58 protein-coding genes (1 of these 58 only partly in view) are annotated in these 57,671 nt (G+C 52.8%); 16 read left to right on the top strand and 42 right to left on the bottom strand.

Translation table 11 applies throughout. From position 1 onward, the window contains the following. On the top strand, nt 1-397 hold the final stretch of the coding sequence (gene ftsA / locus KF749_06210) for a cell division protein FtsA (protein ID MBX2990748.1). 866 nt of this gene lie to the left of the window's left edge; the window shows 397 of its 1,263 coding nt (coding positions 867-1,263); the start codon falls outside the window, past its left edge; the stop codon is at nt 395-397. A gap of 85 nt (nt 398-482) precedes the next feature. After that, entirely contained in the window at nt 483-1,676 is a 1,194-nt protein-coding gene (ftsZ, locus tag KF749_06205) for a cell division protein FtsZ (protein ID MBX2990747.1), read from the top strand. An 85-nt stretch (nt 1,677-1,761) separates the two neighbouring features. On the opposite strand, the gene atpG is transcribed toward ftsZ, so the two are convergent. From atpG to KF749_06150, 11 genes are all read right to left on the bottom strand, one after another. Further along, the gene (atpG, locus tag KF749_06200) at nt 1,762-2,646 is read right to left on the bottom strand and encodes an ATP synthase F1 subunit gamma (protein MBX2990746.1); all 885 of its coding nucleotides are present in this window, start codon (nt 2,644-2,646) and stop codon (nt 1,762-1,764) included. Next, nucleotides 2,646-4,205 (bottom strand): F0F1 ATP synthase subunit alpha, encoded by a 1,560-nt coding sequence (gene atpA / locus KF749_06195; GenBank protein MBX2990745.1) that lies wholly within the window; start codon nt 4,203-4,205, stop codon nt 2,646-2,648. The genes atpG and atpA overlap by 1 nt, the downstream gene beginning before the upstream one ends. Before the next feature lie 36 nt (nt 4,206-4,241). Further along, complete coding sequence (locus tag KF749_06190; protein ID MBX2990744.1) at nt 4,242-4,793, bottom strand: F0F1 ATP synthase subunit delta; 552 nt, start codon at nt 4,791-4,793, stop codon at nt 4,242-4,244. A 5-nt stretch (nt 4,794-4,798) separates the two neighbouring features. Beyond that, nucleotides 4,799-5,284 (bottom strand): F0F1 ATP synthase subunit B, encoded by a 486-nt coding sequence (gene atpF / locus KF749_06185; GenBank protein MBX2990743.1) that lies wholly within the window; start codon nt 5,282-5,284, stop codon nt 4,799-4,801. 22 nt (nt 5,285-5,306) lie between these two features. Beyond that, nucleotides 5,307-5,534, bottom strand: a complete 228-nt coding sequence (locus KF749_06180; GenBank protein MBX2990742.1) for an ATP synthase F0 subunit C — start codon at nt 5,532-5,534, stop codon at nt 5,307-5,309. Nucleotides 5,535-5,593: 59 nt separating this feature from the next. Continuing rightward, the gene (gene atpB, locus KF749_06175) at nt 5,594-6,529 is read right to left on the bottom strand and encodes a F0F1 ATP synthase subunit A (protein MBX2990741.1); all 936 of its coding nucleotides are present in this window, start codon (nt 6,527-6,529) and stop codon (nt 5,594-5,596) included. Between the two features lie 2 nt (nt 6,530-6,531). Then, nucleotides 6,532-6,921 carry a hypothetical protein gene (locus KF749_06170; GenBank protein ID MBX2990740.1) on the bottom strand — a complete coding sequence of 130 codons (390 nt, stop codon included), beginning with the start codon at nt 6,919-6,921 and terminating at the stop codon, nt 6,532-6,534. Further along, the gene (locus tag KF749_06165) at nt 6,911-7,216 is read right to left on the bottom strand and encodes an AtpZ/AtpI family protein (protein MBX2990739.1); all 306 of its coding nucleotides are present in this window, start codon (nt 7,214-7,216) and stop codon (nt 6,911-6,913) included. The genes KF749_06170 and KF749_06165 overlap by 11 nt, the downstream gene beginning before the upstream one ends. Before the next feature lie 5 nt (nt 7,217-7,221). Further along, on the bottom strand, nt 7,222-7,596 hold the full coding sequence (locus KF749_06160; GenBank protein ID MBX2990738.1) for a polymer-forming cytoskeletal protein: 375 nt from the start codon (nt 7,594-7,596) through the stop codon (nt 7,222-7,224). 44 nt (nt 7,597-7,640) lie between these two features. Continuing rightward, nucleotides 7,641-8,513, bottom strand: a complete 873-nt coding sequence (locus KF749_06155) for a M23 family metallopeptidase (protein MBX2990737.1) — start codon at nt 8,511-8,513, stop codon at nt 7,641-7,643. Between the two features lie 86 nt (nt 8,514-8,599). Next, on the bottom strand, nt 8,600-9,745 hold the full coding sequence (locus tag KF749_06150) for a glycosyltransferase (protein MBX2990736.1): 1,146 nt from the start codon (nt 9,743-9,745) through the stop codon (nt 8,600-8,602). Between the two features lie 127 nt (nt 9,746-9,872). On the opposite strand from KF749_06150, the gene KF749_06145 reads away from it, so the two are divergent. The 4 genes from KF749_06145 (at nt 9,873) to KF749_06130 (ending at nt 16,339) form a co-directional block, all read left to right on the top strand. Next, nucleotides 9,873-10,781, top strand: coding sequence for an alpha/beta hydrolase (locus tag KF749_06145; GenBank protein MBX2990735.1), 909 nt, complete (start codon nt 9,873-9,875; stop codon nt 10,779-10,781). A 143-nt stretch (nt 10,782-10,924) separates the two neighbouring features. Beyond that, the gene (locus KF749_06140) at nt 10,925-12,253 is read left to right on the top strand and encodes a hypothetical protein (protein ID MBX2990734.1); all 1,329 of its coding nucleotides are present in this window, start codon (nt 10,925-10,927) and stop codon (nt 12,251-12,253) included. 120 nt (nt 12,254-12,373) lie between these two features. Continuing rightward, nucleotides 12,374-13,687 carry a threonine synthase gene (gene thrC / locus KF749_06135; protein MBX2990733.1) on the top strand — a complete coding sequence of 438 codons (1,314 nt, stop codon included), beginning with the start codon at nt 12,374-12,376 and terminating at the stop codon, nt 13,685-13,687. A gap of 72 nt (nt 13,688-13,759) precedes the next feature. Further along, nucleotides 13,760-16,339, top strand: coding sequence for a CHAT domain-containing protein (locus tag KF749_06130; GenBank protein MBX2990732.1), 2,580 nt, complete (start codon nt 13,760-13,762; stop codon nt 16,337-16,339). Nucleotides 16,340-16,342: 3 nt separating this feature from the next. Here KF749_06130 and KF749_06125 read toward each other — a convergent pair whose 3' ends face one another. Beyond that, nucleotides 16,343-17,224, bottom strand: a complete 882-nt coding sequence (locus tag KF749_06125; protein ID MBX2990731.1) for a hypothetical protein — start codon at nt 17,222-17,224, stop codon at nt 16,343-16,345. Between the two features lie 62 nt (nt 17,225-17,286). Continuing rightward, a complete protein-coding gene (locus tag KF749_06120) occupies nt 17,287-17,985 on the bottom strand; it encodes a sigma-70 family RNA polymerase sigma factor (GenBank protein ID MBX2990730.1) in 699 nt (232 codons plus the stop codon). Between the two features lie 184 nt (nt 17,986-18,169). Here KF749_06120 and tmk point away from each other — a divergent pair, with 184 nt between their 5' ends. From tmk to rnhA, 4 genes are all read left to right on the top strand, one after another. Beyond that, nucleotides 18,170-18,820: a dTMP kinase gene (gene tmk, locus KF749_06115; protein ID MBX2990729.1), complete on the top strand. Its 651-nt coding sequence runs from the start codon at nt 18,170-18,172 to the stop codon at nt 18,818-18,820. A gap of 29 nt (nt 18,821-18,849) precedes the next feature. Next, nucleotides 18,850-20,502 (top strand): S41 family peptidase, encoded by a 1,653-nt coding sequence (locus KF749_06110; GenBank protein MBX2990728.1) that lies wholly within the window; start codon nt 18,850-18,852, stop codon nt 20,500-20,502. Next, nucleotides 20,503-21,321: a sulfite exporter TauE/SafE family protein gene (locus KF749_06105; protein ID MBX2990727.1), complete on the top strand. Its 819-nt coding sequence runs from the start codon at nt 20,503-20,505 to the stop codon at nt 21,319-21,321. 106 nt (nt 21,322-21,427) lie between these two features. Next, entirely contained in the window at nt 21,428-21,889 is a 462-nt protein-coding gene (gene rnhA, locus KF749_06100; GenBank protein MBX2990726.1) for a ribonuclease HI, read from the top strand. A 58-nt stretch (nt 21,890-21,947) separates the two neighbouring features. Here the strand turns inward: rnhA and KF749_06095 are convergent, their stop codons facing one another. From KF749_06095 to KF749_06030, 14 genes are all read right to left on the bottom strand, one after another. After that, nucleotides 21,948-22,337: a DUF1801 domain-containing protein gene (locus tag KF749_06095; protein ID MBX2990725.1), complete on the bottom strand. Its 390-nt coding sequence runs from the start codon at nt 22,335-22,337 to the stop codon at nt 21,948-21,950. A gap of 31 nt (nt 22,338-22,368) precedes the next feature. Next, nucleotides 22,369-22,764: a VOC family protein gene (locus KF749_06090; GenBank protein MBX2990724.1), complete on the bottom strand. Its 396-nt coding sequence runs from the start codon at nt 22,762-22,764 to the stop codon at nt 22,369-22,371. A 24-nt stretch (nt 22,765-22,788) separates the two neighbouring features. Further along, the gene (locus tag KF749_06085) at nt 22,789-23,472 is read right to left on the bottom strand and encodes a YHS domain-containing protein (GenBank protein MBX2990723.1); all 684 of its coding nucleotides are present in this window, start codon (nt 23,470-23,472) and stop codon (nt 22,789-22,791) included. A gap of 24 nt (nt 23,473-23,496) precedes the next feature. Further along, nucleotides 23,497-23,928 (bottom strand): hypothetical protein, encoded by a 432-nt coding sequence (locus KF749_06080; protein MBX2990722.1) that lies wholly within the window; start codon nt 23,926-23,928, stop codon nt 23,497-23,499. A 111-nt stretch (nt 23,929-24,039) separates the two neighbouring features. Further along, the gene (locus tag KF749_06075) at nt 24,040-24,486 is read right to left on the bottom strand and encodes a hypothetical protein (GenBank protein MBX2990721.1); all 447 of its coding nucleotides are present in this window, start codon (nt 24,484-24,486) and stop codon (nt 24,040-24,042) included. Nucleotides 24,487-24,553: 67 nt separating this feature from the next. Then, nucleotides 24,554-25,243, bottom strand: a complete 690-nt coding sequence (locus KF749_06070; GenBank protein MBX2990720.1) for a deoxynucleoside kinase — start codon at nt 25,241-25,243, stop codon at nt 24,554-24,556. 8 nt (nt 25,244-25,251) lie between these two features. Further along, nucleotides 25,252-26,136: a cobalamin-binding protein gene (locus KF749_06065; GenBank protein ID MBX2990719.1), complete on the bottom strand. Its 885-nt coding sequence runs from the start codon at nt 26,134-26,136 to the stop codon at nt 25,252-25,254. 43 nt (nt 26,137-26,179) lie between these two features. After that, nucleotides 26,180-27,082 (bottom strand): AEC family transporter, encoded by a 903-nt coding sequence (locus KF749_06060; protein ID MBX2990718.1) that lies wholly within the window; start codon nt 27,080-27,082, stop codon nt 26,180-26,182. Continuing rightward, a complete protein-coding gene (locus tag KF749_06055; protein MBX2990717.1) occupies nt 27,079-27,765 on the bottom strand; it encodes a dienelactone hydrolase family protein in 687 nt (228 codons plus the stop codon). The genes KF749_06060 and KF749_06055 overlap by 4 nt, the downstream gene beginning before the upstream one ends. Before the next feature lie 72 nt (nt 27,766-27,837). Continuing rightward, on the bottom strand, nt 27,838-29,313 hold the full coding sequence (locus KF749_06050) for an ABC transporter permease subunit (protein ID MBX2990716.1): 1,476 nt from the start codon (nt 29,311-29,313) through the stop codon (nt 27,838-27,840). A gap of 55 nt (nt 29,314-29,368) precedes the next feature. After that, the gene (locus tag KF749_06045) at nt 29,369-30,781 is read right to left on the bottom strand and encodes an ABC transporter permease subunit (GenBank protein MBX2990715.1); all 1,413 of its coding nucleotides are present in this window, start codon (nt 30,779-30,781) and stop codon (nt 29,369-29,371) included. Between the two features lie 15 nt (nt 30,782-30,796). Beyond that, nucleotides 30,797-31,528, bottom strand: a complete 732-nt coding sequence (locus KF749_06040; protein MBX2990714.1) for an ABC transporter ATP-binding protein — start codon at nt 31,526-31,528, stop codon at nt 30,797-30,799. A 24-nt stretch (nt 31,529-31,552) separates the two neighbouring features. Beyond that, a complete protein-coding gene (locus KF749_06035) occupies nt 31,553-33,040 on the bottom strand; it encodes a hypothetical protein (protein MBX2990713.1) in 1,488 nt (495 codons plus the stop codon). Between the two features lie 8 nt (nt 33,041-33,048). Further along, the gene (locus KF749_06030; protein MBX2990712.1) at nt 33,049-33,768 is read right to left on the bottom strand and encodes a PDZ domain-containing protein; all 720 of its coding nucleotides are present in this window, start codon (nt 33,766-33,768) and stop codon (nt 33,049-33,051) included. 169 nt (nt 33,769-33,937) lie between these two features. Between KF749_06030 and KF749_06025 the strand changes: the two genes are divergently transcribed. Both KF749_06025 and KF749_06020 read left to right on the top strand, forming a co-directional pair. Next, a complete protein-coding gene (locus tag KF749_06025; protein ID MBX2990711.1) occupies nt 33,938-35,632 on the top strand; it encodes a HAMP domain-containing histidine kinase in 1,695 nt (564 codons plus the stop codon). Further along, nucleotides 35,629-36,315, top strand: a complete 687-nt coding sequence (locus tag KF749_06020) for a response regulator transcription factor (GenBank protein MBX2990710.1) — start codon at nt 35,629-35,631, stop codon at nt 36,313-36,315. Before KF749_06025 ends, KF749_06020 begins: the two co-directional genes overlap by 4 nt. 86 nt (nt 36,316-36,401) lie before the next feature. On the opposite strand, the gene KF749_06015 is transcribed toward KF749_06020, so the two are convergent. From KF749_06015 to KF749_05945, 15 genes are all read right to left on the bottom strand, one after another. Beyond that, nucleotides 36,402-36,902 carry a nuclear transport factor 2 family protein gene (locus KF749_06015; GenBank protein MBX2990709.1) on the bottom strand — a complete coding sequence of 167 codons (501 nt, stop codon included), beginning with the start codon at nt 36,900-36,902 and terminating at the stop codon, nt 36,402-36,404. A 272-nt stretch (nt 36,903-37,174) separates the two neighbouring features. Then, a complete protein-coding gene (locus KF749_06010) occupies nt 37,175-39,538 on the bottom strand; it encodes a cation-translocating P-type ATPase (protein MBX2990708.1) in 2,364 nt (787 codons plus the stop codon). 390 nt (nt 39,539-39,928) lie between these two features. Then, nucleotides 39,929-41,242 (bottom strand): 4Fe-4S binding protein, encoded by a 1,314-nt coding sequence (locus tag KF749_06005; GenBank protein ID MBX2990707.1) that lies wholly within the window; start codon nt 41,240-41,242, stop codon nt 39,929-39,931. 132 nt (nt 41,243-41,374) lie between these two features. Further along, nucleotides 41,375-41,569 carry a hypothetical protein gene (locus KF749_06000; GenBank protein ID MBX2990706.1) on the bottom strand — a complete coding sequence of 65 codons (195 nt, stop codon included), beginning with the start codon at nt 41,567-41,569 and terminating at the stop codon, nt 41,375-41,377. Then, nucleotides 41,566-42,210, bottom strand: a complete 645-nt coding sequence (locus KF749_05995; protein ID MBX2990705.1) for a cbb3-type cytochrome c oxidase subunit II — start codon at nt 42,208-42,210, stop codon at nt 41,566-41,568. The genes KF749_06000 and KF749_05995 overlap by 4 nt, the downstream gene beginning before the upstream one ends. Nucleotides 42,211-42,222: 12 nt before the next feature. Further along, nucleotides 42,223-43,569, bottom strand: coding sequence for a cbb3-type cytochrome c oxidase subunit I (locus KF749_05990; protein MBX2990704.1), 1,347 nt, complete (start codon nt 43,567-43,569; stop codon nt 42,223-42,225). 148 nt (nt 43,570-43,717) lie between these two features. Then, nucleotides 43,718-44,518, bottom strand: a complete 801-nt coding sequence (locus KF749_05985) for a cytochrome c (GenBank protein ID MBX2990703.1) — start codon at nt 44,516-44,518, stop codon at nt 43,718-43,720. A gap of 118 nt (nt 44,519-44,636) precedes the next feature. Continuing rightward, the gene (locus KF749_05980) at nt 44,637-45,353 is read right to left on the bottom strand and encodes a sulfite exporter TauE/SafE family protein (GenBank protein MBX2990702.1); all 717 of its coding nucleotides are present in this window, start codon (nt 45,351-45,353) and stop codon (nt 44,637-44,639) included. A 107-nt stretch (nt 45,354-45,460) separates the two neighbouring features. Then, a complete protein-coding gene (locus tag KF749_05975; GenBank protein MBX2990701.1) occupies nt 45,461-46,594 on the bottom strand; it encodes a cytochrome c in 1,134 nt (377 codons plus the stop codon). A 29-nt stretch (nt 46,595-46,623) separates the two neighbouring features. Continuing rightward, the gene (locus KF749_05970) at nt 46,624-47,160 is read right to left on the bottom strand and encodes a menaquinol oxidoreductase (GenBank protein ID MBX2990700.1); all 537 of its coding nucleotides are present in this window, start codon (nt 47,158-47,160) and stop codon (nt 46,624-46,626) included. 122 nt (nt 47,161-47,282) lie between these two features. Further along, entirely contained in the window at nt 47,283-48,038 is a 756-nt protein-coding gene (locus tag KF749_05965) for a cytochrome b N-terminal domain-containing protein (GenBank protein MBX2990699.1), read from the bottom strand. A 32-nt stretch (nt 48,039-48,070) separates the two neighbouring features. Beyond that, complete coding sequence (locus KF749_05960) at nt 48,071-48,547, bottom strand: ubiquinol-cytochrome c reductase iron-sulfur subunit (protein MBX2990698.1); 477 nt, start codon at nt 48,545-48,547, stop codon at nt 48,071-48,073. Nucleotides 48,548-48,746: 199 nt separating this feature from the next. Next, nucleotides 48,747-48,890 (bottom strand): cbb3-type cytochrome oxidase assembly protein, encoded by a 144-nt coding sequence (locus KF749_05955; protein MBX2990697.1) that lies wholly within the window; start codon nt 48,888-48,890, stop codon nt 48,747-48,749. Nucleotides 48,891-48,904: 14 nt separating this feature from the next. Beyond that, entirely contained in the window at nt 48,905-50,794 is a 1,890-nt protein-coding gene (locus KF749_05950; GenBank protein ID MBX2990696.1) for an FAD-dependent oxidoreductase, read from the bottom strand. A gap of 24 nt (nt 50,795-50,818) precedes the next feature. After that, nucleotides 50,819-51,346, bottom strand: a complete 528-nt coding sequence (locus tag KF749_05945) for an Rrf2 family transcriptional regulator (protein ID MBX2990695.1) — start codon at nt 51,344-51,346, stop codon at nt 50,819-50,821. 261 nt (nt 51,347-51,607) lie between these two features. On the opposite strand from KF749_05945, the gene murA reads away from it, so the two are divergent. From murA to eno, 4 genes are all read left to right on the top strand, one after another. Next, complete coding sequence (gene murA, locus KF749_05940) at nt 51,608-52,870, top strand: UDP-N-acetylglucosamine 1-carboxyvinyltransferase (protein MBX2990694.1); 1,263 nt, start codon at nt 51,608-51,610, stop codon at nt 52,868-52,870. Nucleotides 52,871-52,888: 18 nt separating this feature from the next. Further along, the gene (locus KF749_05935) at nt 52,889-55,180 is read left to right on the top strand and encodes a hypothetical protein (GenBank protein MBX2990693.1); all 2,292 of its coding nucleotides are present in this window, start codon (nt 52,889-52,891) and stop codon (nt 55,178-55,180) included. Further along, a complete protein-coding gene (locus KF749_05930; GenBank protein ID MBX2990692.1) occupies nt 55,177-56,244 on the top strand; it encodes a glycosyltransferase family 9 protein in 1,068 nt (355 codons plus the stop codon). Before KF749_05935 ends, KF749_05930 begins: the two co-directional genes overlap by 4 nt. A gap of 131 nt (nt 56,245-56,375) precedes the next feature. Next, nucleotides 56,376-57,662, top strand: a complete 1,287-nt coding sequence (gene eno / locus KF749_05925) for a phosphopyruvate hydratase (GenBank protein ID MBX2990691.1) — start codon at nt 56,376-56,378, stop codon at nt 57,660-57,662. Nucleotides 57,663-57,671 lie beyond the last annotated feature (9 nt).

The following is a 57,671-nucleotide window of genomic DNA, read 5'->3' as shown; positions in this document are numbered from 1 at the left end:
TCTGGCGACAATCATCCAACCGCGTATGGAAGAGATTTTCGAGATTGCCGCGCTGGAAATCAAGCGATCCGGCTATTCGAAGCATCTCTCGGCGGGAGTTGTGTTGACAGGCGGCGGCGCGCTCATCAAGGGTACGGCGGAATTGGCGCGGGAAGTTCTCGGTATGCCCGTCAAGATCGGAATTCCGACCGGCTTTGCAGGCGGACTGATTCGAGAAATTGAAAACCCCGTGTACGCAACGGCCGTCGGCCTTGTGTATCACGGACTCAAATATCAAGAAAGGGAATCGGCTACGCCATCCAACGCGGGCGAGAAGTCTGCGAGCAAATTGAAAATGCCTCTCATCGGCAAAACGAATATTCTTGAGAAGATGAAGTCGTGGTTTGATGAATTGTAATACAACTCCCCGGAGTGAGGTACGAAAAGAAGATGAACAGAACGAATTCTACACATTATCAATCATTCAATAAGGAGAATATCCTGTGATCGAACTCGATGATTTCTTCGAGCGCGGTGCCAAGATTCGCGTCGTCGGTGTCGGCGGCGGCGGGGGCAACGCAATCAACAGCATGATTGCGAAGGGTCTGCATGGCGTGGACTTTTTTGCGATCAACACGGATTTGCAGGCGTTGGAGCGGAATGCCGCGCCGAACAAGATTCAAATCGGCAAGAACCTCACGCGCGGCCTTGGAGCCGGCGGCGACCCGACAGTCGGTCACCGCGCAGTGGAAGAGGATCGCGACGAAATCGCGCGCGCGCTTGCCGGCACCGACATGGTGTTTGTCACCGCGGGAATGGGTGGCGGCACGGGAACAGGCGGCGCCCCGCTTGTTGCGAACATTGCCAAAAGTGTCGGCGCGTTGGTGGTCGGGATCGTTACCCGTCCGTTCAACTGCGAGGGCAAGCGACGCAATGCGCAGGCGGAAATGGGAATCGAGGAATTGAAAAAGCAGGTCGATACCCTCATCATCATCCCGAACCAGAAGCTGCTGTCGGTTGTGGAGAAAACAACCCCGTTGCAGGTTGCGTTCGATGTCGCCAATAATGTGCTGTACGGCGCAACCCGCGGTATCTCGGAAGTGATTACCGTTCCGGGTCTCATTAACGTGGACTTTGCCGATGTTCGAACAGTGATGAAGGAGATGGGCGATGCAGTTATGGGCACGGGTGTTGCGTCGGGCGAGAATCGCGCAACCGTCGCCGCCCATGAAGCAATCTCGAGTCCGCTGCTTGAGGATGTGACGATCGGCGGCGCACAAGGCGTTCTGGTCAACATCACCGGCGGGCCCGATATGTCGCTGTCAGAGATCGAGGAAGCAACGGAGATCATTCACGGAGCCGCAGGCGAGGATGTGAATGTTATTCTCGGTGCCGTGGTCGATGAGAAGATGACGGATGATATTATGGTGACGGTGATTGCAACGGGTTTCAACCGCCGCCCCTCGGTGACGGTCGGAACCGGCATTCGCCCCGCCGTGAAAACACCCAAAACGGTTGAACGCATTCCGACGGGTGTGACCGAACTGAAGAACTACGATACTCCGGCATTTGCCCGGCGGGGGGTTGACCTGCAAGTTGCCTACCGGCCGGTTCAGGATTCGACAACGGAGGATCGCGAGAAGATCGATAAAAATGATCCGGAGAAACCGGCGTTCTTAAGAAGGATTATGGATTAGCCGGTTCGATAAAATCTTCAGTCAAAAAATAGAACAGCCCATTCCGTAGTGGATGGGCTGTTTTTACTTTTGCGGGTACCGCTTGTTAACCCGCTTTCTTTAACGCCTCCGCTCCTCCAACAATCTCCAACAACTCGCTGGTAATTGCAGCCTGCCGTGCTTTGTTGTATGAGAGTTGCAGATATCTGATCAGTTCGTTCGCGTTTGTTGTTGCGTTCTCCATCGCAGTCATGCGTGCACCTTCCTCGGCAGCATTGCTTTCGAGCAACAGACGCCACAACTGGAAGTTCAGATGTTTCGGAATCAACGCATTGACAATGTCGGTGTCCGAAGGCTCGTAGATATAGTCAACGAAATCAGCACCATCTCCATCAAACGCGCCCGCGGGAATCGGCAGGAATTGCTCGGTCACAGTTGTTTGCTGTGCTGCGGATTTGAAGACGTTGCAGATGATATCGACACGGTCGAACTCGCCCTTCGTGTAACCGTCGATTACCTCTCTTGCGATTTTTTTTGCTTCGCCGAACACAAGATTGCTGTACACTCCGATGTATTTGCCCGCAATGGAATGTCCGCGTTTGGAGAAATAGTCGGTCCCTTTCTTTCCGATGCAGAAGAGTCTGACCTTTCCCTGCTCATGCAGCGCCTTGTAGTTTGCGTTGATGAGCCGCTCGGCGGTTTTGACGAGATTGGAATTGAACGCGCCGCAAAAGCCCCGATCGGACGTGACGATGACCAATGCCACCGCATTAACGTTCCGGGGCTGAATGAGCGGGTGTGACGAAGCCTCGGGATTTGTGTGAAGGTGGTTCAGCAACTGTTTCATTTTTGCAGCGTAGGGCCGCGCCTGAACAACGTTGCGCTGGGCGCGCCGGAATTTCGCTGCTGCGACCATCTTCATTGCCTTGGTGATCTTCTGCGTTTTCTTGACGCCGACAATGCGTCCGCGTATCTCGCGTAGCGTTGCCATTATACCTTCACACTCACTTTGAACGAGTTTGTAAACTCCTGAAGAACAGCCTTCAATTTTGCGACAATGTCGTCGGTCAGATCCTTCTTTTCGGCAATCCCTGCAAGAAGATCGGCATGACGCAACTCCATCACCTCCAGCAATTCCTTCTCGTAGCGCTGAACGTGTTCCAGAGGAATCTCGTCGAGATAGCCGTTCGTTCCTGCGTAAATGGAGACAACTTGTTTCTCAACGGCCATGGGCACGTATTGTCCCTGTTTCAGGAGTTCGACAAGACGTGAACCCCGACGGAGTTGTTGCATAGTGGCTTTGTCGAGATCGGAACCGAACTTGGCAAACGCTTCAAGCTCGCGATATTGGGCGAGATCAAGTCGCAACCGTCCGGCGACTTTCTTCATGGCTTTGATTTGTGCATTGCCACCGACGCGTGACACAGAGATACCGACATTAATAGCAGGACGAATACCCGCATTGAACATGTTCGGCTCGAGATAAATCTGGCCGTCGGTAATGGAGATGACGTTTGTGGGAATGTATGCCGACACGTCGCCCGCCTGCGTTTCGATAACGGGAAGAGCGGTTAAGCTGCCTCCGCCGAGCGAGTCGTTTAGCTTCGACGCGCGTTCGAGCAAACGGGAGTGAAGATAGAAGATATCACCGGGATATGCTTCACGCCCCGGGGGGCGGCGCAGCAGAAGCGAAACCTGCCTGTATGCCTGTGCTTGTTTTGAAAGATCGTCATACACGACAAGCGCGTGACGGCCGCTGTCGCGAAAGAATTCCCCGAGCGTTGCCCCGGAATACGGAGCGATGAACTGCATGGGCGCAGGGTCGGTAGCTGTTGCTGCGATGACCGTCGTATATGTCATTGCCCCTTCCTGCTCGAGCTTGTCGACCACCTGCGCAACCGTCGAACTTTTCTGCCCGACTGCCACATAAATACAATACACCGGCTTGACGCCGATTTCCTTCGCCTGCTCGGTGTGTGTGAACTTCTGATTTATGATGGTGTCGATCGCAATCGCGGTTTTCCCGGTTTGCCGGTCGCCGATAATCAACTCACGCTGTCCTCGCCCGATGGGAATCATGCCGTCAACCGCTTTGACGCCGGTTTGCAGCGGTTCTTTCACGGGGGCGCGGTCAATGACGCCAAGCGCCTTGCGCTCCATATGCATCAACTTGTCTGTTTTGATCGGACCCCGATCGTCAATCGGCTGCCCCAGAGAGTTGATAACGCGTCCAAGCATTCCCTCTCCGACCGGTATCGAAGCGACACGACCGGTCCGCTTTACGACATCACCCTCTTTGATTTCGCTGCTTTCGCCGAAAAGAATACAGCCAACATTGTCCTCTTCAAGATTCAGCACCATGCCGAACACGCCGTGTGGAAACTCGACAAGCTCGCTCATGACGGCCTTCGAGAGTCCGTACACACGCGCAACGCCGTCTCCGATTTGCAGCACGGTGCCGACTTCGTACACATCAGTTTCTTTCTCGAAGCCTGCAAGCTGCTTCCTGAGTATTGCCGAGACTTCTTCCGGTCTTACTTCTGCCATAATGTATGCCTTCGCAATTCTGTGGTGAACTTCGAAATTCTAATTCAAACTATGTCCGTGAATAAACTGTTCCCGCATCAACTCCAATTGTCTTTTGATACTCGAATCCAGAACCGTGTCTCCAATCTTGACAACAAGTCCGCCTCTCAAAGCTTTGTCGAGGGAGAATCGAACCCGCACCTTCTTCTTCGTGTATTGTTCAAGTTTTTCGGAGAGATGTTTTTCCTGCTGGGGGGAAATCCCGACAGCCGACGCAACATCAACATTGATAATGCCGTATTTTGCGTCGCGCAATACATTGAATTGCTCGATGATCTCCAACAACGATCCTTCACGCTGCTTCTCAACCAGCAAATCCATGAACGACATCGTCGTAGTGCCGACGCGGGAGGAAAAAAGCTCGCGCAGAATGGCGAGCTTCTTTTCCGCCGAAACGATGGGGCTATCTATGAAAAGGCGGAGTTCACGCGATCCATCGAACGCAGCCTTGACGCGTTCAAGATCCGCCGCAATTCCATCAATCGCTTTTGGCGAGTCTGCCGTCATCATCAACGCTTGGGCGTATCGCCGCGCTACACGGGTGTTCTTCATGGTGTTTAACTCGGCCTGATGTCTTTGATGACACCGTCCACAAGCTGACGATGTTTGTTGACGTCAAGATTGGCGTCAATGATTTTGCCCGCGGCGGTCACTGCCAGATCGGCGACTTCGCCGCGCAACTCTTGGAGGGCAGAATCCTTCTCACGACGGATTTCCTCCTTCGCCTGCTCGATCATGTTGCGTGCGCTCGCGTGCGCCTTCTCCACGATTTCCGTTTTCAACTGCTCGCCCATCTCGCGACCCTCACGCATCGCCTGCTGGGCGTGTGCCTCAGCCTGTGCAAGTTGGCGCCTGTTTTCCTCAAGCAGCTTCTTTGCCTCGGCCTGCGCCTCTTCTGCTTCGAGCAATGCTGTGCGGATTTGTTCTTCACGCGATGTCAATGCATGAAGCAGCGGTTTCCACGCCACTTTGCTCAGAATGAACAACATGGCAAGAAACGTGACAATCGTCCAGAAGATCAGTCCCGGATTGATTTCTAACATGATGAACCCTTCTTAAGGATGACTACTTCAATGCGAGTAGAATGCAAATAACGAGAGCGAAGAACGTTGCTCCTTCGATGAGGGCTGCTGCAATAATCATGGATGTACGAACGGCTCCGGCAGCTTCGGGCTGGCGTCCGCTTGCTTCCATTGCTGCTGCAGCAAGTTTACCGATACCGAGCCCTGCGCCGATAATCGTGAGTGCCGCGCCAATGCCCGCTGCAAGATATGCCCAACCAAGATGTTCCATGGTGTTTCTCCTAATGGTAGATAGTGAATGAATATGTTCTAGTACAGTTATAGAGTCTCTTAATGGCCGTGTTCGTTTGCCGCTTCGCCGTGATGCTCGCCGTGGCCCGCCTGAATGCCGAGCCCCATGAAAATGCAGGTCAGCATCGTGAAAACGTATGCCTGCAGGAAGGCAACAAACAACTCGAGAAAGTTGATGGCGACGACGAAGGCTGCCGTTGTGACACCAATGACCCACGAGTTGAACAGGAAGATGAGTCCGAACAACGACACAATCACAAGATGTCCGCCGGTAATGTTGGCGAAGAGACGGATGCAGAGGGCAAACGGCTTTGTGAACAGCCCGAGAATCTCGATGGGAATCATGATCGGCCAGAGAAATACGGGCACGCCCCCGGTCAGGTGAGCAAGGTAATGTCCGAACCCTTGCGCCCGGATGGCTGATACTTGAATCATGACAAATGCAATAACCGCGAGACCTGCGGTAACACTGATGTTTCCGGTTGCCGAGGCGCCGTACGGTACAAGGCCCAGCAAGTTCATCAGAAGAATGAAGAAAAACGTCGTGAGAACGTACGGCATGTAGCGGATGCCCGCCATTCCCATGTTCGGGATAACGATCTCGTCGCGGATGAATTTCACGAACACTTCGACAACATTTCCCCAACCCTTCGGCACGCGGTTTTTCTTGTTGGCACGGGCGGCGAGAGCCATCAGAAGAATCAGCGCCGCGGCCCCGAACCAGAGGAACAGTACATGTTTTGTAGGAGAAAGATCGAGTGTCAGTCCGGCGATTTCAATCGGAGCCCAATGGGGAAGATGAATGTCGAGAAAGGGGAGTTCGAGATGGTTGCTATCCTGAACGTGCTCGAACAAGTACTTAAACATTTCGGAGACCGACATCTTGCCGTCGGTTGCCGCGGCGTGTGCCGTATCCGCAACCTGTTGCGCTGCGTGGTGTGTTGTATCTTGACCTGCCTGAAAGAACGCGTACAAATTCAGCCCTGACTATTGTGTGACACTTTTTTCTGGATGTACAACAACTCCAGAACGAGATAAATGACGTAGAACCCCAGCACGGATGCAACCAGCGCAACGGTATGCAACTTCACAACCTTGATCAAGAAGACCAGCATGCCCAGCATCACCACCATGCGGATTCCCATTCCCCCAAGAACCGCCTTCATGAACGTTTCGTGTGGTTTCTGAAGCGAGTACTCGATTGCCAGAAATCCCGCGAGCGCATTCAGTGTGCTCAACACGCTTCCGGCAATTACAGCCACGACTACCCCTTGCGATCCGGTCGATATGAGCAAAATCGCCGCAACGACAAGCCCGGCGGCAAACGTAACTGCAACCTGAACGGGAAACCGACGGTCAATGCTCACGCTTTTCGTTTCCGTGTTTGCGAAGCGCATTATCTGCTTTTCTGCCTAAAGCAAGCGCTTCACGTATGAACTTGATGAGCCCTCCCGCTGCTCCGAGAAACGCCCCGCCGATGGTACACCACGGCGACGTTCCGAACTTCCCGTCCAACCAATATCCGATGAAGAGAAACACAACAACGGAAATTGCCAACTGCAGGCCAAGCGTGAGGAAAGGTCCAAAATCCTTTGCAACATTTCTGCCGATGCTTCCGGGTGAATTCTTCCCGACGTCATCAGGCTTGTGCGGTGTACTCACACCTTTCAATCTTTCTTCGGCAACCCCGGTGTTCCGGTCGCAACGCCCTGTTTCATGTCGCATTTACCGTCGAACATTGCGCCCTCGTCAACGACAAGCTTGACTGCCCGGACATCACCCTGCACCACGGATTTCGTTTCGAGGACCAATTTCTCGGATGCGACCACCGAACCTGTAACTCTCCCTGCGACAGTGATGTTGCGCGCTGTCAAGCTTCCGTCGATATGGCCGGTAAGGCCGACGGCGGCGTTAGCCTTTGCGTTGATATCACCGATAAACTTTCCGTCGATGCGGATACTCCCTTCGGTTTTGATTTTGCCTTCGAAGGTCGTGTTTGCCGCTATCAGCGTCAGATCTGTGTTCTGTTGCTTGTCGCCCACGTGTATCTCCTTTCTTCTTCTATCCCCCCGTCCAACATGTGCTTCTACAAAGCGGACTGTGTTACCAGCAAGAACTCCATCGGGTCTTGCGGCAACCCGTCTTTAATCACCTCAAAGTGGAGATGAGGTCCTGTGCTCGTAACTCCTGTATTGCCGACGAGGCTGATCGGCTCGCCCCGCCGCACAACGGATCCTGTTGTTTTCAGGATCGAACTGTTGTGCTTGTACACTGTCATGTATCCGTTGCCGTGCGAGAGCATGACGACGTTTCCATATTCGTACGTCCAGCTTGAAAACACCACGTACCCGTGAGCAGCCGCATAAACGGGCGTCCCTTGTTTGGCGGCGAAGTCAATTCCGTAGTGCCGTCCTTCCGGATTAAACCTCTGTGTCACGATTCCTTCAACCGGCGTGAGAAGAGGAAAACTTGCTCTCAGGCCGCCGCCTGATTCCGGTCCGGTCCTTCCTGTCTGCAGTATCCGGGCCGGGCTCGCGACCTCAGGGTTTTGTTGCTCGATCTGTTCCTGCTGATTCGCAACAGCCGTTTGTGTTTCTGTTTGCTGCGGAGCAGAACCGCCGGTCTCAGTCTTGTCCCCCAATGCCTTGCGGAGCTGGGTATTATAATCTTTCAGAATCCCGATTTCTTCGGCCAGCGATTCGATACGGGCGCGGGTTTCTTCCTCTGCGCGCTTTCGGGCTTCGTCAACCGGCGTTACGCCGACGAGAACACCCAAAGGAGTAAAACGGAACACAAGGAGAAAAACGAGGAAGAATACTGCAACTATCGCGCTCCCCCAAAATGTAAATTTCGCCGTACCCGCTTTGAAGCTTCTCGGACTGCTTCCGTCTCCCTTGGGAACGAGGAGAATTTCGTACGCCCGGGATTTCTTTCTACGTTTGTTCCCCAGAAGAGGCACGCCGCCACCTGCGAAAAATTTGCTCGAAAATATACTGAAAAGAGGGCGGAATGTCAACGACGAATTCCGCTAACACATTTACAGATTTACGGTTGGCGGGATTCGGGTTTGAAGGAATTCCAGCGGTCGAGAATGTACTCTCTCATCTTCTTCTTATAGATTTCTCTGTCGAAAGAGAGGGCGTGTCGCCGAAGCATTAGGGGAGAGAAATGAACTGTGTTCAGCTTATGAATCGCTTCCACAAGAGATTCCACGCTTTGATCGTGGAAAAGAACGCCTGTCCTGAGTTCGCTTGAAGCGATTACCGTTTCCAAAGCCCCCCCTTTGGCGTAGGCAATTACCGGCTTTCCTGATGCCATTGCTTCAAGCGGAACGATGCCGAAATCCTCCTCTCCCGGAAAGACAAGAGCCTTGCATTCAGCGTAGTGTTTCCTGAGTACATCGTCAGGCTGCCAGCCGGGAAACTCGATGTTCGGTTTCGCCATTGAACGCAGCTTCTCGTCGTCCGGCCCGCTGCCGATGATAACGAGTTTCTCGCCCGTCCGGTTGAATGCTTCGATTGCAAGATCAAGACGTTTGTACGGGACGAATGCGCTGACAATCAGAAAGTAGTCACCTCGAATTTCAGAAAGTTGAAAGAGAGATGTATCAACCGGGGGATAAATCACATCTGCTTCTCTTCTGTAAATTCGATTGATGCGTTGCTGAACATTGCGCGAGTTTGCGATGAAGAAATGCGGATTCGTCGCCGTCCGGACATCCCATTTCCGAAGGTAATTCACGAACAGTTTCATGCCTGCTCGCGTCAGAAGTCGGGACGAGTTCTTTCCGAAATATTCATCATACAAATTCCAGATATACCGCATCGGCGTGTGGCAATAGCAGATGTGAAGCGTCTCGGGTTTTGTTCGGACGCCCTTCGCCACGGCGTGATTGGATGAGATAACGATGTCGAATTCGCTGAGGTCCAATCGCTCAATTGCGGTCGGAAAAAGCGGCAGGTAATGTCGATACCGCTTCTGCGCAAAAGGAAGATGCTGAATGAATGATGTTCTGATCGGCATCGCTTCGATGGTCGGCGAGACGGAGCCTTTGACGTGAACAAGTGTGAACACCGTTGCGCCGGGAAAAACCTCGCAGAGTGCTTCAACACATTTTTCCCCGCCGCGCATGCCGGTGAGCCACTCGTGTACGATGGCAATGTGGGGCTTTATGCGGGATTCCGTATTCATGTTCTGCAATATAAGAAGACAATCCCTCCTATTCACCCGACATCTGTTACCGATCTCTGTTGCATCCGTTTCACCCTGTACCTATATTTATGAAAATTCATTCATTGGCAAAGGGACTGCGCAGAGCGTGACTATTCTGCTGGGGCTCATTCTTCTGGTTGTGCTGTTTATGGCGGGTGTCTCGCTTGTACTGCTGGTCATCGGCCCCGTACTGCTGCTTCAGCCTCATCGGCGGACCGTCGAATGGTACCGTGAACGGGCCAATATCCTTCGTCCCTCCGATCTCAATCTCCCCCACGAAGATATTCATCTCACAACGAAAGAAGGCTTCGATCTGAGTTGCTGGCTTATTAAGGCGGAGTCGAAAGCACGCGGAACAATCGTCATACTCCATGGCGTCAGCGAAAGCAAAATCGCCGGGCTGCCGATGGCGAAGGAATTCCACGACCGCGGGTACAATGTGTTTCTGTACGACTCGCGGCGCCACGGTGAAAGCGGCGGCAGGTACTGCACATACGGGTATCACGAGAAGTTCGATGTCCAGCATGCGCTCGACTATCTGTTCACGAGGGATGATGTGAGTGTCGGGAAGATTGGCCTCTTCGGCTGGTCAATGGGGGCGGCGGTGGCAATCCAACTCGCGGCGATTGACACACGCGTGCACGCCGTTGTCGCTGAAAGCGGCTTTGCAACGCTTCGCACGGTGTTCGATGATTACCAAAGGCGGATGATCAAGCTTCCGTGGCACTATCTTCGTAACATCGTCATCAAGCGGTCGGAGTTTCTTGCTGATTTCAAGGCTAACGATGTTTCCCCCGTCGATGCTGTGAAGCAGATGCGTGTCCCGGTTTTCCTGCTGCACGGCACGGAGGATAATCTCATCAAATACAACTACTCCGAGAAAGTCTTTGCCGCGGCGAACGAGCCGAAAGACCTGTGGCTCATTCCCGGCGCCCGACACCATGATATGATGGAGGTTGGAGGAGAAGAATACACCCGCCGCATTACGGAGTTTTTCGAGAAGTACTTGCAGTAAGCACAACACAGGCCGATTGCAGGTTCGATATTCCCCCGATTATTCATACCTTAAAACCGGATTGTCTCGGATGTGTTCCTTTCCCGCCGACAGCAGTTGGAAACAATCCGAATACGTCACGATTTCCGGTTCATGGGGTGAAGATGCATCGGCAACCTCTTTCTCTTTTCTTTCTGTTAGCAGCACATCTTGGAGTTCTTCTCACGGCGGGCTGCAAAAAGGACCCGCCGGTAGTGCCGCCACCGCCGCCCCCTCCGTACCAGCAGACCATTCACATAACAGTGGAAGATGTCTCCTGCACTGAAGCGTGGCTGAAGGTTTCTCTCACAGATATGAACGAGCCGCGAACGATTGCAATCACGCAAGATGGCGTAATGAGGCTTACAGCGCGTATCAATGGTCTCGATTCCGTCCTGATAGTCGAAAACCTCCTCCCCAACCGTAACTACCGCTTTGCAGCACAACGAATACGAGACACCACAATAACCGACACCAGCGGCACTGTGGTTTCCACGACGCTTGATACGACATCGCATAACTTTACGTGGCAGATTGATACGTTGGGAGACGGCAATGCCAGCACGCTTAGTGATATTGCCATCATCAACGATACGCTAGCATATGCCGTTGGGGAGATTTATTTGAGAGATTCAACAGGGCAGATTGATCCAAGAAGATATAATCTTGCAATTTGGACTGGCACTTGGCAAGTTCGACGGATAACGTATCAGGGAATACCTCCAGCAATTCGATTTGTGTTTGCTCTTGCCCACAATGATGTGTGGCTTGATCCATATTTTCACTGGAACGGGCAAATGTTCCAAGAAATTCCAATCAGCCCAATCTTCATCGGAGTTGGTGTGAACAAAATGTGGGGTGTTAGCAGCGACAAACTGTACGCCGTAGGAGATGGTGGTTTCATAGCGCACCAGAGCGGTGCCAACACATGGCAGCCCTTGGAGAGCGGCACGACTTTGCCGATCAATGACATTTGGGGAGTGCGGAATGCAACTTCGGGAGCAACGGAAGTTTATGCAGTGGCATCGAGGATTGATCAGAATGAAGGAAGGAAAGTTCTCAAAGTCAGCGCAGGGTCTGTTGAGGCTATTCCTGATAACGGGCTCCCTTGGAGTTTGCGGGGAATCTGGTTTGTTCCTCGCGGACCATATTACGTTGTCGGTGATGGTGTGTACCACAAGCGAAATATTGAACACTCAACGCCATGGAAACTGTATCCTCGCGGGGAAGTCACAAACTACTACACGCTCGCAATCCGGGGGGCTGGCCGCAATGACGTTGTAACTGCAGGGGCATTCGGCGAGATTACCCACTTCAATGGTGTCACGTGGCGCAACTTCATCAACCAAACAGGAATATCGGGAATCTACTACTCGGTGAACATCAAAGGCGATCTTATCATTGCAGTAGGGTATGCTAATAACAGGGGGATTGTTGCAGTAGGGAGAAGGTAGTCATGCATGATCTTTTGAAATGGACTTGAGCAAAAGGAATCCCCAGAGAGTCACAGGCTTCAACTGGGCCAATGTATTCGTCGCCCGAATCTATACAGGCAGGGCCACGATCGCCTGATTATGAAATTCGTCAGCATAACCGGAAATTCCGTTGTATCATTTCGCGAGGCCCTGTTCAGAGGCACCGCGCCGGACGGCAGCTTGTACGTGCCGGAATCTCTTCCCCTTGTGAAGTCCGAATTCTTTCAGGATAATTCCGACTCGACTCTGCATTCAGCGGCGGCAGACCTTCTCTCCATATTTATCGATGAGATTCCAAAGAAGAATCTCGCCTCAATCATTGAGCAAGCTTGGGATTTCCCAACCCCGCTTGTGCATCTCCAGGATAATATCTATCTGCTCGAACTCTCTCACGGCCCGACGCTTGCGTTCAAGGATGTCGGGGCGCGGTTCATGGCGCAGGTGATGTCGCATTTTCTCGAGCAACAGCAGCAGGAGGTTACGATTCTTGTGGCAACATCGGGCGATACAGGAAGCGCGGTTGCGCATGGTTTCTACAACGTTCCGCATGTCGAAGTGTTCATTCTTTTTCCTTCCAACAAGATCAGCCCTCTGCAACAGTGTCAAATGACGACCCTCGGCGGCAATATCACCGCCGTTGAAGTTGACGGAACGTTTGACGATTGCCAGCGTCTCGTGAAGATGTCGTTGAACGATGCCGAGCTGCAGAAGAAGCGTGCCGTCACGACGGCAAATTCGATTAACATCGCGAGATTGCTACCGCAGATTGCCTACTATGCGTGGGGGGTGATGCAACTGCGGACAACGTTCAACAGACATGAACCTCCGCTTGTGGTTGTGCCGAGCGGTAACTTCGGCAATCTGACTGCTGCAGTTTATGCAAAGAAGATGGGCGTTCCGATACGCAATTTCATTGCTGCGGCGAACGCGAACGATTCGATGATTCGCTATCTCGGATCGGGGGAGTTTGTGCCTCGGCCGAGTGTTCAGACGTATTCAAGCGCAATGGATGTCGGCAATCCGGGCAATCTTGTCCGGCTTCGGAAATTGTATGGCGAAGATGTTCAAGAGTTGAAGAAGGATATTGATGCGGTAAGCATTTCCGACGAGGAGACACTGCAAGAAATCCGCCGGACGTATGATGCAACGAATTACATCCTTGATCCGCATACTGCTGTCGGCGTTGTCGCTGCGCGCAAGGCGCTTGAATGGACGACAAACTCACCGCCGATTATTGTTGCCGCTACTGCGCATCCTGCAAAATTTCCCGACGTTGTAAGAAAAGCGATTGGTATTGATGTGCCCTTGCCCGCATTGCTGCAAGAGGCGCAAGACAGTCCGGCTCATTCCATCTCCATCCGTGCACGATATAATGAGTGGAAAAACCTGCTGCACAGGACCCGCGGCAACTGACAGGGTTCTCCTCGCTCCGATTGTATCTCCCCTCAAACTTCTCTATCTTTTTCACAACTTGAATTCAGAAGAATGAGAATGTTCCGCGCATATCGATTCATCTTGATCCTTCTTGCTTTTGCTTCGGGATGCAATCGCGATGACGCCCCCGTGTCGCTCCGCGCACAGGAAGTCTTTGCAAAAGCAAAGCAGGCAATGGCCCGCGCCGATCATGCCGAGAGCAAACGGTTGCTTCAGGAAGCGCTGGGATTGTATGAACGGGCGGGCGATGTTCCCGGACAAGCGGAAACATCCCTGCTCTTAGGCGAAACGTATTCGGCAGCAGCGGGGTTTGACAACGCAGTAACGTTGTTTGCGCAGGCGAGAAATCTGTACCAGCGTACGGGCGACAAGTCCGGTGTCCGGGCTGCAATTTTCGGACAAGCCGGCATGCATCGCGTACGGGGAGAAGAGTGGCAGGCGTTTTCTGTTTTGATGGATCAGCATCGTTTCGAAGAGGCATTGGGCGATTCAACGGGCGCCCGGTTGATGAAATGGGAGCTGGTTCCCGTCTCGCGGGCCGTCGGTGATTTCGCTCTCGAACGCCGTTTGCTCGGCGAGTTGTTGAACGAGAGTTCTCTGATTGGCGATGATGCGATGCTTGCGCAAGTGCATTCCGCATACGGAAACTCATCCATCTCACGTTCTGAATACGGTGACGCCGTAAGGAACTTTGCCGCCGCGCTTCCTTTTGCCCTCCGTTCACAAGACACGCTTCTGACTATTCAGACTTTCCTTTCTCTCGCAGTTGTCTATGATCTGTTGGGAAACGAGAAGGAGTCATTCCAGATGTTCACGGAAGGAATCCGGAGAGCGGATATGATCCGCGGCGCAGACGCGTTGAGAGAGGAGATGTTGCTTCGAGTCGGGAATATTCATTTGCGGCGAAACCGTTACGAAGAAGCACACAAGTTCTATAATGCCGCGCTTCGGACCGCAATCGGTTCGCAAAACAGACTGACGGAGGCGTATGCTCTGCTTCAGCTCGGTCACTGTCTTGCTGCCAGTGGAGATGCCGAGGCGGAAACGAACTACAGTGCCGCAATAGCGTTGCTCGATTACATGGGATTGCCGCGGGCAAACGCTTACGCGCGAGCATGTCTGGGAAACTTGGCACAGAGCAAGGGTCGTCTGAACGAAGCTCTTGCGCTCCATCAAAGCGCCGCGAAGCGGTTCGACTCGTCGTGGGTGCCGCGTGCCGGCGATGCGTTTGACGACTGCGAAGCGACGTTCTACGGCTCGCGCCAGGGTTCGCCGTATGATGCCTTGATAGAGCTATTGTTCAAATTGGGGAAGTCTGAGGAGGCGACAGCCGCTGCCGAAAGGGAGAGGCAAAGCAGACTTCTTCGCGACTATGTCTCAATGACTATCAGGACGCAGGATGCGCGGCTGAACGCTGCACTGGCAGATCTTGCCCGCGTTCGGGCGGCACGTTTAGGGGCCGAGCGGCAACTCGCGAAGGCGTTCATGCTGCACGCCGAATCGCGGACACTTGCTGCAGAAGTACAGAGCAACCTGCAGAGTGCCCGCCTCCGTACCTCTGAGCTGGAAGATTCGCTCGCCGTCCGCTACCCCAATCTCCGTCCCGCGCTGACTGCACGCAATTCCTCCGTTGCAGATGTGCAGAAGCAGATTCCCGACGGGGCCGCCCTCGTGACGTACATTCCGACGAAGCAGTCATTGCATATTTCCATCTATACAAAATCGAAAAGCAGTGAGCAGATAGCTGCCATCGGAAAAGAATCCCTTCTCTCCCTCATGAACGAGTATCTCGACGTTCTCATGCAGATGAATGCCGAAACAAACAAGAGCGATCTGCGCGTGCGGGAGCGCCGGCTCCGGGAACTTTCCGGGAAGCTCTATGCAGTGTTTGTCCGCCCGATTGTTCTTCACGCACCCGATGCAAACAGCGTGTTTGTGGAAATGCCTGTCAGTCTTCCGATCATTCCGGTTCACGCGCTGCAAAGCGAGGGCTACACCGGAGAGTATGCACTCCGACGATTCTCGATTCGATATTTGGTGGAGGCGGGCGCTGCGGGCACGCAGCGACAACCGCTTGGCCCGTATGCCGTCGCTGTCGGGTTCGGGAATCGGGGGAGAACGCCGATTGATGCAGAGTATGAAGTGCGTGATGTAAAGGCATTCTACAAGGAAGCCCGGGTCTTCTTCGACCGGGAGGCTACACTCAGCCGTTTGCGTCAGGAGAAGGGAGATGTTCTCCACGCATCGTTCGAACTTGACTACCGGACAGAAAGCCCCGGCCTGTCGTTTTTCGTGTTGTCGGAAGGCGCGGCGTACGGCACGACGCATTTCCACCGGTTGGGAGAGATGTTCTCGGTAGCGCCGTTCCGGATTGTGCTGTTTTCCAATTTGGCGGATGCAGGTTTGCATCCAGCCGTGCCGGGCATTTTCATCATGAACGGCTCTTCGGATATTGTGATCAACAGTTACGTTCCCCCGCGCAAAGCGAAGAAGTTCTTCAATGAACTCTTCTACACGAATCTTCTTGCGGGAGAATCAGCGGAGAATGCGTACAGGAAATCGTTGTTGGAGATGATCGGGAAAGCGGAGTACGCAACCCCGCACATGTGGGCGGGATTTTCGTTGTGGTAGGGCCTACTCAGTCTTGATTCGTACCTTGCCGAGGCCGGCATCGATGCGGATGTTCATCCTGCTCTTTGCGGTACGGTAGTTTTCGCTGATGTATTGATTGTCGCCAGCCGTTTGAATGGATGAATCGAAGTCGATTCGCGAGACGAGGCTTTTCTCAAAGAACACACGCGCCCCCGCATCTTTGGGAATAATCACCGTGCAGATTCCAAGACCCACTTCCACGTCGATGTCAACTTCGCTCTGGCTCAGACCCGCAAAGTCGAGTGTTGCAGCCCCGACACCGCCTTCATACCGGAAGCTTTTGAAGTTTGCGTTGCCAAGATTCCGTCCGACAAACTTGCCGACTCCCGACTCAATGCTCATCTCGTCAATAGACGCGGTGTTCGGACTGTCAAACGCCAGTAACACGTCACTTGCGCCGGCCGAGAGCTTGAAATCCTTGACCTGAAGGCCTGTCATATCGAATGCCCCCTTTGCAACTCCCAACTCCACATCAAAGGAAATCGGAATGGCGTTGCTGAATTTGAGATCCCAAACACCGCCGTCGATTCCGGAGATCTTGAACGTGCCCTTCTTCTTTCCTGATTCCTGAAGATCTTCGCCGATGGAAATATCAAGATACCCGACTCTGTTTCGGATATCGTATTTGAGCGTTGTCGGCAGGGATGATTCTTTCTTGGAATATCCCTCGACAATAATCACCTTCTCGGCTTCACCCCGCTCGAGGTTGATTCGTCCGAAACCGGCGGAGAGCACGACGTTGATTTCCCGCTCGGTCGTCCGTCCGATTTCCTTCTTGCCGGAATCGCCCGCGTACACCTGAGTTGTTGAAACAACCGCAGCACAGAGCAGGTAAGGGATAATATGTTGACGTAAGATATTCATTCCTCTACGTATAGCTTACGTCAGGGGGACTGTTTAGTTGCATGGAAACAAGGCGGCAAACGTCAATAATGCCTGATTCTGTCTTTTAAGGATTTGTAGAGCATCTCCCTTGCCCTGAAGATGTGAGCTTTTACCGTTCCGATGGGGAGTTTGAGCTGGACGGCAATCTCTTCATAACTTTTCTCATCAACATGCCGCATGTGAATGACTTTTCGATACTTCTCGGGGAGCTTCTTGATGGCTTCGTTCAGCATGTGAGCCCGCTGGTCGCTGATCATATCCTTGTCGGTCTCGTATGATTCATCCGGCAACTCGAACGAATAGTCGCTGTCCTTTGCCTCAATGGGCTTGTCGATGGAATATGTTTGCAGCTTTCGTTTGCGGATATAGTCGATGCTGTTGTTTGTCGCAATCTTGTACAACCACGTACTGAACGCGTACTCCTCGTTGAAACTCGACAACGATCCGAATGCTTTGATAAATGCTTCCTGGGTCAGGTCTTCGACCTGGTGCTTGTCGTGCACCATTCTGTAGATGAAATTGTAAATGGCATCGTGATACTTCTTCATCAGCCGTTTGTAGGCGGTGTTATTGCCGTTGAGCGCAGCCTGGATGAGACGCGAATCCTCGGCACGCGATTCGGCTTTTTGTTGTTCCTTGATGGTAAGCACCTGATCGTGAGGGAAGTTGCCGGAAGGTCCTCGGGGAGGTATTGAAGATTCGGGCTTGAGGCGGCGTGCCGGACGGGTTTGCTTTGCCATTGAGTGGGAAGTGAAACTCTGAATTTTGACATGAAATTACCTAAAAGCATCATAAGTAGCAATTGACTCAGGCAGATGAAATCCGTATGTTGAAATTGAACGAAGAACCGCGCAGACACGGAACGATGTCGGTTCCGATGTGCCATCCTCCACAACGGGAAGGTTCTCTTTTCAGGAATATCGAATGTTCATCAGCTTTGAGGGTCTCGACTTCAGCGGCAAGTCCACACAGGCAAAACTGCTTGTTGAACGGTTGAGACAACAGCATCACACCGTCCACTTTATCCGCGAACCCGGGGGAACCGTCATATCGGAAAAGATCCGCGACATCCTTCTCGACAAGAACCATCTTGAAATGTCGGATGCGGCGGAGATTTTGCTGTTCTCCGCCAGCCGCTCGCAACTTGTTCGTCAAGTCATCAATCCCGCGTTGCAGCGCGGCGAAATTGTCGTCTGCGACCGGTACTGCGACTCGACAACCGCGTATCAGGGATACGGGCGCGGGCTCAATCTTGACGATGTACGAACCATCAACCGCTTTGCAACCGGAAGCACGATGCCCGACCTGACGATTCTGGTAGATATTCCGATCGAAGAGATTGAGAGAAGGAAAACACAGGCAGGTCTGTCATTCGACAGAATGGAAAGTGCCGGGCGGGCATTTTACGAGCGTGTACGGCACGGCTATCATACACTTGCTGCCGGCGACCACCCCCGGTGGTTTCTTGTTGACGGGATGCTTTCGATTGAGACAATTGAAAAGGAAATCCGGCTGGCCGTTGACAAAAAGTTGGCCGCAACGAATCGTAGTGAAGGACATAGCACAGGGGAATGAAATTGCATTTCTATAACGAGGAGAGATATATGAAGCGAAAGAAGTATTTCCTGTTTGCAGCAGCAATCATCGGCGTGGTTGTTCTTTCCGTCGGGTTCGGCCCGCCGGTGGATACCGATTTCTTCTTCAAAATCAACAAAGGAATCGACGTCTTCGGACGCGTCTACAAGGAAATCTCTCTCAACTACGTGGATGAAGTGGATCCCGAGAAGTTCATGCAAGCGGGCATCAAAGGGATGCTCGGCACGCTCGATCCCTACACCGTGTTCATCGACAAGGAGGATGGTGATGAAGTCGAGATGCTGACGAACGGCCGCTACGGGGGTATCGGCGTCACAATCGGGGCACGCGACGGTTCTGTTCAGGTGATCAGCGTGATGGACGGACACGCGGCGCAGCGCGCAGGGATCATTCCCGGCGATAAAATCATCGAGATCGACGGCGACAAAGTGGCGGATAAGAACTCAAACGAAGTCCGCTCGTACATGCGCGGTGAGCCGGGCACGGAAGTGAAAATCCTCATCCAGCGTGAAGGCGAGAACAAGCCGGTTTTGTTTGTTGTCGTGCGGGAAGATATCAGAGTCAAGAATGTGACGTACGCGGATTTTGTCGGCGACGGCATCGCGTACGTACGGCTTGAGCGATTCTCCCGAAAGGCCGGCGATGAACTCCGGCAATCGCTGAAAGAGCTGAAACTGAAAGGGGAGATTCGAGGTATGGTCCTCGACTTGCGCGGCAATCCCGGCGGTTTGCTTGATGCCGCCGTTGATGTTGTCAGCAAATTTGTGCCGAAGGGAAATCTGATTGTCAGCACCAAGGGCCGCCGCCCTGAATCGGAGAAACAATACAACTCGGTGGAAGAGCCGCAGTTACCGGACGTACCGGTGGTTGTGCTGACCAATCGCAGCAGCGCGAGCGCAAGCGAAATTGTGGCCGGCGCAATTCAGGACCTTGACCGGGGAATTGTCGTGGGCTCCCGAAGCTTCGGCAAGGGGCTGGTTCAGACAATTGTGCCGCTGAATTACGGGGCGCAACTGAAGGTCACGACGGCACGCTACTACATTCCGAGCGGCAGGAGTATTCAGGAAATCGACTACATGCACAAAGATCGGAACGGCGTGTTTGCCACCGTTCCCGACAGCCTGAAACGTGCCTTCAAGACGAAAGGTGGAAGAACTGTCTACGAATACGGCGGCATTACTCCCGATTCCTCCGTCACCGAAACGGATCCCGGCCCGATGGTGAGGGAGTTGTTCCGGAAGTCGTTGTTCTTCCGGTTTGCCAACACGTATTTCTCTGCCCGCAAGACCGCGGAGTTCACGGGCGTCAACGAGACTGTGCTGAAGGAATTCCGCAAGTACCTCGAGGATCAGAAGTTCGACTACAAGGAAGAGAGCGACGGCAAAGTGAACGAGCTGCGGCAGATTGCCGAACGGTCGCATTACAGCAAGGAAGTTCTCGCCGATCTCGATCTTCTTTCCGCCGCACTCGAGAAAGAAAAGAACCGCGGATTCGACCGCTACAGCGATCACATCAAACGGGAATTGAATATCGAAATGATGGCACGCGTCAAAGGCGAGACAGGAAGAATTGCCGCTTCGCTGAATGGCGATAACCAGCTTGATGTCGCTCTTGCGTTGCTGAAGAATGGCAAAGCGAATCCCCACAAGATAAAGGGCTAAATGGATCCGCTGGCGCTTGTTCTTCTTCTGTTGGCGGGCTGCGTTGCGGGATTTCTTGCCGGATTCTTCGGTGTCGGGGGCGGGATCATTCTCGTCCCCATTTTAGTGTTTTACTTTCACCACATCAACATCTCCTCGCTTGTCGCAACGCATCTTGCCCTGGGAACGAGCCTTCTCATTGTCATCTTCGCTTCCATCCCTTCCGCTCATCAACACAATAAGAACGGCAATGTCCTCTGGCGGATCGTCTTCATCATGGGCGGAGCAAGCGTTATCGGGTCGATTACCGGTGCGAGTATTGCCGCGGAGTTGCCGGGGAAAACGCTGCAGCAGATTTTTGCCACGGTTGTAGTCATTGCTGCGGTTCGGTTGCTTGTCGAGCAGAAGAGCGGAAAAGGGGGAAACGAAACGGACTACAATCCGATCAAGCTCGGCATCATCGGTTTGATTGTGGGGCTTGTATCGTCGTTGGCGGGAGTCGGCGGGGGCGTGTTTGCAATTCCGATGATGTACTATATTATCCGCGTGCCGTTGAAGAAAGCGTTGGGTACATCAAGCGCAAGCATCGTCATAACGGCACTCGCATCCACAATCGGCTACATTGTCAAAGGCTGGACGACAATTGATGTGTATGCGCCGCAGATTTCCGATTTCACGATGGGCTTTGTGGACTACGTACATTCGATTCCGCTCATCATCGGAACGGTGCCGATGGCGAGGTACGGAGCGATGGTGGCGCACAAAACCCACGCCGATAACCTTCGCAAGTTCTACGCCTTGTTCCTGCTGGTGATTGCCGTGAAGATGTTCTTCTTCTAACCAAAAAAAATTCTCAACACTCAGGCACGAAGTGCTACAAAGCTGCACAAGGGAAGGCCCCCTGTGTGAACCTTGGTGATCTTTGTGGCTTTGTTTCAAGAAAAATATGTCCGACTCGATTATCATTTACTGCGACGGCGCCTGTTCGGGCAACCAATCCGCCAGCAACGTCGGCGGATGGGGCGTTGTATTGAAGTACAAAGATCGCATCAAGGAACTCCACGGCGGCGAGCGCAACACCTCCAACCAGCGGATGGAACTGACGGCCTGCATCAAAGCGCTCGAAGCCATCAAAGCAAAGGACAAACCGATCACCATCTACTCGGACAGCGCCTACCTCGTCAACTGCATGCACCAGAAATGGTATGTTCGATGGGAAAAGAACGGCTGGAAAAACGCGAAGAAGCAGCCGGTCGAGAACAAGGATTTATGGGTGAGATTGCTGGAGTTGCTGGAGGGACTGAACGTGAAGTTCTATAAAGTGGAAGGTCACGCCGGCGTCGAGTTAAACGAGCGGGCGGACGAGCTGGCGAGACTGGGAGCGGAGGAAGAACGCCGTTCGTCGTGACCATGCGAGCGAAGCACGAGGTGCTTTTCATAGACAGCCGGACTCCCAACGCGCGCCTCTACTTCAATCGCATGAGCCGGCCTTTTCTCCGGATCAGGTTTTTGTAGTCCCACTGAATGTCTCTCGCCTCAGTCAACCAGCGCCCGAGCAACGTTGTATCGACCTGATCGACAGCAGTGAATCGGGCCTCAGCGGCCTTGAAGCTCCCTTCCTTCTTCAGCCCCTTCTGCTTGAAGGACTGGCCGCTCCAAAAGAGCAGGCGTATGCACTCTTTCAGCTTGCTGTACCCGACGATAGGGTTCCCGTCGAGAAACCAGACGGGATGAGCGTGCCAAATCTTGTTCTCCGCTTCGGGCAGCTTTCGGTCGATCTGTTCCGCGAGAAGCTGGCAAATCGCCCGCTCGCCCGGCGACTGGACCTTATTGTATTTCTTCGTATCCGAGTGCATTATGATCTCCTTATTCTGTTGTCAGCGGGAGTTATTGCGAAGGCTCGATCAAATCCCACTTGTTGCCGTAGAGGTCTTCAAAGACGGCCACCGTTCCGTAGGCCTCGTGCCGCGGTTCTCGAACAAACGTTATGCCCTTCGCTCGAAACGCCTCATAGTCCCGCCGGAAGTCATCCGTGTAGAGAAAAAGAAATACCCGCCCCCCTGTCTGATTCCCGATACGCGACTTCTGCTCTTCGTTTGAAGCCCTTGCGAGCAACAAGCCCGACCCGCCAACTCCCCGCGGTTTGACAACAACCCAGCGTTTGTCTTGTTCCGGAATGTAAGTGTCTTCCACCAACTCGAAGCCGAGCTTGCCGACAAAGAAATCCAACGCTTCGTCATATTCCCGGACGACGAGAGAAACAAGACCGAGGGATTGGTTCATCTATCGGTTCCTTAATTTCTTCATTCACCTCGTGTTCGAATCCACCCGAACGTACGACGAAGGCTCCTTCGCAAACCGTTCAACACAGGAAAGCGAACAAAACCAATATTTCTTCCCGTCAACGTGGAGTTCTCCCGCGGCACGTCCAATATCGACTTGCATTTTGCAGACGGGATCAATGGCGTATTCGTGCGAGAAACCGGACAGAACTATTTCATACAAATCGACAGGCTGCGGCAGGTTTTTGAGAGAAATCAGTCCCTGGTGCTCAACTTCAATTTTGGACGAACCCGCCTCGCTGATGATGTCGACAATACGCTTTGTGCCCAGAACCTGGCCCCCCTTCGCTTGTGCAGCTACTCGTGCCGTAAGATTCACCGTTGAACCAAAGTAACGGTTTCCCCGGAGTAGTGCCGGCCCGTGATGTACACCTGCCCGAACAACAGGGAAACTTGCCCGCGTCGCGATAACTTTGTAGAGGGCCGACAGAGCGTCCAATGCAACAAAGGGATCCGGGAATACGAGAAACGCGCAATCACCGATGAGTTCCTGGATTTGTCCCGGTGGCCCGACGGATGTCCGAATCAATTCACTGAAATCGTCTATGAGGTCGGCGGCCGCAACTTCGCCGTGCGAGTCGGTGAGCGCGGTATACCCGGCGATATCGACGAAACAGAATGTCGCATCGATATTTTTACCTTCGCTCATGGGAACCTGATGTGTGAAGAAGAGTCACGCTGCGATCTTCTCTTGAGCCATTTTCACTGAAATGCCCAATGCCAAAAGATAGATGCCAATGAGCAAATCGACGGAGCCACAGAACTCAGGCCACCACAAGGGTGCACCGGAATTTACAAACAAGGCATTGTGAACAAAATCATAGAGTGCATGGCCTACGTAGCCGATTGCCAAAACAAACAAGGCAGTGAAGCTGCGTAAACGATATGCCCAATACGACAGGGCAAGGAACAATACACCGGCAAGCAACTCGCTTTGCAACGCTGTGTAGTCAGAGCCGTAGACGGCGAATACCAGATAGTACACCGGAAATGTCGAGAGCAGCAGCGGATACACCCAGTTACCCTTTTCTAATTTCGTCTTCCGAAACAACACCACGACGAGTATTGCGACGGCAATGCCTACTGCAAGAGCGTACAGATTCACAATGTGTTCTCCTTGCCTAATTACTATTCATACTGTTTCCATATGATACTGGACCGGCGCCGCTGTCACGTCGCTGCGACTGCCCTCTCTGCCGCGATAGCCAAGAAGGATCTACTTGACAATAATTGCCAAGGGTTGCTCAAACTGGAACTCGTCAAAGTAACGCCTGTATTTTTCTTTCAGTCGTCCAAGCATGGCTTCATCAGTTCTGCCCACCAAAACAACCAAAATTCCGCGTTTGCCAGGTTGCAGAGCCTCCAGCTGCCCGATCAAGCGATCCAAAGTTGGTTTCTTGTCCAAGTTTCTCTTCACCTCAATGAACGCCTCACCCTTGAAGAGCATTCCAGACCACTTCACACAGATGTCAGTTGTGGTGCCTGTATGTCGGTACTCCTTTTCGACTGAGCAATCGCTGGGGACAGCTTCACGAATGTAGGCAAGGAGAGAGTCTCGATACTTGAGTTCACTATCAAACTCGGTTGGCTGCCAATCTCCAATGAGCTTTCGCAGACCAGGTACTAGACCCGACTTAGCGACATCAGCTTTTGTAAGTTTCATAAGGCATTCCATTTTGGGTTCTTGTTTCGTTTGCAAACAATCCAAAACCAACTTCATTTGGAAATGATTACCCCAACTTCCTCTCAATCATCCTCACCAACCGTTCTAAATCTTCCTGCTTGTTCACAAAATCCAGCTCGTCGGATTCGACGACGAGCAGCGGGCCTTTTTTGTAGCGGGCAATCCAGGACTCGTAGTGCTTGTTGAGTTGTTCGAGGTATTCCTTCTTGATGGACTGCTCGAAGTCCCGGCCGCGTAGCGAGATTTGCTTGACTAACGTGTCAACATTGGCGCGCAGGTAAATCAGCAAGTCCGGCGGGCGGAGGTACTCTGTCATCACTTCATACAGCGCAACGTAGTTCTCGTAGTCGCGGCGTTCCATGTTGCCGATCTCATAGAGGTTGCGCGCAAAAATCTCGGCATCTTCGTAAATCACCCTGTCGAGTATTACCGACTCCGGCCCCTCGGTGATCGCCTTGTGACTGCGGAAACGGTTGGAGAGAAAATAGACTTGCAGGTTGAACGACCAGCGCTTCATGTCGGCATAGAAGTCGCTGAGGTACGGATTATCCTCGACCGATTCAAAGAACGGCTTCCATCCGTAGCGCAAGCTCAGCAGATTCGTCAGCGACGATTTGCCGGCGCCGATGTTGCCAGCGACTGCGATGAAGACCTTCCTCCTCGATCTTTTCGTTACGCGACGTTTTCCCCCTGACTTTCCGCGGTTTGCTTTTACTGGTCTTTTCTTCGTGTTCATTCGTGTCCTTAGTGGATAAGTTTGTGCAGCGCCTCAAGTCCCTCGATTGCGCGGGGACCGGGACGCGATACAATATCTGAATCAATCCTGAAAATCTTCTTCTGCCGGTATGCGTTCAATGTTGACCATTCGGGGTACAGGTGAATGAGGCCGGCAGGATCGGAAAGAACATCCGACAGAAAAATAAGTACATCGGGATTGTCCTTCAATACGGCTTCACGGCTGTACGCCGGATAGGTTGACGAAGCTTTCGCAGCAGTGTTCACTCCTCCCGCAAGCGAGATCAGTTCTGCCAGAAACGTCCCTTGCCCGACAACGATGACCGGCTGAAGAGAAACAAACAGCAGCACTGTATGCCTTTTCGATGCCGATGCCGCGAGAACGATCGAGTCTGCGCGTGTCTTCAGCGAATGGACAACCGTCATCGCTTGCGCCGCGCGTCCGGTTAGTGTTCCGAGTTGAGAGATGGATGTGTAGATGCCGTCGAGGGAACGCGGGTTCGTCACAAACACAGGAATGCCGAAACCCGTCAGTTTGTTGAAATCCTCTCTCACATTTCCTTCCATGCTCAGCACAATCAAATCCGGCTTCAGACTGATGATGGTTTCGATGTTGGGATTGATGACGCCGCCGACACGCTGTTTCGTCTTTGCCTCTGCCGGATAGTTGCAGTAGTCTGTTACCCCCACGATCTGATCTCCTGCGCCGACTGCAAACAGTGTCTCGGTGATGCTCGGTGCAAGCGAAACGATGCGTTGTGCAGGCGAGCGAAGAATAACGGTTCGCTGCAAATCGTCAATGATGCTGACCTGAGAGAAAGATGATGAAGCGATGAACAGAAGGAGAAGAACAACGAGGCTTTGATGTGCCGGTAGAATGCGGTAATGTTTCATGTGGGAATATAGAAGCAGAAGAGCGGAGATGCAAGAATTGCTGCTACAGCACTCGGGTTACGACGAACCACCAAAGCGCCGTTGTGACAAGCGAGAGCGGGACTCCAATGCTCACCATCAAGTTCGACAGGCGGGGATTGAGCCGGTACTCCGCCGCGAGAATTGCAGAGGTGATCATCGGCGCCGTCGCAGCTTCGAATACGCTTGTTTGCGGAATCACCCCCTTCGCTTGGACAAGTAGCGCGACGAGAAGCACAAGAGCTGGCGCAAGTATCAGCTTGGAGGCAAGCCCCAGCGCAAGGTTGCGCGCATCGCTTTTCATTTCAGAAAACCGGACCTGCAACCCCACCGAGAAAAGGGCGAGAGGGATAAGTGTATCCGACAACTTCTCGAACAACGGATTGAACAATTGAAGATTTACGAACGGTGGCAGGAGAATAGCAGCAACAAAAGCGAGAAAAGGTGGAAACCGGAAGACGTTTCCGGCAATCTTCGTGATGTTCGCTTTTCCATCGGATGAAGCGTGAATCGCCGTCATGACGCCCAGCGTTGAGAGAACGACAAAGGAGAGTTGATCACATATGACAGCTATCCGCAACCCCTCTTCGCCGAAGTACGCCTGTGTGAGAGGAAAACCGAGGAACGACGTGTTGCCCAAACCTGCTGTGAGCAACAACGCCGATTGAGTCATCCTGTCGATTGCGAACCGGCGTGCAGCGAGTGTTATCGCAGCCCACGCGCCGGCCCAGACGATGAACGGCATCGTTACAGGGATGATGAGCTCCGACGTCCAGGTTATTGCCGGCACATAGAACAGAGCGACAGAAGGCAAGGCGATGTAGAGAATCCAAATGTTGATTCCCCTGTGCGCATCTTTCGGAAGAATACGCGAACGCTGAAGGAGCCATCCGGCGGTAAGACAAAAAGCGATGAGAAGGAAGTTCATCGTGGAGAAATTAGTTCAGAAGACCATTCGGTGAAGGTTCGGGCGAGTTCAGTCAAAACATCCTCATCGCTTCTGCCCGTTCGCTTCGGCACATGAAATGAATGATCTGCTTCTTCAATAACAAACAACGTTGCGCGTTTGCCCAATTTCTTGCAGACGGGTTTCAGCAAGCCAAGATCGGCGAGCGCATCACGCGTTCCCTGCAAGAACAACATCGGCAGTTTGACGTTTGAGAGATGTTGTGCCCTTTCGGTGGATGGTTCTCCGGCTGGATGCAACGGGAAACCGAAGAAGATAAGTCCGTTCACCCGCGGAAGCGGCTCTTCGGATGCGGCAAGCGATGTCATTCTCCCTCCCATCGATTTGCCTCCCGCAAAGATCGGGAGTCCTTCAGCGATGCTGCCGGCAAGCGCGACGGCGGAGCGGACTGTTGCCAGAAGAACGGGTTTCGGGTCGGGACGCCTCGAGCCTTTCTCGGTGAAAGGGAAATTGTAGCGAAGAGTTGCGATGCCGTTCCGGGCAAGTTCCTGCGACGCGTTTTCCATGAAATGGTGCCGCATATCCGCTCCCGCGCCGTGGGCGAAGAGAAGAAGACAGGTTGCATTCTTCGGCTTCAGCAGCAATGCGCTGACGCGTCCCGATGATTCGCTTGCATGAAATGAGAGTTCTTTTGCTCGCGGCATGTGTATAGAGAAGAAGACGTTGCCCGGTTTGCCTCTGCAAAGATACAAAAGGTTGCAGCGGAATTCCAGACTTCATCCAGCCGAGTAACGCACATCGTACCTGAGGAACATAACGAACGCCGCGGCGAAAGCAATCAGAGAGAATAGACTCAGTAAACCGAAATCCACGATGCTTCGTGCAAGCACAGAACTGATTGATGCACGCTCCCGGGTGAACTCCGGAATGCCGCTGAGGTCGAGCGCGATCTCCCGTCCCGTATCGATCTTGACCCCCCGCTCGCTGTCGACGGAAATCCTGATACCTCCCGAGTCGCCCGACTCCTTCTGCTTCTGCTGTTTGTACCGGTTGAAGGCAGTCCGGTAGATGTTCAAAGCGTCCTCGTAGCGCGCTTTCAGCGTGATATCGGTTTCGGCAAGATTCATGACTGCTAACTGGAATGCCGAGACGGGCGAGAATCGCGACAGCATAAACGCGAGACGTTCTTGTTCATGTTTTCTGTTGCGGAGTTCTTCTTTTAAGATGCGGGCATTTTCGTCGATGGCGTTTTGTACAAGTTTGCGGCTGCCGTCATCCTGTTCGGCCCATTCCCATTCCATTTCCTCTCTCTTTGTGGAACGTTCGTTTTCGGGAAACTGCTGCAACCATGTGTTGCGCTTCCGCCATTCTTCCCCCAGCTCCTTCATGTGAACGCTCCATTGATCCTTCGCATAGCTGTCCTGGCGCGCCTCGACTTCCGCTACTGTCGGAACCTGCACAATCCGGCCTGCGAGCATCACCGCAGCGCGCGGGATGATCAAGACGCCTGAAACCCACGCAACAAGACAGAAGAGGAACGACACGCTCGACCTTCTCGTCAACAATGAGACCAGGACGCCGAATGCCATGAAGAACGTAAACAGAAGCAGCGATGCCCCGAGAAGCAATCCGAGTCTCAGCCAATGGTCGCTTGTCATCGGTATGCCCAACAACGGAAGGAGGAGAAGACTGATGAGCACGGGAATCGCCAGCGGTAATACGAGTCCAAACCATGTACCGGCGAATTTTGCTATAACAAGACTTGCCCGAGGGACGGCATTCGAGAGGAGAAGCTGCAACGTGCCGCGTTCACGTTCTCCGTTCACGGCATCGTACGTAAAGAGGATTGCGAACAGCGTCAAGACAACCTGAACGATAAACGTGAAATCAATGAAGCGGAAGAATGCAAAGATCGGGTCGTCGCTGTACGTGCTGTTGACAAGTTTCACCGGTTGCCAGTTGGTAATGCCCGAGACACGCCCCACATCGTTGTGGACGCCCGAGACGAAGATCTGCATCGGGTCGGGTTCGCGGTACACGCGGGTGTTCAACTGCATCCACCCTCTTGCTTCCCTCATCTCCTGGCGGACCAGCTCGTTGGCGGCATGATACTGCCGGGTGTATGAATGAAATTCCTGAATTCCGACATACACGCTCAGCAACAGAAGTATGGAGACTACAGCAAATGTTGTCGTGAATTTCGGACTGAGAAGGATGGAGCGGAGTTCTTTGAGCAGCAATGTGATGAACATGATAAGACCGTGTTTGTGATTTCCGGATTACAGATTACAGTTACGGTTCAAACATCTATCGTACATCGTAACGGAGAAACGAGATAAACGCGCCGGCGAAGAATATCAGGCAAAACAGGATCAGAATACCGAGATCGACGGCAATGCTCCGCATCGAAGCAGAAAGCGAGGGCGGTTGAAATGCAAAGACCGGAAGCTCGGCCGGATTGATCGGCTTCTTCTCCTCCTGGGTATCGGTAGTAATGCGGAAGATAAACGCGCCACTCGGCGATGTGCCTGTCTTGCCCTTGATAAACTCCGCAAATGCCTGCTGGTAGCGTTCCGCCTGGAGTTTGTATTCGTCTTTCAAATGAAGTCCGGTTCCTGCAACGGTTGTGCTTGCGAACGAAAATACTGCCGACGGCGATACACGCGCAAGTCCGAACGCAAGCCGTTCCTGCACCTGCTGGCGGTTCTTTCTCTCTTCATTCAATCGTGAAGCAAACTCCTGCATGTTCTTATCACGCGCGGAGCCGAGGTTTGACATGAATTTCTGAAACTCCTTCATCATCTCTTCCGGAGGGAGATTTTCAGGAGCGCGGAAGTCTGCCATTGCCTTCCGTTGTTCCTGCCACAATGATGCCGAGTAGCGCGAACGCTTTGACGCGATTTCGTCGACGCTCGGCACGTCAACTGCACGGCCCGCAAGCAGCACAGCGGTTCGGGGAAGTATCATCACGGAAAAAATCCAGATGACGAGCAGCATGAGAAATGACGTCGATGACTTCTGCGTCGCAGCGGAGACAAACATGGATACTGCAAGAAAGACGCTGAAATACAGATATCCTGCTGCGATTACCAACGAAAGCCGCACCCAGTCACCCCATTGCATTGGAATGCCGGCAGCAATCAGAATGAGACATCCGAGCAGTATCGGAATCAGCAACGGCACGGCGAGTCCCAAGACCGATCCTGCCATCTTGCCCAGTATGTACGACGTGCGCGGGATGGGATTGGCAAACGTAAGCCGGAGCGTGCCGCGTTCCTTTTCTCCATTTATCGAATCATAAGCGAACAGAATGGCGAACAGTGACAGTACTATCTGTATGATGAAATCGAGATCGAGGAATCGGAAAACGGCATAGATCGGGTCTTCGCCGTAGCGGCTGTCTTGCGCGGCGATGTCGCCGCTCCCGCGAATCTCCGCCGTCCGTCCAATGTCGTTCGACACGCCGTTCACGAGCGATGCGATCGGGCGCGGCGGAAGAAAGATCCGGTGATTGCGGACTTCCGACCAATCCGTCATCGTTTCCATCGCCCGCAGGTTCTCACGCTTCGATGCTTCGTATTGCTCGTTCCCGATTTGCCAGTTTTTCGCCCCGACATAGAATGAAAGAAGAATCAGTAACGAACAGACGCCGAATGTCACGGCAAACTTCGATGAGGCGACAATCTCCCGGAGTTCTTTGAAGAGGATAAGTCTTGTCATGGTTCGATCTCCGGGCTAAGCCTGACGGCCTTCGATGTAACGCATATATACTTTTTCAAGATCTTGTCCGGCAAGTGCCTGAGCGGACTCCTGCATCACAAGTCGGCCGCGGTTCATAATACCGATAGTGTCAGCGACTTCCTTCGCGCGAAAAATATCGTGTGTTGACATAAGTATTGCCCGGCCTTCAGCTTTCAGCGATTCGAGCAATCGCTGAAACTCATATGCGGCCTGCGGATCGAGGCCCGATGTCGGTTCGTCGAGCACAATCGCAGGCGCATCCTTGAGAATCGCTATTGCGATTCCGCATTTCTGTCTCATGCCTTTCGAAAACCCCTTCAGCTTTTTGTCGTGCGCCTCGTCCTGCAGCCCGACACGGCGCAACACAGTCCGGTATTCATCCTTTTTGTAGTGTGTCTTGCCTCCAAGACGGGCGAAGAAATCGAGGTTTTGTATTGCGCTAAAATCCTGGTACAGCATCACATTTTCGGAAACGTACGAGACATGCTTCTTCGCTTCGAGCGGCTTTGTGTGTGTAACGATACCGTTGATCTTTGCTTCACCGGACGTCGGCTCGATGAAGTTGAGAAAGATGTTGATTGTCGTTGTTTTACCCGCGCCGTTTGCGCCGAGGATTGTAAAAATCTCCCCGGAATGTACAGAGAACGTAACGTTGTCGAGCGCAAGCACGCCGTCTTCATATTGTTTTGTGAGATTGGCAGCTTCAAAGAGAGGATTCTGTTGCATGAGTTGTCCTTGTAAGATTGATAGCTACTTGCGTGATAATCGAATTCCGAAGGCGACGATGCCGCCCACCAAACCAAGAATCAGCAGAACGAGTACCAACGTTCCGAACACACTTGCGTCGGCTGTCACTTCAACTGTTACAATCTTGTCCTCTGCATTCACCGGTTGATTGTCGGACAATGCGCTTGTGCGCAGACGAATGTCGTATCGACCGACGGAAATTCCCGACGGCGGGACAGCCGTCAGCGCGATTCTCCTTTCTTCGTTGATGTCGAGCATCGGAATCACTGCTGGGTCGATCGTTTTCGACCAATTCAGCGGTAGATCGACGTCAATTTTGAGATTGTCGAGACGCCGCGTTCCCTCGTTTACAACATCAACCGTCATCTCCATCTGCCCGTCGGGTTTGATGGTGTGATAGAGTTGCGGGGCACGGACAAGAATGCGCCCTCTTCCTCGGGGCATAAGTTCGAGGCGAACGTATCCGACATTCAGATCTTTGATTTCTTCTTCCGTCCATTCTTTCTCTCCCGCTTTTCTCACTTCTCTAACTTTGTCCGCCGGGATAACGAGAACATAGAAAGGTATGGCTGTATCCATCGGCACGCGTTCGTTCGGGCGATCAGGCAGTGAAACTTCCAATCCCGCCTGCCGGGCATTGACGTTTTCCGTGAACTTGATTTGACTCAGCCGGGCCTGGCTTCCCACATCCTTGAAAAATCTGTTGATTTGTTGGGGGAGATTGATCACTTCAAGGCTGAAGGTGTTGTCGATGCCGCTGAACAGCTCGAGCCGCAAATCGAATGTTGCGGATTTTCCGAGTTCGACTTCCTGCGAGAATTGTTGTGACTGCACAATCACTTTGTTTGCGGTGTTGTCCTTTTGCAGCAGAATCTTCAGCGTGCGGCTTGTGCCGTTGCCGTAGATGATGTTCACGGTAACGGCATCGAGATCCTGCAACAACCCGAAGTCCGCCCGCTTTGGCTGTCCCGACCGTAACTGCTCGATCTTCGCTTCATACGGTTGCGAGATGATTGCCCCGTCATTGTTGTAGAGAGAGATGTACACGTTGTGAATCATGTCGGGTTGGAGAGAGCGGAACAGCGGGTCGTCGAGTCCGAGAAGTTTCTGAAACTCCTCCGTCGCCCCCGACGCATTCGCAACCGTCAGGCGGACGCGCTTCGTTCCGTCTGCTGCTTGATACTTCACGGCTTTGTCAATGGAAACATACTGCTGCTCGAACAGTACAGCAAGCAGCGATTGCTGGTAGTTCACCTCGGCATCGGCGAAGGAATTCTTCACGCGGTCAAGCTCAACTTGCGAGATGAGTCCTTTGCGAAACAACTCTTGCTGCCTCTCGTACTCTTTGCGTTGGACTTCAAAATACTCCTTCGCCCGCTTCAGGCCAAGAAGCCTGTACTTATCGTCGCGCTGATTGAAGCTGTTGTATTGTGCTTCGGCTTGCGGATATATCAGAACTATTGATGCTATGAAAACAAGAATCTTCAGCATGTCTGTTTTTACTTCTTGATGATGACGTTTCCACGCGGCTCGGGGCGCTTCATCGTGAAAGACACGGCTTTGCCGTCCCGAACAAGCTCGAAGCGTAACTCGCCCCCAACGGCGGTGGCATCGAACGTTGAAGAGAATTCCTGCACAGAAGCAATCCGTTTTCCGTTGAGTGATGTGATAACATCCCCCGATTTGAACAGCCCTGATGTTTCGTCAAGTATCTCTGCAACGACCACATTATCCTTTTGCTTCCGGACAATAATGCCGAGAGCGGGAAGAACGTCCTCATCGCCGGAAGCCCCGTCGCTTTTCCTGATAATCATCTTCTGAGAACCCTCCTTCGGATCTTTCTTCACAAACGTCACAATATGCGGTCGTCCCTCTCTGCGCAAGCCGAGTTTTACCTCGCTGCCAATTGCAGCCTGTTCGAAACTCTCACGCAGTTCCGCAATCGTTCCAACGCGTTTACCATTGATCATTCCGACCTCATCTCCTTTCGTGATATCGAAGGTTGAAGACTTGTCGGATGATTGTATCGGGAGGGTTGTGCCGACGGTGAGTTTTCCATTCTCCTCCATAATGACTGCGCCAATCTCAGGAATGATCACTGTTGTCTTTGCTTCAAATCTGATCATCTTCTTTTCTCCCTGCCCGCTCCAGTTTTGGGCTGCGGGAGAAACGAAGATGGCAAGATGAGTCAACGCAAGAAGCAGAAGTAGCACGCGCATAGTAAAACTCCAATCTGTAGGATGTGATGGATTCGACGAACGGTTCTTCGAACGCTAAGTTGCAGAAAAAGATGCAAGCCGCCAAGTTAACGTTTGTGAGGAAGTGTTAAGATTTGTAAAGAGCGGAGGAGAGAGTAGAAGGGGACGAAAGAGGTTCGTATATTCGAACATGAAGCTCTCGAAGCAAACAATCGGCATTCTCGTTGCGGGGATGGCAGTCGCGTTGGGCGGAATTCTGTTCCTTCAGTACAGATTTCTCCAACGCTCGCTCGAGTTGAAAGATCAGACCTTCCGCCAGAATGTTCTTGCTGCACTCAACGCCGCCGTTGCCGTCATCGAAGAAGCTGATGCCCGCGACCGGTTTCTCCTTTTTGTATCCGATTCCACCGGCCATCGCCCGATGACGTTCTCATACTCCGACACAAAGAAGCGCGTTCTCAAAAGGGACTCCGGCCAAACCGTTATGGTGTCGGCGTTTACGACGGGGGGAGGCTCGTCAACAGCACTCGTTGGCGACAAGCTCTCGTACCAACTCGGCACGCAGCAGAAAGTTACCGTCAAGGTGTTCGACCCGTTCGGCAAGTTAGACACCGTTCTCGTTGATGCAAAGAAGGGCGAGGGGAAACATGAGTTGACGCTTCCGGGCGAGAAGATGAAGAAAGGCGTGTACATCATTCAAGTGCGGACGGACAGTTTGTTCTCGACATACCGTTGGGATGGCGCGGGAGGAGCCGTATCGTTTGAAATGCCTGCTAAACAAATTGATGGAGAGAGAATCATCAGTCGCATTACGCAGACTGTTGCCGGGAAGGAGGCGCCGCCGCTTTCGGAGCGCATCAACAATGAACAGGTTGACTCCGTTGTTGCGCGGTTTCTCCAACAAGGGGGAATTGATTTTCCGTACGAGTTTGAGGTGAGAGACAAGAAGGATAGTCTCGTTGCGGGACGCGTTTCCGGCAACGCGGCGATGGCGCGGGAGTCGGCGTTCACGGTGCCGGTTTTCTCGCACGATTTTTCCGGGATGCCGGCAACGCTGATGGTACGGTTTCCCGATTACAAATCCCAATTGATGAAGGAGTTCATACCCGAATCGGTGTTGCACCTTCTGTTCGTCGGCGTTGTGCTTGCAAGCTTCGGGTTTACCGTGAGGACGATGTTGCGGCAGAAGGAACTCGGCGAGCGCGTGACGGACTTCATCAACAACATGACACATGAGTTCAAGACACCCCTTTCAACCATCGCGCTCGCCAGCGAAGCGTTGCGGCGCCCCGATGTTCTCCGGATGAAGAAGAAGATCGCCGAGTACAACAACGTGATTGCCGACGAGAACACGCGGATGCGCAAACAGATCGAGAAAATACTGCACATGGCGGCGCTGGAGGAGGGGGAGGTGGAATTCCGCCGCGAGCTGCTTGACGTTCATGCAATCATCGACAAAGCGGTTGCGGCCGCTTCGGTTCCGGTCTCAACGAGAGGCGGAACGCTTACAACATTGCTCGATGCGCGAAGATCGATAGTTGCTGGCGACAGCGTTCACATTGAGAATGTGATCAGAAACGTTCTCGACAACGCTGAGAAGTACTCGTCCGACGCTCCGACCATTGTTGTAACGACGGGTAACAGCGAGCATCACCTCGTTATTCGAGTCATTGATCATGGTATTGGAATGGCACAAGAGCACGCGGCACGCGCTTTCGAAAAGTACTATCGTGTCCCGACAGGTAACCTGCACGACGTCAAGGGTTTCGGCATCGGATTGAGTTATGTGAAGCTGGTTGTGGAGAAGCACGGCGGAACGGCATCTATTCAGAGCGAGAAGGGATCGGGTACGACAGTTGAACTGCGACTTCCGGTTGTATCATGAAACGGCGAATCCTTCTTCTCGAAGATGACGTCAATCTTGCATTCATGCTTCAGGAACATCTTGAGGCACACGGCTTTGCGGTGATCCGGAAAGCCAACGGTGACGAAGGGCTTGCAGAATTCAGCGCAGAGCGCTTCGATCTGTGTCTTGTCGATGTGATGATGCCGAAGCGGGATGGCTTCACATTCGTGCGCGAGTTGCGGATGAAGGACGAGGAAACGCCCGTTATTTTTTTGACGGCGAAGGCGATGAAAGAAGACCGGGTTCAAGGATTCAAAGCGGGCGGCGACGATTATGTTACGAAACCGTTCAGCATGGAAGAATTATTGCTGAGGATTGAAGCAGTTCTCAAGCGGACAGGAAAACCGTTGAGGGGGGCTTCAGGACCCATTCCCATCGGAAGGTACTCATTTGATGCAAACAAGCAGCTTCTTCTTCTTGGAAAAAAGAAGACGAAACTCACTTCAACGGAGTCGCTTCTTCTTCAAATACTCTATCAGCATCGGAACGCGACAGTCGAGCGTTCCACAATTCTGAACACGATTTGGGGAAGCGACACGTACTTCAACGGCCGTAGCCTTGATGTGTTCATCTCAAAACTCCGCAAGTATCTTACGGGTGATCCCTCACTCGAGATCAAGAACACTCACGGCAAGGGGTACAAGTTGATCACCGCAGAGTAAGCAGGCCGTTGAAGGAGGTCTTTTCGCAGTCATTGCACCTGCACAATTCGCGGCGCACACTCGTCCGGCATGCGCCGCCATTTGTGCTAATTGCCGGAAGGTTGGTCAGGCGGTGGAGGCATCGGTACAGAAGCATGATCCATCAGATACACCCACTTGCCCTCCTTCTTCGCCTTCACGTCCGTATATCTTCCTGTAACATCCACTTGCGCCGAAGGCATGGTGAAACGCCATTTGCCCGAGCCGATGACCACGGTGCCCATTGCCCTGTTGCTCGTTTCGACAAACTCCAACTTTCCGTCTGTTGCCTGTGAGAATTCCTTCATCATTCCCTCCTTCATCTTGTCCCAGCCGCGCACTTCCATTTCGCCGGGAGGATAGGAAACGAGGTCGGGACTGTTCCAATATAATGCCATGATAGCGTCAACATTCTTGCTGTTGTATGCTTCAAGCCAGGCTTTGTCCAAGGCATCAGCTTCAGTCACCATTTTTTCCGGTGCATCGCCCGCGGGCGCGCAGCCGGCTACAAGCGCAGCGGCAACGATGAAAAGCAATACATGAGTGATTGAGAAAAATCCGGATCGCATAGTGGCTCCTATGATTGTAGTGGGTTGTTTAGTGGATTCATGAGCTTGAGAATGGTGACCGGATAATCGATTCGGGGTAAAAGCCGCTGTCGTCCGGCAACGATGAAGTGCATGGGCTGTTGTGGCGAGACTGCATGAAAGAACAATGTGGCTGTGAGCCGGAGTGTGATACCGCGTTGCAGCGGCAGACTATCAAACGGAATTTTCCGGTGTGATGCAAGAGTTCATGAAAGGGAATGTTGAAGTGGCTTACTATCTTGGAACCGCCTGTCCTACGCAGACTCGGCCGGCTCAATCCAAGGGAAAAGAATCTCAACGAGTCTTTTCGAGAACATCCCTTTGGGAAGGCTGACTCGCATAGAGTTGAGAACAACGGAGAGACTGCTTGCCAGCATCGCAATCGCTGCAATGAAGGGATTGAGGTAGCCGAGGATGGCGAGAATAATACCAATGCTGTTGTAGAAGTATGCCCATGCGAGATTCTGTTTCACCGCTGCAAAGCTGCGCTTGGAAATATCGAGTGCCTCGGGAACAAGCGTAAGATCATCGCGCAGAAGCGTGATGGTTGCAGACTCGACGGCGATTTCCGTTCCGCCTCCCATGGCAATCCCTACATCTGCCTGCGCGAGAGCAGGCGCGTCATTCACACCGTCGCCAACCATTGCAACAATGTGCTGCGCATTCTGAAATTTCTTGATTGCTTCGATCTTGTCGGAGGGGAGAGCTTGCGCGGTATACAGGTCAATTCCCGCGTTGCGTGCTACTGCAGACGTTGTTTTCTCCATATCTCCGGAAAGCAACCGGACGGCAACTCCTGCTTTCGTGAGTTGTTCTATTGCGCTGTGCGAAGAGGGTTTGAGAGAATCACCGAGCACCATCGGAACTGCATTCTTCACTCTTCCTACTCCCAGAAACACAATCGTGTGTCCGAGTTCTGCTTCACGCTCGCTTATCTCGACTGCGCCTTCATCAATATCGAATCCTGAATCAAGAACGCATCGCATGCTGCCGGCCGCGAGTTGCGTTCCTTCAACTATTCCGGTAATTCCTTTTCCATCAAGGATTTGCACATGCGTCGCCTCCGTGAGCTGCAGACCCCTTCCTCTGGCCGCATCCACAATTGCCTGTGCTATCGGGTGATTGGAGGATTGCTCAAGCGAGGCAACGAGACGAAGATGCTCATCAGACAATGTGTTGAGAAGCGTGAATTTTCCTTCGGTCAGCGTTCCCGTTTTGTCGAACACAACCGTTGATACCCTGCCAACCACCTGCAACGCCGCACCGTCACGAATCAGAATGCCGCGCTTTGCCGCGTAGCCGATTCCTGCCGCAATTGCCAGCGGTGTTGCCATGCCGAGCGCGCACGGGCATGCAATGACCAGAATGGTAATCGACCGAATCAGCGCCGTTTCCACGCCGGCACCTGTCAGGGCGAGCACGATTCCGACACCGAACGCAACAACAATGATTGCCGGAATAAACACCCGCGCAAACCTGTCCACCATCTGCTCCAGTTCCGATCTGCTCGACAACGCCCGCTCGACGAGCTTGATGATGGATGAGAGCGCGGTGTCGTTGCCGATCCGGACTGCTTCAACGTCGATAACCCCGTTCACGTTCATCGAAGATGCGACAACCGCAGAGCCGACTCTCTTCTCGATCGATTTCGATTCCCCCGTCAGCAGCGACTCATCAACAATGGCGTTGCCCTCGACAACAACGCCATCAGCGGGAATCTTCTCCCCCGACTTCACGATGAAGCGGTCACCGACACTCAATTTGTCAACAGCAACCAGCCGTTCGCCTTCGGGCGCTTTGATGCGAACCTTCTTCGGCAGCATCTGATACAAGCGGTTGATGCTCTCGGATGTTTTGTGCTTCGCGGAGAGCTCGATGAACTTGCCGACAAGCAACAAGGCAACGAGACTTCCGGCTGTATCGAAGTAGAAATGCTCTCCCCCCGAAAACAATTCATACGTACTGTAGAAGAATGCCGAGAAGATGCCGATGGAAAAGAGAAGCTCCATCGTCGGGGCCATGCCGCGCAAACTCTGCCATGCTTTGCGATGAATCGGGATTGCACACCAGAACACAGCCGGACTTGCCAGCCCGAAGAGAATTGCCGGGATCAAGGAGAGAATTTGGGGAGGGAGTTCCTGGAAGTAGCCGACGTACAACGTGTAGCTGAAATACATCAGGTTCATCACTAGAAAAAGGGCAACGCCCATTCTGATGAGCAGCGACTTTCTCTCAGGCCGGCTTTCGGCGATACTTGCATCTCTCGAGTTTGTTGAATATCCGAGCCGCTCAATACGCTTGACAATGTGTTCAGGAGAAATGATTTCGGGTTTGTAGAAGATCTTGGCCGTGTCCGACGCATAGAGGATTCGCGAATGCACAACACCGTTCTCCCCCCCAACTACTTTTTCAATCAACCACGAACACGACGAACACCACATGCCATCAACACGCAAGACGAGTTCCTTGCACTCGTTGAGTTCTTCAGGAGACGGTTCGCTCGACCGTGTGTCGTCTTCGGGTTTGCCGATGATGCCCAACTTCAGGCTTGTTTGGTAGAGTTCGGAACCCTTGTAGTCGCCTTGAAGCAATCCGCTTTCGTTGAGAAGAATGAACACTTGGCGACATCCTGTGCAGCAAAGATGAAATGTTTGTCCGTTTGCTTCGGCTGTGTAGGAACGTTTGGGGAGTTTCAGGCCGCAGAGATTGCAGGAGGACAAGTGAGCAACCGATGACGGCGTTTGGTTAGTCAATGTTGTTTGATTCATTGACGTCACCGATTCAAGGCGGTTGGGACACGGCTCCGCAGTGTTGCATCGAGGAAAATTCCCACCTGTTCAGGACATGCTTGCCGCATGCCTCTATATGTTGCAGAGGTCATCTCGTCTTCGTTACTACTTTTCCGTTCTCGTACTTCACTTCGTGAATGGGCGTGCGCTGCGCGATGACGATTGTGAGAATGAGAATGGCAAAGAACAAAGCAAGCGTTCCGTAAATGGCTCTTTTCATCATAACGGCTCCTTTTGTGTATCAAGTTGTGCGTCACTGATCGCTTGCTCGGGCATGAAGAACACCGCCTCGGTTGTCGTCCGAACAGCGGCATTGTCTCTGTTGAATGCTATAAGCTCAACCCGGTTCGGGCCGGGCCGGAAATGATCTCCCTTTGTGTAAATGGCAATCTTCAATGCTTTCACCTCGCGTGAATGCAAGAAGATCGGGTTCTGCTCAACCGAAATACTGCAACCACCTTCCGGGGTTTCCCCGCCCGCGCACGCAATGGTAAACCAGCCGTCCTCCATGCTGCGGTTCGAGATCTTCAGCGTATACTCATTGTAGATCCGTCCGTCATCGGCAATGTGGTACAGCGTGGCGCGGTCGCCCGACGCGGTAAGTGAAAGCGGCTGGCGGAGTTGAATCACTACCACAAGCACAATAGCATACACAGCGGTCAAGCCGAGAATTGCCCATCGCTTTGCATCGACCAATCCGAGTTTCTGATACCAGGTAACCTTCTGCATCTCCTTTTCTCCCCACGAAAATGAAATGAGGCTTGGCAATGGCTTCTTGAGTCGCGAGAGAATCGTCGTGCACGAATCAACGCAATCGCCGCAATGAATGCATTCCGTTTGATAGGGAGAGGTACGGATGTCAATTCCCATCATGCAATCGCGCACGCAGGCTTTGCATTCGATGCACTCATCGTTGCGCTCGGTGTGGTACCTGACGATCTGGGTTTTCGAATCCGTGAAGACAGCCTGCAACATGCCGTACGGACACGCTTTCGTGCAGAATTTCGCCCGCCAGAACATGACATCAACAAACATGAAGAGGCCGATGCTGATGATGATGCCCGTTGTGATCGGGCCGAGTGAAAATGCAGCGGCCTCGCGCAACATCCGGTACGGATCGACAAAGTATGCAACAAGATTGAAACCGATGACGAGAGAAATGACAGCCGTCGCGAGTGTAACAAGCGAGAATGCCGCTACGCGACGCCACAGTTTGGCTCCTGTTTTTGGAACGCGCAACCACCTTTTCGCTCTTTTTTCGAACCAAGCATACAACTCGTTCAGCACGGTTTGCGGACACGTCCATCCGCACCAGACACGTCCGTAAAGCATCGAGAAGATGACGATAACCCACAGAACAAGCATGATGACGAGGAAGAGGAGATAGAATTCATCCACCCACAACACGCTGTTGAAGAAATAGAATCGCAGCGTCGGTACGTCGAGCCGCATGATGTTGAAGAACGGCAGCACGACGATCAGAAGGGTGCTGATGGTTTGGACGAGCCGCCGTTGGGATCTGTAGGTTGTCATGGTCAATCGCTTGAGTTTGCAGAGTCAATAGAGTTTATAGAGTTCGTAGAGTTGGGCAAACCCTGATTGTCAGATGGTGGTTACCCGACTCTGCAAACTGTCAACTCCATGAACTTCGCGAACTGAAGGGAACTATCTCCCCTCCAACGTTGCCTGAATCTGCGTCTGCTGCTCCTGGTAGTTCGACTGCCAGTTCCAGTACGTGAATCCGTAGTAGATGCACGATAGCGCGATGACGATGTAGGCAATTCTCAAGAACCAGCCAGGTCCGGTTTCATGGTTTTGTTTGATCTCACCGTCGTCGTTGTACATATCTGTTGTACTCATTGATCATTCCTCCTTTCAGCAACGGTTTCATTCGCAGTTTCGGCGGTGTGAGCCTGCAGTTTCTTCACCTGCTCGACTCCTTCCTCGCGCCACTTGATGCCCGTGCCAAGTTTCTGCATATAGGCAACAAGGGCGATTGCCTCTTGTGTCGGTTGACCGGCTTTGTCGAACAGCCAGGTGTATGCGGGCATGAGAGACCCGGGTGACGTGCTGCGCGGATCGCGGAAATGATTCAGATGCCACGTGTTGTCATATTTGCCGCCAACGCGTGCAAGGTCCGGGCCTGCGCGCCGTGTACCGAGGAAATGCGGCTTGTCGTAGACAAACTCGCCGGGTTGTGACGGCGGGGCTTGAATCAACGCGCGTATGCCGAAGCGCTTGAAGGTTTCTTCTTCACCCATTCCGTAGCGTTGCGTTTCTTCCAGCAGGTTGCGGACTTGTTGCGTGTGACAGTACACGCAGCCTTCGGCTTGATAGATTTCCCTGCCGCGCATTTCCAACGCGGAATAGTCTTTCGCATCCGCTGTCGGGATGTACAATGTCTCATCGGTCAGCGGCACAACCATGGTAACGTATGAGCCGAAGAACATGAACACTGCAACTACTACGACGAGCAGAACTGCTTTTGCTTCAAGTTTCATTGTCGTTTCTCCTTACGCTAATGCGGGTTTCAGTTGGGGATTCTCGCCTCCGCGTACTGTCCGCCAGATGTTGAACGCGAACATCACCTGCGCGGCCACCATCAGGATAGCGGAGAACATCCTCACCATATAATAGGGGAACATCGCTTTCACCGTGTCGAGGAACGAGATTGTGTAATCCATCCATTGCAAGCCCTGGACGAATCCGCCAATCCACAAGCTGATCGCAAAGCCGAGGAAGCCGACGAACGAGAGCCAGAAGTGCCACTCTGCCATCTTCTCCGAATAGAGAGAGCGTTTCAAGATTTTCGGCAGTGCGTAGTAGATGCCGCCAAGAGCGAAGAATGTGAAGGCACCGAACACCGCCATGTGTGCGTGCCCGACAATCCAATCCGTTTTGCTCACGATCTGATTCACCGTTCGCAGCGAGTGCATCGGGCCCTGGAAGCATGTGAGAAGATAAAACGTCGTTCCTGCAATGAAGAACTTCACGACATAATTACCTTGCGCCCACTTGCCGCGTAGTGTTCCGTAGAAGTTCGTCACCGCAGTCCAAACCGGAATCAACAACGAGATGCTGAAGAGGATGGCGATCGTCTGCAGCCACGTCGGGATGGGGCCGAAGATGATGTGATGCGCGCCGGTCCAGATGTAGAGGAACGCAATTGTCCAGAATCCGATAAGCGATAACTTATGACTGTACAACGGGTTGCCGGTCGATTTCGGGATGAAGTAGTACGCAATGGCGAGCCCGACCGGAGTGAAGATCAATCCGACGGCATTGTGCCCGAACCACCAGTTCACATTGGCATCATTCACGCCGGAGTAGACGGGAAGATTTGCGACAATCCACAGAACAGCAGTCCATAAAATTGTTCCCATGATGTACCAAAGACTCGCGTACATGTTTTCGTATTTGCGTTTCGCAATCGTCCCGAAGATGTTGATGCCGAACATCACCCACGCAATCGTGACGAGGATGTCGAGGAAGGAGTTGAGTTCAAGATACTCCTTGCCTTGCGTATCACCCATGCCAAGCGTGACAACAGCACCGAGAAGGATGACAATCCAGAGATAGAGTGTCCACATACCGAGCTTCTCGCTGAACAGCTTTACGCCAGCCAGTCTCGGCACAATGTAGTAACAGAGCCCCATGTCGGCCGCAAGCAGCCAGCCGAACAGCACGCCGTTCGTGTGGATTGCACGGATGCGTCCGAAGCCGAGCGCGGGGATACCGCCGAGAAACTCCGGCGCAATAAACTTGATCGCCATGATCAATCCGATGGTGATCGTAATCAGGAAGAACGCGATGGAGGTATAGATGAACCATCTCGCGCTCTTGTCTTCATGTGGTTCCATTGTTGTGGTACTCCTTTGTTGTGGGTGATGAATTCTTGCGTGACAAATCGTCGAACTGTTCAGAAGAAGGATGGTGAAATCATCCCCTCCACTGTAAACCAATTGCCTTCATACGATGTGTTCCGTTCTTCGGGCAACGTCTTCGAGCTTAGTATTGGGAATCCCCTTTCTCCCGCTCTTGCCGTGCGCGGTCACGCAAATACGTAATGATGCTCCATCGTTCTTCATCCGTCATCGCCTTGATCCACGGACTCATCGAAGTGCCGGGAACGCCGTTCGTAATGGATTCATACAATCTGCTGTCGGGCATATAGTCAATGAATGGTTTCTCGCCCCACGATGTTACGACAACAAGGTTGCGGGGACCGGGAGTAAGGTTCGGGGCAATAATCCCGTGACCATCAGCCGTTGTTCCGTGGCAGTTTGAACAGTAGTTCAGGTAGAGTTTCTTTCCGGTTGCGGTTGAAGCCGGAGTCGGTTCAACGGGATTCTTTGCATCTGCTGCTACCGGCTGATAGTCAAGAGCATTGGCAATGGTGATATTGTCGTCAACTGTCAGCGACCGGATATAGTGGATGACTTGCCAACGCCTTTCAGGGGAGAGAGTGAATTCGAATGCCTGCATTGCAGTTCCGCGAACGCCTCCGCTGATGGATGTGTAGAGTCTCTCATCCGTCAGGTATTTTACAAACTGGGCATTGCGGAGATTCTGCGGGCGAGGCACAAGATTGAGTGATTGCGGGCCGCGGCCGTCGGCGCGGCGTCCGTGACATCCGGAGCAATACTCGAAGAAAACGTCTTTTCCTGCTGCTACCGATTCGGGCGTCGAGGGCGGTGCCACCATTCCGTCATTGCCGAAGAGCTGGAGTTGTGAGATGATGAGAAGAAATACCATTCCGATGATGAACATCGGAACAACAAGCCAACTGCTTTTTCTCAAGAGTGTCATGCGTGATTCCTTTGTTTTTTGCAACACGAAGACACGAAGGGTTCACAAAGTCTCCGCAGAAACTCCGTGATTCCTGGTGTCTTTTGAGACTTTGTGTGTGATCTTGTCATTGCCTTTGCTACTCGCAACACGAATGATGTCCGCCTGCAGGTTCGCCACCCATCGGAATGAAGCTGACGAAAGGTACGTGCAAGCCGCGCAGTACAAGCGTCACGCCCATCAAGATGATGGTAAACGCGGCAATCATCTCCGCCCGCTTTCTCACTTTGGCGGAGAAGAATGATGTAAACCCGCCCAACAGCATGAGTGAGGGAGCCATACCGATTCCAAACAAGCCCATTGTCACCGCGCCATTGAGTGCGCTGCCGGAGGCTGCCGCCTTTGCAAGCATCGCATACAAAATGCCGCAGGGCAGAAGGGGAGTAAGAAACCCGAGCGAGAATTTTGAAGCGAACGACGTTCCGCGAATCAGTCTGCCGTGCAACTTGTTGATACCGCCGCTGCTCAGCGAAAGCGTTGCGGGAAGAGGCAGAAGGCCGAGCATTGCCAATCCCCCCGCAATCATAATTGCTCCACCGACAATGGAAATAACTTCTCCCATTCTTTCATAACCGGAAAGAGTCATTCCTAACAATCCGACAACTCCGCCAAGAAAGGCGTACGCGAGAATTCTGCCGCCGTTGTATGCCAAGTGCGGCACAAAACGAAAGACGGAAACGGCCCCGGTACTTGTTCCGGCTGTCGTCGAGTATGCCAGCACGATTGCTCCGCACATTCCGATGCAGTGCAGGCTGGTCAACAAGCCGGTGAGTAATATGAGAGAGTATTCAATCATTGGTACTGTTGGGACATGACTCCGTCATATCCTGCTTTGGTATCTTGGCCTGCTCATCAACAGGCTGGAGCATGTTTTTTCTCGCCGGACCCGTCGGAGTCGTGCGTCTACTTCATCTCGCTGCGGGTAGTATCCGTCTTTGCTGCGTACACCACCGCATTATCTACGTCCAACTTTTTAAGTGACTCGAGGTACAGCGCGAGAGCTTCGAGTTCCGTCTTCGAGTATTTGAAGTCCGGCATCACCGAGCCGCCAACAAGCGAGCGGGGATTGACATGATGCTGGATCATCCATTCTTTCGTTCGCTGCAAACCGTATACACTCAAGTCCGGGGCTATCTTTGCTCCGACGCCGTTGATAGTGTGGCACGCGTTGCAATGCTTTGCCGCGAACACCTGTTTGCCCGACTCAACCGTTACCGGAACCTCGGCGGGTTGTGAGGCCTTCCATTCCTTTAATGCATAATATCGTTCAACGGGACCCTTGATGAGATTCTCTCCTGTCAGACTTTTCAAGAAGATGACGAGTGAGCGCAGTTCTTCGTCGTTCACCTCCATCTTCGGCATCATGGATTCGAAGTTGTTCGCCCTCGGGTCAGCGATGGATTCTTCGAGATAGGCAAGCGGCCACTTTGCACCGACGCGGGTCAACTCAACACCCAACTTGCCGTCCGACATTCCTTCAACTTTGTGGCAACCGTAGCACGCCTTCGTAAAGAACAACTCGGCTCCGTGCCTCAGCTTGGGCGTTTCGGCCAGATTGTAACCGTGACACTTCGCGCATCCGCTTTCGATGTAGTCGCCGCGCAAGAGCGGCTCCATCCAGAACTTTCCTTCGCCGTGTGCGTCAACCGTTTCCAGGCCGCGCCCGTTGCCGTCATGACAGGTGGTGCACCCGAAGGTGCGGTACGGATGATCGCCCGGAATCTTCGGATGCGTGCGAAACGGTTGCGGGGCATCCGCGAATCGTTCATCATCAATACCGGCGTGACAGGTAATGCAACGCTCGACGCGTTCTTTTCCGAAATCTTTCGTGACAATTTGCTCGATACGCGGTGAGCGGTCGGCCAGCACTTGCTTTGTAGAGGGATCCGTCGTCTTCTCGATTGCCATCTCCAGATATTGGCGTTGATAGTCCCGCCATTCAGTCTGATAATTCTTCAGCATGATAAAGCCGTTGCCGAGCAGCAGAAACACCGCGCCGACAATAAGGGCTATTTTCATTCGTATGCTGATGTGCATCGTAACTCCGAAATAATCACATGGTCAAGTTAGTGTCCGCCCGTCGCTTCCCACGGCATAACAAATCCCCAGTTCGGCCCTCTGAAATACATGCCGATAATGATGAGGATCAGCATGATGATGAGAAACGTGAGAAACAGTCCGTTGGCGAGCCAGCGTTCTTTCGCGAACCAGACGCCAATGCCGATTTTCTTTCTGTCGATATAAGGCACAAGCATCAACCCGATCACAATCAGCGTCGGAATTAACACGCCGCCGACAAACGCGGAGTAGCTCACGAGTTCTTGCAGTCCGAGAAAATACCAGGGCGCTTTCGCGGGATTCGGCGGATGATTCGGGTTGGCAACTTCCTCCAGCGGCGCGTTAACGAGAAACGCCGCTATCAGCAAGCAGGCTGCAACTGTGATGAAGATGACAAGCTCGCGCACAAGCAGATGAGGCCAGGAGTATACCATATCATCCGGCGGTTGAGCGACAGTCGGCTTTGTTCCCTTCACCAACTCCATCAAACCGTACGTCTTGTTTGCGTCTTTCGGGTAGACATGGGTGGTGTCAACTTCTTTCATCTTTTCTCCTATAAAAAGACTTCATGCTTTGAAGGGAAGGATTTGTCACGAAGGCACTAAGACTCGAACGTTTCACAGAAGTTGTTTGAATGAGTTCTTGTTCGGCAACTTGATCGTACATCTCAGTGTCTCAGTGTTTCAGTGGTTGCTTGCGGGTTTGTCGGAGGGTCGTTGTCGTTCGGATGCGAGAGTCCGCCATCCTTTCTGATTCTCCAGAAATGAATGGCGAGAAAAATCGAAAGCAACCCCGGAAGAATGACAACATGCAACACATAGAATCTGACCAATGCCTCCTGACCGACGTTGTCCGAGCCGAGAAGGAATTGCCGGATAGGCTCACCGAGCACGGGAGCGTAACCGGCGATTGCCGTTCCGACGGTAATTGCCCAGAATGCAAGCTGATCCCACGGCAACAAATACCCCGTGAACGAAAGTCCGAGTGTCAGCAGCAGAAGAATGATGCCGATAACCCAATTGAACTCCCGCGGCGGTTTGTAGGCGCCGGTGAAGAATACGCGGGCCATGTGCAGCACGACGAAGAACACCATCGCTTCCGCCGCCCATTTATGCACGTTGCGCAATACAAAACCGAAGTCCACCGACGAACGCAGATCGAGCATTCTGCCGTATGCTTCGGTGGCCGAAGGGAAGTAGTAGAACATCAGCCACACGCCTGTGAAAGTGAGAATCAGGAACAGGCATGTTGCGATAACGCCGAGTCCCCACGTGTAGGAGAACTTGAGCGAGTGTTTCGAGACTTTTACCGGATGAATGTGCAGAAAGAGATTGTTGAAGACGGCATACGACGCGCCTTCCCCATCTTCCGGCATTCGCCCGTAACGAAAGATCGAGCGATAGATGTTGTTGAGAAATTTCATTTGGAGACCAATAACTAATGACTAATGACCAGCTACACCTTCAAGTATGAACCCGCCTCCACCTTTACCGACTTATCCACTTCGAGTTCGCCGTTCGGTGCAAGCGAGACTTGATACCATTCAAGCGGAGCGGGGGCCGGACCGCCTGTCACGTAACCGTCGTTATCGAACTGACTGCCGTGGCAGGGGCACGAAAAGCCGCCTTCCGATACCGACACAGTGCAGCCGAGATGCGTGCACTTGACGGAGATTGCCGCAAACCCCTGGCGATCGCGCAGGACGGCAACACGATCGTTCTCCAGCACTTCCTTAATGCCTTCCTTGTAATCTTCCGGCTTGCCGACGCGGATACGTGAAGGAGGGCCGTAATCAACAGCAGGTTTGAGATACAGCAGATTTCCCATTGCAGCCAACGCGCCTGAGATCGCCACGCCGAACCATCCGAGCGTGCTCAGAAATGTGCGGCGGTCAATTTCCGGCTGCTGCATGCGAACATTTTTCTTTTTCAACTTCGTACTCCTTTGTTACGTTGCATCTCTGGCTTCAAACTCGAAATCGTTAAAACGATTTTCCTATGGTTTTTGCATTTCCAACCCACAACCGGAGTTGTGGGTTGTCTGGATTGCTCGCCCTCAGCCCACGGCTTTTGTCGTGGGATTGGCAAAACACAAGCAGCTTAAACCGCATTTAGCGGTTTCTTGTGCGAGGCTAATCCGGCTCACGCAGCATTTGATACTTCGGTTCTTCAATATCCTTGAACTGATTCGTCTTTGCTGCATAGACGAATCCGAGCGCAAAGAGTATTCCCAGCACCACACTGAGAAAAACAAGCAGATAAATTGATGCAAGCATAACATCCCTCTCAATTACACAACGGTGAACGCTTGTTGATAGGCAAAATGCTCCATTGTTACGGCGCCGGTCGGGCAGCGTTTTGCACAGTACCCGCAGCGGATGCAGAGTTCTTCATCCTTCAGCATAGCCGAGCCGAGTTGCTTCACGGCCGCATGCCCTTCCTTCTCCAACATGTTCCGGACATTCACGCCGTAGCGTTGAACGAGAGCGTCTTCGAGTTGCGGCACCAGCTCAATTTGCGTAAGCGGAACAAGCGCAAGACAATACGTCGGGCACACGTCAACACATCCGTTGCAGAGAATGCACACATCGCCGTTGAAGATGGTGTTGATGTGACACTTGAGGCAACGGGCCCCCTGCTCTTGTGCAACGCCTTCCTCAAAATTCAGCTCGACGAGCTCTTGTGTTGTCGCACGAGTTGTCGGGTCGAGTGCCGGCGGATTGATCCGGTCGAGTTGCAGATATCCCTCGTGCATTCTGTGTTGAAGAACAGGCAGCTCGAAATAGCCGAAACGCTTCTCTTCAACTTCCTTCTTTCTGAGATATTCATCAATGGAAATAGCGGCACGTTGGCCGGAAGCAACCGCGTTGATGAACAGTTTCGCCCCCTCGGCAACATCGCCGCAGGCGAAAATGTCGGGGACATTCGTTCGTTTTGTTGTCGGATCGATTTTGATGATGCCGCGTTCCAGAGCGAGGTCGGGGACATCTTTCACAAACGCATCATCAATCGTCTGTCCGATGGAGAGCATGATGGTGTCGGCGGGAATGATTTCTCCCGGCTCGTCATAGAATGTCGGGCTGAATCTTCCGTTCTCATCGAAAACAGATTTCACTTTGCGTGTTGCGAGTCCGGTAGCTTTTCCATTCACTCCAATTATCTCAAGCGGACCGCGGGAGGGATGCAACGATACGCCTTCTTCAACTCCCTCATGAATTTCGATTTCGTCCGCAGGCATCTCGTCGCGGGATTCGAGACACACGAGGTGAACTTCCTTTGCGCCGGAACGCAGCGCCATACGCGATGAATCAGCAGCTTCGTAGAAGTCCTGCGCCTCAGTCCGGAACTTGCCTCCGACGCGAACCGCTGAACGGGCAACATCGAATGCCACATTCCCGCCGCCGATAACAACGACGCGTTCGCCCAACTTCACTTCTTCGCCCATATTTACTTGCTTGAGAAAATCAATGCCGTGAACAACGCCTTCCAGCTCAACGCCTTTGATGGGAAGATTGCGTCCGCGCTGAAGCCCTGCGGCAATCAGAATCGCCTCAAACCCTTGCGAGCGAAGCTGCGGGATGGTGACCTCTTTGCCGACGCGCGTATTCGTTTTCAGTTCCACACCAAGACTGAGAATCGCTTGAATTTCCATCTGTACAAGTTCACGCGGCAGACGGTATGTCGGTACGCCGGTCATCAGCATGCCACCGGCAACGGGTCCGGCCTCGAACACCGTGACGTTGTAGCCGAGGAGAGACAAGTCGTGAGCAGCCGTCAATCCTGCAACGCCGCCTCCGATGACGGCGATTTTTGTTCCTGCTTTCGGGTTGCTGTCGTCGCGTCGTGCGTTGGAAAACTCGATGGTTTTCGCAGGATCTCCGGCTTCGACACCGTGCTGTTCCGTGACAAAGCGCTTCAATGCGCGGATGGTTATGGATTCGTCAATACTGCCGCGGCGGCATTCCACTTCGCACGGCGCGCCGCAGACGCGGCCGCAAATAGAGGCAAAGGGATTTGGTGCACGAGCAATCTTGTACGCGTCAAAATAGCGTCCTTCGGCGATGGCTATCACGTAGCCACGGGAGTCGGTACGAACGGGACAGCCCCATTGACATTTTATTTGTCGTTGCCAGTATTCGATGTCGGGTATTTCCACCCGGAACGTCTGAGTTGCAGACATGGAAAATTGTTTATTGAGAGCGAGTTACGCGGCGGAAGTCTGTTGCCTTGCTTCGTTGAGTTCGGCTTTTCGGTTGAAGCTTTCCGCCGCAAGTTGAGCAAGAGTCCTGCTCGTGAGGATTTCTTTCAATTTGATTTGTGCTTCGGCCCAGAGTGTATGTACCTGGCACCACTCGTCACGCGGGCAAACGCCGTCGCACACAAGACATTTGTTCAGAAAGATGTTCCCTTCAACAGCTTCGATTACGTCAAGAACCGTGATTCTCTCGGCGGGTTGTCCCAACCGGATTCCGCCGTTCAGTCCGCGCTGCGAAACAATGAGATCTGCGTGGGCCAATTGAACCGAGATTTTGCGCAGAAAGTTCTCCGGAATGTTCCACTCTCTCGAGACTTCAGCGATTTGCACGATGGCTCCAAACGGCAATGCTGACAGGTGTATCATCGTCCGCACTGCATACTCGCCGCTCATTGTCAGCTGCATCAGGATTCCCAAGTTGTTGAAAGTTGCAATCACAGGTTCAACCTGCGTGCCGAACATGACAAAAATGGTCATGTTTTCGGATTAGGCAAATTGACAGATTTATTTCAAGATTGAATCGAGGCTGGCCGGATGAATCCGGTCTATTTTCTCAAACATAGGAAAGTGGCGTCGTCGCAGTTGCAGAAATGAGAAACCAGGCAACGGGTGTTGGATTTCTCAACGATGGAGAGTGGTGTGACGTGATTGATTTTCCCTGCATTTTTGGTGAAATTGGTTCCGCGGTTTCGGCACACCGCACAATATCAGATTCAACACAAATCGGGCTCTCTCTCCTTGGACAAATTCATCATACGCGGCGGCAAGAAACTCAGCGGCAGGGTTCGCATTGGCGGGGCAAAGAACGCATCACTTGCGCTGATGCCGGCAACGCTGCTCGCCGGCGGAACGTTCCATCTCAGCAATACTCCGAATCTGCGGGATGTCGCCACGATGTCGAGCCTGCTGAAGTCGATGGGAATGAAGATAGATTTGAATGACGATGTTCTCACGCTCGACACACGCGGAGTCAACAAGCACGAAGCCCCGTATGCGCACGTCAAGAAAATGCGCGCATCCATTTACGTTCTGGGCCCTCTCATTGCACGGTACGGAAAAGCGAAAGTCTCGCTCCCCGGCGGTTGTGCCTGGGGGCCGCGTCCGGTGAATTTGCATGTCGAGGGGATGAAGAAGCTCGGAGCGGAAATCAAGTTAGAGCGGGGCTACATTGTTGCAAAAGCAAAGCAACTGACGGGCGCAAAAATCCATTTCGATATTTCAAGCGTCGGAGCAACCGGCAACCTCCTCATGGCGGCAGTGCTGGCCAAAGGAACAACAGTAATTATCAATGCTGCCATAGAACCTGAAATAACGGCGCTTGCTGAATTTCTTGTGAGGATGGGAGCCAAGATCGACGGCATCGGCACAAACCGGTTGGAGATCGAGGGCGTTGTTGAACTCCACCCGGCGGATTTCGAGACTATTCCTGATAGAATAGAAGCAGGAACCTTTCTCGTTGCTGCAGCAATAACGGGAGGCACCGTAACGCTGGAACACGTCAATCCGGAGCATTTCTCGGCAGTCGGCGAAAAGTTGGAAGACGCAGGATGTACCACCGGGGTTTTGGGTTCGGCGTTCGAGTTGCGTGCGCCCGATCAGTTGAAGCCGGTTGATGCCACTGCCGTTATCTATCCCGGCTTCCCGACGGACATGCAGGCGCAGTGGATTGCGTTGATGTCCGTTGCAAACGGAACCTCCATTGTAACAGACACCATCTACACCGATCGCTTCAAGCATGTGCCGGAGCTCGAACGGCTTGGTGCCGATATCGAACTTAAAAAGAACGCGGCCATCATCCGCGGCGTGAAGAAGCTGACCGGCGCAACCGTCATGTCCACCGACCTTCGTGCATCCGCATCGCTGATTCTCGCAGGACTTGTTGCTGAGGGTGAAACGGAAGTTCTGCGGGTGTATCATCTCGACCGCGGCTACGAAGCGATTGAAAAGAAGCTGCGGGCAATCGGGGCTGATATTGAACGGATCTCCGGCAAGGAATACTAACATCAAGAGCCGCTAACGGTGATACGTGAAATCTTGAGCAACCGCAACACGGCAATTCCCGCAGCAATATACCTCGTAGTGTCGCTCGTCTGCACGCATCTTCCCCTCCTCAATTATCTCGGCTACGAATTCTCCGCGGTCATAGCGTTGCTGGCGTCGTTCATTTCAGGCTTCCTGACAATCCGGGCTGTAAAGGGATCGCTTTCAGAATCAGCCGTCAATCCGCAATCTTCATCCGCTGCTCTTGCCTTCAACTCTTTCAAGCAGGCCCTCGTTTTCAACCTCTCTCTTCTCATCATCCCTCTTATTGTCATGCTTACGAACGCGTTGTTCGTGAAGAATTGCTCGCTGATCGAAGGGTTCGGCTTCTTTGTTCTGATACCTGTGGTGAGCGTGCTCTTTTCGAGCGCCTTTGGATTCTTCTGTGCGGCGCATTATCATTGGCCCCGGACACTGTTCGTACTGTTTGTGCTGGCAATGTTTGCTGAAGTACTTGCCGTCGGCTACTTCACACCGGCGATCTTTTCGTACAATTTCTTTTACGGCTACTTTCCCGGCCTGACGTACGATGAAGTGCTTGGCATCAGCTCATCGTTGGTAATGTTCAGAATTCTGACGCTGCTTCTTGCCGGCGCGTTGGTGTGGATGGCCTTGCTGATTCTTCGGAGTACACATCCGGACGATGCAAGCTGGGAAAAGGGTCTGTCACTCCTCGGCGCAATGATGCAGGGACGATCCGTGTTTGTCACAGCGGCTTTGGCGACGCTGGTAATTGTCACGTGGTGGTTTCGGGGAGAGCTTGGTTTTGATTCGTCAAGCAACTTCATCCGCCGATCGTTAGGTGAGGCGATAGAGACACAGCATTTTCGTATTTACTATGCGAAGCAATCGTACGACAAGTCAGAGATTCGCTGGATAGCCGCCGAACATGAGTTTCGTCTGAAGCAGATTACGGATGAGTTCAATTTGTCATACAAGGGAAAGATAGAATCATTCATTTATCCTTCCTCAGAAGTGAAGCAGCGATTGATGGGAGCAGGCAACACGAACATCGCGAAGCCGTGGAGTCAGCAGATTCACCTCACGAAACAGTCGCTCGATGCAACACTGAAGCACGAACTTGTGCATGTTGTTGCCGCACCATTCGGTCTGCCGATTATCAAGGCAAGTCTTAGTACGGGATTGGTCGAAGGCCTGGCAATGGCGATTGAATGGGAATGGGGAAGCCGCACGCCGCATGAGTATGCAGCCGCAATGCGCAGATTCGGCGTCGGGCCGGACATCAGCTCGATCATGTCGCTGACAGGATTTGCAGCGCAGTCGTCGTCTATCAGCTATGTGCTGGCAGGATCATTCTGCCGCTACTTGATTGACACGTACGGCATACGCAACATGATGCTGTTGTACCGATCGAACGAATACGAAAGAATGTACGGCAAGGGACTCGACTCCCTTGTCGCAGAGTGGCGCACATTCCTCGAGGGCATTCCGGTTACCGATCAGGATCGTGATGTCGTTGATGTTCTCTTCCGTCGCCCGCCGATATTTCAGAAAGTCTGTGCGCGTGTTATTGCAGCCCGGAATGCGCTTGCGCGCAAGAAATTCTCCGGGAAGAAGTATGACGAGGCTTATGCACTGTACGATGCTTCATTCAAGGAGACCTTGAGTTATGAATCGCTGAGCGGGTTGCTTTCCAGTTCCCTGCGCCTCGGCAACTATGACGTTCTTTCTTCCGCTCTTGATACCATCATTCTGAAGAACGAAAAGCCCGCCCAGTATCTCCCGCTCTTCCTGACGATAGGAGACGGGTTGTGGAGAAAGGGTGATACGCTCCGAGCGCTGCAATTGTACCGGAGGCTGGAGCGGGCGGATTTGTCGGCGGGCCTTACAGAAGCTGTTCGCTTGCGGCAACATGCAAGCAGCGAGGAGGAAGAACGATGGCGGCTGTATTTTCTTTCCGACGAGAATGATACGATTCGTGCCGGGAAATTGAGTTTAGCAGTTCAACAATCCCCGGGTTCCTGGCTACCGCACTACATGCTGGCAAAGCCATTGGTCCGTTTGCATCGATTCGACGAAGCACAAACAATTCTTCATTCGTTTGCCCTCGAGTCTGTTGATTCAGTCCTCGAATGCTCGCGATTACGCATGCTCGGCTACTCACTCTTCCGCCTGAAGAGGTTTGAAGAAGCGAAGGCTGTATTCTGGAGATCGCTGAACTTCGTAGCAGGAGAAGCCGCAAGAAACGAGATTCATGATTGGCTTGAACGGATTGATTGGGCGAAGAAATTCTTTACACAACACCAATGAACGCCCCTCGTCCGTTTTCCCGCATTCTTCTCTCACGCATGAAATTCATCGGCGACATCGTGTTGACGACGCCGGTTATTCGCTCGCTCCGAAACGCGTTCCCCGGTGCATACATTGCCTATATGGGGGAGAAGAAAGCCGTTTCATTACTGGAACACAATCCTCATCTCAACGAACTTATTCCGTTCGATTTTTCAAAACCGACACTCATCGAGCAGCCGCGGGTTGCGTGGCTGCTGCGGCGACGGAAGTTTGACCTTGCGATCGACCTGTTCAATAATCCCCGCAGCGCGTTGCTGACCCGCGCGACGGGCGCGAGAGTCAGAGTAGGGGCGGAACGAAAGGGACGCGGAAGTCTCTATACGATTCAAGTCCGTGATGATGGAAATCCGAAGACGGCAATCGAATTTCACAATCAGTTCATTCGAGCCGTCGGGGTTCAACCCGCATCGAACCGTACAGAGATATTCTTGACAGAAGACGAAAAGCGGGAAGCGAAAATCTATCTTCAATGGCTGGATTACGAAAACAATCCGCTTGATCCCGCAAAGCCCATCGTCGGAATACATCCGGGAGCAACGTGGCCGGCGAAGCGCTGGCTGCCGGAACGGTTCGCCGAACTTGCCGATCAGATTGCCGCAAAACTCGGCGCGCAGATCATCATCACCGCCGGCCCGAATGATGACGAGGCCGTCCGGCAGGTCGTCCGGCATTCGTTTGCAACCATCAAAGTTCTGCGTGCTTTGCCGTTGCGGCAACTTGCTGCCATTATCTCGCATTGTGCGGTATACGTTGCGAACGACAACGGTACAATGCACATTGGCGCGGCGCTCGGTGTCCCGACCGTCGGTATCTTCGGACCGGGCGAAGAAAATATCTGGTTTCCCTATTCATCAGAAGAAGGGCATGCAGCGTTGCGCCGGGATGTCGCGTGCCATCCCTGTCATCTCGACTTCTGTAACAGAGAGGGGGGTGACTACATGGAATGCATGAAGTTACTCGATGTGCAGGACGTTTTCCGGCACGTGGAAAACGCTATGCGGCGCCGCAAACCGGATGCATAGACTTCCCTTTCCGGCGAGGGTTGTATCACATTCCATCAAACATGAATTGATTTTGTTCGGCGATTTGGCGAAGTTGATATGCATTTTCGCTGATGATTCTGTGCTATTACTTGAAGAACGAAGGAGAATTTATGAGTACAATAATTACCGATATTCATGCCCGTGAGATCCTGGATTCCCGCGGCAATCCGACGATTGAAGTTGATGTCGAACTGGAAAGCGGCATTGTCGGCCGCGCGGCTGTGCCGAGTGGAGCGTCAACAGGTGAACACGAAGCTGTTGAGTTACGCGACGGTGACAAAAGCCGGTATCTCGGCAAAGGCGTGTTGAATGCAGTCGAGCATGTGAACAACGCCATTGCCGAGGAGTTAACAGGTTTCGATGCCGCCGACCAGACGGGTATCGACGAAACAATGATCAGGCTTGACGGCACGAAGAACAAGTCGAAACTCGGAGCGAATGCAATTTTAGGTGTGTCACTCGCCGTCGCGAAAGCGGCTGCGCAATCGGCAAAACTTCCGCTCTACAAGTATATCGGCGGCACAAACGCGAAAGTCCTGCCCGTTCCGATGATGAATATCCTCAACGGCGGCAAGCATGCCGACAACAATGTTGATCTGCAGGAATTCATGATTGTGCCGACCGAAGCCGAACGTTTCAGCGAAGCGTTGCGGATGGGTGCCGAGGTGTTTCATGCGTTGAAGGGCGTTCTCCACAAGAAGGGCTACAACACGGCCGTCGGCGACGAAGGCGGATTTGCGCCGAGTTTGAAGTCGAACGAAGAAGCAATCGAAGTGATTCTCGAAGCCATTACCAAAGCGGGCTACCAACCGGGTAAAGACATCTATATTGCTCTTGATCCCGCTTCGAGCGAAATGTGGGACGACGGGAAGTATTTCTTCTACAAATCCACGAAAGAGAAAGTCTCGCCCGAGGCGATGGTGAAATTCTACGAGAATTGGGTGAAGCAGTACCCCATTATCTCGATTGAGGATGGAATGGCGGAGAACGATTGGGACGGGTGGAAGATGATGACGGACGCGCTCGGCAAGAAAATCCAGCTTGTCGGCGACGATAACTTCGTCACGAACACCGAATTCCTGAGCAAAGGAATTGACATGGGCGTTGCCAACTCCATATTGATTAAAGTCAATCAGATTGGAACGCTGACGGAGACTCTTGACGCGATCGAAATGGCAAAGCGCGCAGGGTACACAGCTGTTATCAGTCACCGCAGCGGCGAAACGGAAGACTCGACCATTGCCGACATCGCTGTTGCGACGAATGCCGGACAAATAAAAACCGGCTCGGCAAGCCGTACGGATCGCATTGCAAAGTACAATCAGTTACTGAGAATAGAAGAAGAACTGGGCGATCAGGCGATTTACCCGGCGTTGGCGGCGTTCAACAGAAAGTAAGTTCGTAAC

The sequence above is a fragment of the Bacteroidota bacterium genome (assembly GCA_019637975.1).
Taxonomy (GTDB): Bacteria; Bacteroidota; Ignavibacteria; order UBA10030; family UBA6906; genus CAADGV01.
This window is presented reverse-complemented; position numbering and strand designations above follow the sequence as displayed.

Excerpts from the sequence above, each read along its gene's own strand:
- atpG (MBX2990746.1), bottom strand. The coding sequence starts at position 2,646 with ATGGCAACGCTACGCGAGATACGCGGACGCATTGTCGGCGTCAAGAAA.
- KF749_06190 (MBX2990744.1), bottom strand. The coding sequence starts at position 4,793 with ATGAAGAACACCCGTGTAGCGCGGCGATACGCCCAAGCGTTGATGATG.
- atpF (MBX2990743.1), bottom strand. The coding sequence starts at position 5,284 with ATGTTAGAAATCAATCCGGGACTGATCTTCTGGACGATTGTCACGTTT.
- KF749_06180 (MBX2990742.1), bottom strand. The coding sequence starts at position 5,534 with ATGGAACATCTTGGTTGGGCATATCTTGCAGCGGGCATTGGCGCGGCA.
- KF749_06150 (MBX2990736.1), bottom strand. The coding sequence starts at position 9,745 with ATGAATACGGAATCCCGCATAAAGCCCCACATTGCCATCGTACACGAG.
- KF749_06140 (MBX2990734.1), top strand. The coding sequence starts at position 10,925 with ATGCATCGGCAACCTCTTTCTCTTTTCTTTCTGTTAGCAGCACATCTT.
- thrC (MBX2990733.1), top strand. The coding sequence starts at position 12,374 with ATGAAATTCGTCAGCATAACCGGAAATTCCGTTGTATCATTTCGCGAG.
- KF749_06130 (MBX2990732.1), top strand. The coding sequence starts at position 13,760 with ATGAGAATGTTCCGCGCATATCGATTCATCTTGATCCTTCTTGCTTTT.
- KF749_06125 (MBX2990731.1), bottom strand. The coding sequence starts at position 17,224 with ATGAATATCTTACGTCAACATATTATCCCTTACCTGCTCTGTGCTGCG.
- KF749_06120 (MBX2990730.1), bottom strand. The coding sequence starts at position 17,985 with ATGGCAAAGCAAACCCGTCCGGCACGCCGCCTCAAGCCCGAATCTTCA.
- tmk (MBX2990729.1), top strand. The coding sequence starts at position 18,170 with ATGTTCATCAGCTTTGAGGGTCTCGACTTCAGCGGCAAGTCCACACAG.
- KF749_06110 (MBX2990728.1), top strand. The coding sequence starts at position 18,850 with ATGAAGCGAAAGAAGTATTTCCTGTTTGCAGCAGCAATCATCGGCGTG.
- KF749_06105 (MBX2990727.1), top strand. The coding sequence starts at position 20,503 with ATGGATCCGCTGGCGCTTGTTCTTCTTCTGTTGGCGGGCTGCGTTGCG.
- rnhA (MBX2990726.1), top strand. The coding sequence starts at position 21,428 with ATGTCCGACTCGATTATCATTTACTGCGACGGCGCCTGTTCGGGCAAC.
- KF749_06095 (MBX2990725.1), bottom strand. The coding sequence starts at position 22,337 with ATGCACTCGGATACGAAGAAATACAATAAGGTCCAGTCGCCGGGCGAG.
- KF749_06090 (MBX2990724.1), bottom strand. The coding sequence starts at position 22,764 with ATGAACCAATCCCTCGGTCTTGTTTCTCTCGTCGTCCGGGAATATGAC.
- KF749_06085 (MBX2990723.1), bottom strand. The coding sequence starts at position 23,472 with ATGAGCGAAGGTAAAAATATCGATGCGACATTCTGTTTCGTCGATATC.
- KF749_06075 (MBX2990721.1), bottom strand. The coding sequence starts at position 24,486 with ATGAAACTTACAAAAGCTGATGTCGCTAAGTCGGGTCTAGTACCTGGT.
- KF749_06070 (MBX2990720.1), bottom strand. The coding sequence starts at position 25,243 with ATGAACACGAAGAAAAGACCAGTAAAAGCAAACCGCGGAAAGTCAGGG.
- KF749_06065 (MBX2990719.1), bottom strand. The coding sequence starts at position 26,136 with ATGAAACATTACCGCATTCTACCGGCACATCAAAGCCTCGTTGTTCTT.
- KF749_06060 (MBX2990718.1), bottom strand. The coding sequence starts at position 27,082 with ATGAACTTCCTTCTCATCGCTTTTTGTCTTACCGCCGGATGGCTCCTT.
- KF749_06055 (MBX2990717.1), bottom strand. The coding sequence starts at position 27,765 with ATGCCGCGAGCAAAAGAACTCTCATTTCATGCAAGCGAATCATCGGGA.
- KF749_06050 (MBX2990716.1), bottom strand. The coding sequence starts at position 29,313 with ATGTTCATCACATTGCTGCTCAAAGAACTCCGCTCCATCCTTCTCAGT.
- KF749_06045 (MBX2990715.1), bottom strand. The coding sequence starts at position 30,781 with ATGACAAGACTTATCCTCTTCAAAGAACTCCGGGAGATTGTCGCCTCA.
- KF749_06040 (MBX2990714.1), bottom strand. The coding sequence starts at position 31,528 with ATGCAACAGAATCCTCTCTTTGAAGCTGCCAATCTCACAAAACAATAT.
- KF749_06035 (MBX2990713.1), bottom strand. The coding sequence starts at position 33,040 with ATGCTGAAGATTCTTGTTTTCATAGCATCAATAGTTCTGATATATCCG.
- KF749_06030 (MBX2990712.1), bottom strand. The coding sequence starts at position 33,768 with ATGCGCGTGCTACTTCTGCTTCTTGCGTTGACTCATCTTGCCATCTTC.
- KF749_06025 (MBX2990711.1), top strand. The coding sequence starts at position 33,938 with ATGAAGCTCTCGAAGCAAACAATCGGCATTCTCGTTGCGGGGATGGCA.
- KF749_06020 (MBX2990710.1), top strand. The coding sequence starts at position 35,629 with ATGAAACGGCGAATCCTTCTTCTCGAAGATGACGTCAATCTTGCATTC.
- KF749_06015 (MBX2990709.1), bottom strand. The coding sequence starts at position 36,902 with ATGCGATCCGGATTTTTCTCAATCACTCATGTATTGCTTTTCATCGTT.
- KF749_06005 (MBX2990707.1), bottom strand. The coding sequence starts at position 41,242 with ATGACAACCTACAGATCCCAACGGCGGCTCGTCCAAACCATCAGCACC.
- KF749_06000 (MBX2990706.1), bottom strand. The coding sequence starts at position 41,569 with ATGAGTACAACAGATATGTACAACGACGACGGTGAGATCAAACAAAAC.
- KF749_05995 (MBX2990705.1), bottom strand. The coding sequence starts at position 42,210 with ATGAAACTTGAAGCAAAAGCAGTTCTGCTCGTCGTAGTAGTTGCAGTG.
- KF749_05990 (MBX2990704.1), bottom strand. The coding sequence starts at position 43,569 with ATGGAACCACATGAAGACAAGAGCGCGAGATGGTTCATCTATACCTCC.
- KF749_05985 (MBX2990703.1), bottom strand. The coding sequence starts at position 44,518 with ATGACACTCTTGAGAAAAAGCAGTTGGCTTGTTGTTCCGATGTTCATC.
- KF749_05980 (MBX2990702.1), bottom strand. The coding sequence starts at position 45,353 with ATGATTGAATACTCTCTCATATTACTCACCGGCTTGTTGACCAGCCTG.
- KF749_05975 (MBX2990701.1), bottom strand. The coding sequence starts at position 46,594 with ATGCACATCAGCATACGAATGAAAATAGCCCTTATTGTCGGCGCGGTG.
- KF749_05970 (MBX2990700.1), bottom strand. The coding sequence starts at position 47,160 with ATGAAAGAAGTTGACACCACCCATGTCTACCCGAAAGACGCAAACAAG.
- KF749_05965 (MBX2990699.1), bottom strand. The coding sequence starts at position 48,038 with ATGAAATTTCTCAACAACATCTATCGCTCGATCTTTCGTTACGGGCGA.
- KF749_05955 (MBX2990697.1), bottom strand. The coding sequence starts at position 48,890 with ATGCTTGCATCAATTTATCTGCTTGTTTTTCTCAGTGTGGTGCTGGGA.
- KF749_05950 (MBX2990696.1), bottom strand. The coding sequence starts at position 50,794 with ATGTCTGCAACTCAGACGTTCCGGGTGGAAATACCCGACATCGAATAC.
- KF749_05945 (MBX2990695.1), bottom strand. The coding sequence starts at position 51,346 with ATGACCATTTTTGTCATGTTCGGCACGCAGGTTGAACCTGTGATTGCA.
- KF749_05930 (MBX2990692.1), top strand. The coding sequence starts at position 55,177 with ATGAACGCCCCTCGTCCGTTTTCCCGCATTCTTCTCTCACGCATGAAA.
- eno (MBX2990691.1), top strand. The coding sequence starts at position 56,376 with ATGAGTACAATAATTACCGATATTCATGCCCGTGAGATCCTGGATTCC.